The 55,769-nt window shown below is 70.7% G+C and carries 54 protein-coding genes and 3 tRNA genes (1 of these 57 only partly in view); 24 read left to right on the forward strand and 33 right to left on the reverse strand.

What is annotated here, in order from left to right; genetic code table 11:
• Positions 1 to 56 precede the first annotated feature (56 nt).
• From ACZ6NZ_RS18020 to leuC, 3 genes are all read right to left on the reverse strand, one after another.
• A complete protein-coding gene (locus tag ACZ6NZ_RS18020) occupies positions 57 to 740 on the reverse strand; it encodes an HU family DNA-binding protein (RefSeq protein ID WP_366608208.1) in 684 nt (227 codons plus the stop codon).
• Between the two features lie 172 nt (positions 741 to 912).
• Complete coding sequence (gene leuD / locus ACZ6NZ_RS18025) at positions 913 to 1,500, reverse strand: 3-isopropylmalate dehydratase small subunit (RefSeq protein ID WP_465859094.1); 588 nt, start codon at positions 1,498 to 1,500, stop codon at positions 913 to 915.
• A 14-nt stretch (positions 1,501 to 1,514) separates the two neighbouring features.
• Positions 1,515 to 2,960: a 3-isopropylmalate dehydratase large subunit gene (gene leuC / locus ACZ6NZ_RS18030; RefSeq protein WP_465859095.1), complete on the reverse strand. Its 1,446-nt coding sequence runs from the start codon at positions 2,958 to 2,960 to the stop codon at positions 1,515 to 1,517.
• A 49-nt stretch (positions 2,961 to 3,009) separates the two neighbouring features.
• On the opposite strand from leuC, the gene ACZ6NZ_RS18035 reads away from it, so the two are divergent.
• Positions 3,010 to 3,696 carry an IclR family transcriptional regulator gene (locus ACZ6NZ_RS18035; RefSeq protein WP_007456408.1) on the forward strand — a complete coding sequence of 229 codons (687 nt, stop codon included), beginning with the start codon at positions 3,010 to 3,012 and terminating at the stop codon, positions 3,694 to 3,696.
• A 181-nt stretch (positions 3,697 to 3,877) separates the two neighbouring features.
• Here ACZ6NZ_RS18035 and ACZ6NZ_RS18040 read toward each other — a convergent pair.
• The 4 genes from ACZ6NZ_RS18040 to ACZ6NZ_RS18055 form a co-directional block, all read right to left on the reverse strand.
• Positions 3,878 to 3,950: transfer RNA gene (locus ACZ6NZ_RS18040), tRNA-Glu, on the reverse strand.
• Between the two features lie 175 nt (positions 3,951 to 4,125).
• Positions 4,126 to 4,198, reverse strand: a tRNA-Glu gene (locus tag ACZ6NZ_RS18045).
• A gap of 134 nt (positions 4,199 to 4,332) precedes the next feature.
• A tRNA-Gln gene (locus ACZ6NZ_RS18050) sits at positions 4,333 to 4,404 on the reverse strand.
• Between the two features lie 108 nt (positions 4,405 to 4,512).
• A complete protein-coding gene (locus tag ACZ6NZ_RS18055; protein WP_091393135.1) occupies positions 4,513 to 5,316 on the reverse strand; it encodes a fumarylacetoacetate hydrolase family protein in 804 nt (267 codons plus the stop codon).
• A gap of 174 nt (positions 5,317 to 5,490) precedes the next feature.
• Between ACZ6NZ_RS18055 and ACZ6NZ_RS18060 the strand changes: the two genes are divergently transcribed.
• Together ACZ6NZ_RS18060 and ACZ6NZ_RS18065 are read left to right on the forward strand one after the other, a co-directional pair.
• A complete protein-coding gene (locus tag ACZ6NZ_RS18060; protein WP_465859098.1) occupies positions 5,491 to 6,966 on the forward strand; it encodes a hypothetical protein in 1,476 nt (491 codons plus the stop codon).
• A gap of 35 nt (positions 6,967 to 7,001) precedes the next feature.
• Positions 7,002 to 7,868 carry a 3-methyladenine DNA glycosylase gene (locus ACZ6NZ_RS18065; protein ID WP_465859099.1) on the forward strand — a complete coding sequence of 289 codons (867 nt, stop codon included), beginning with the start codon at positions 7,002 to 7,004 and terminating at the stop codon, positions 7,866 to 7,868.
• A 74-nt stretch (positions 7,869 to 7,942) separates the two neighbouring features.
• Here ACZ6NZ_RS18065 and arfB read toward each other — a convergent pair whose 3' ends face one another.
• The 7 genes from arfB to ACZ6NZ_RS18100 form a co-directional block, all read right to left on the reverse strand.
• Positions 7,943 to 8,368 carry an alternative ribosome rescue aminoacyl-tRNA hydrolase ArfB gene (gene arfB, locus ACZ6NZ_RS18070; RefSeq protein ID WP_366608202.1) on the reverse strand — a complete coding sequence of 142 codons (426 nt, stop codon included), beginning with the start codon at positions 8,366 to 8,368 and terminating at the stop codon, positions 7,943 to 7,945.
• A 34-nt stretch (positions 8,369 to 8,402) separates the two neighbouring features.
• Positions 8,403 to 8,699 carry a hypothetical protein gene (locus ACZ6NZ_RS18075; protein WP_210786404.1) on the reverse strand — a complete coding sequence of 99 codons (297 nt, stop codon included), beginning with the start codon at positions 8,697 to 8,699 and terminating at the stop codon, positions 8,403 to 8,405.
• 97 nt (positions 8,700 to 8,796) lie between these two features.
• Positions 8,797 to 9,651, reverse strand: a complete 855-nt coding sequence (locus ACZ6NZ_RS18080) for a S1C family serine protease (protein ID WP_366608201.1) — start codon at positions 9,649 to 9,651, stop codon at positions 8,797 to 8,799.
• A 38-nt stretch (positions 9,652 to 9,689) separates the two neighbouring features.
• Positions 9,690 to 10,649 (reverse strand): VWA domain-containing protein, encoded by a 960-nt coding sequence (locus tag ACZ6NZ_RS18085; protein ID WP_366608200.1) that lies wholly within the window; start codon positions 10,647 to 10,649, stop codon positions 9,690 to 9,692.
• Entirely contained in the window at positions 10,646 to 11,659 is a 1,014-nt protein-coding gene (locus ACZ6NZ_RS18090) for a DUF58 domain-containing protein (protein ID WP_465859101.1), read from the reverse strand. The genes ACZ6NZ_RS18085 and ACZ6NZ_RS18090 overlap by 4 nt, the downstream gene beginning before the upstream one ends.
• Positions 11,656 to 12,705, reverse strand: a complete 1,050-nt coding sequence (locus tag ACZ6NZ_RS18095) for an AAA family ATPase (protein WP_465859103.1) — start codon at positions 12,703 to 12,705, stop codon at positions 11,656 to 11,658. Before ACZ6NZ_RS18095 ends, ACZ6NZ_RS18090 begins: the two co-directional genes overlap by 4 nt.
• A gap of 441 nt (positions 12,706 to 13,146) precedes the next feature.
• The gene (locus tag ACZ6NZ_RS18100) at positions 13,147 to 13,653 is read right to left on the reverse strand and encodes a hypothetical protein (protein ID WP_465859105.1); all 507 of its coding nucleotides are present in this window, start codon (positions 13,651 to 13,653) and stop codon (positions 13,147 to 13,149) included.
• A gap of 341 nt (positions 13,654 to 13,994) precedes the next feature.
• On the opposite strand from ACZ6NZ_RS18100, the gene ACZ6NZ_RS18105 reads away from it, so the two are divergent.
• Complete coding sequence (locus ACZ6NZ_RS18105) at positions 13,995 to 14,981, forward strand: endonuclease/exonuclease/phosphatase family protein (RefSeq protein ID WP_465859486.1); 987 nt, start codon at positions 13,995 to 13,997, stop codon at positions 14,979 to 14,981.
• Between the two features lie 179 nt (positions 14,982 to 15,160).
• Here the strand turns inward: ACZ6NZ_RS18105 and cimA are convergent, their stop codons facing one another.
• Positions 15,161 to 16,744, reverse strand: coding sequence for a citramalate synthase (cimA, locus tag ACZ6NZ_RS18110; RefSeq protein WP_366608196.1), 1,584 nt, complete (start codon positions 16,742 to 16,744; stop codon positions 15,161 to 15,163).
• 317 nt (positions 16,745 to 17,061) lie between these two features.
• Between cimA and ACZ6NZ_RS18115 the strand changes: the two genes are divergently transcribed.
• The 4 genes from ACZ6NZ_RS18115 (at position 17,062) to ACZ6NZ_RS18130 (ending at position 19,159) form a co-directional block, all read left to right on the forward strand.
• The gene (locus tag ACZ6NZ_RS18115; RefSeq protein WP_366608195.1) at positions 17,062 to 17,250 is read left to right on the forward strand and encodes a hypothetical protein; all 189 of its coding nucleotides are present in this window, start codon (positions 17,062 to 17,064) and stop codon (positions 17,248 to 17,250) included.
• Between the two features lie 2 nt (positions 17,251 to 17,252).
• On the forward strand, positions 17,253 to 17,783 hold the full coding sequence (ahpD, locus tag ACZ6NZ_RS18120) for an alkylhydroperoxidase, AhpD family (protein ID WP_465859107.1): 531 nt from the start codon (positions 17,253 to 17,255) through the stop codon (positions 17,781 to 17,783).
• Between the two features lie 91 nt (positions 17,784 to 17,874).
• On the forward strand, positions 17,875 to 18,333 hold the full coding sequence (locus tag ACZ6NZ_RS18125; RefSeq protein WP_355005300.1) for a PRC-barrel domain containing protein: 459 nt from the start codon (positions 17,875 to 17,877) through the stop codon (positions 18,331 to 18,333).
• 55 nt (positions 18,334 to 18,388) lie between these two features.
• Entirely contained in the window at positions 18,389 to 19,159 is a 771-nt protein-coding gene (locus ACZ6NZ_RS18130) for a tyrosine-protein phosphatase (protein ID WP_465859109.1), read from the forward strand.
• A 51-nt stretch (positions 19,160 to 19,210) separates the two neighbouring features.
• Here ACZ6NZ_RS18130 and ACZ6NZ_RS18135 read toward each other — a convergent pair whose 3' ends face one another.
• On the reverse strand, positions 19,211 to 20,308 hold the full coding sequence (locus tag ACZ6NZ_RS18135; protein WP_465859111.1) for a branched-chain amino acid aminotransferase: 1,098 nt from the start codon (positions 20,306 to 20,308) through the stop codon (positions 19,211 to 19,213).
• A gap of 143 nt (positions 20,309 to 20,451) precedes the next feature.
• The gene (locus tag ACZ6NZ_RS18140; protein ID WP_112582053.1) at positions 20,452 to 21,483 is read right to left on the reverse strand and encodes a 3-isopropylmalate dehydrogenase; all 1,032 of its coding nucleotides are present in this window, start codon (positions 21,481 to 21,483) and stop codon (positions 20,452 to 20,454) included.
• A gap of 228 nt (positions 21,484 to 21,711) precedes the next feature.
• Here ACZ6NZ_RS18140 and ACZ6NZ_RS18145 point away from each other — a divergent pair, with 228 nt between their 5' ends.
• Together ACZ6NZ_RS18145 and ACZ6NZ_RS18150 are read left to right on the forward strand one after the other, a co-directional pair.
• On the forward strand, positions 21,712 to 22,554 hold the full coding sequence (locus tag ACZ6NZ_RS18145) for an FAD:protein FMN transferase (RefSeq protein ID WP_465859113.1): 843 nt from the start codon (positions 21,712 to 21,714) through the stop codon (positions 22,552 to 22,554).
• Positions 22,555 to 22,863: 309 nt separating this feature from the next.
• Positions 22,864 to 23,220 (forward strand): hypothetical protein, encoded by a 357-nt coding sequence (locus tag ACZ6NZ_RS18150; protein WP_366608189.1) that lies wholly within the window; start codon positions 22,864 to 22,866, stop codon positions 23,218 to 23,220.
• A 75-nt stretch (positions 23,221 to 23,295) separates the two neighbouring features.
• On the opposite strand, the gene serA is transcribed toward ACZ6NZ_RS18150, so the two are convergent.
• From serA to ACZ6NZ_RS18175, 5 genes are all read right to left on the reverse strand, one after another.
• A complete protein-coding gene (gene serA, locus ACZ6NZ_RS18155) occupies positions 23,296 to 24,894 on the reverse strand; it encodes a phosphoglycerate dehydrogenase (protein WP_112582056.1) in 1,599 nt (532 codons plus the stop codon).
• A gap of 388 nt (positions 24,895 to 25,282) precedes the next feature.
• Entirely contained in the window at positions 25,283 to 26,296 is a 1,014-nt protein-coding gene (gene ilvC / locus ACZ6NZ_RS18160) for a ketol-acid reductoisomerase (protein ID WP_366608188.1), read from the reverse strand.
• A gap of 95 nt (positions 26,297 to 26,391) precedes the next feature.
• On the reverse strand, positions 26,392 to 26,907 hold the full coding sequence (gene ilvN / locus ACZ6NZ_RS18165) for an acetolactate synthase small subunit (RefSeq protein ID WP_088991111.1): 516 nt from the start codon (positions 26,905 to 26,907) through the stop codon (positions 26,392 to 26,394).
• 81 nt (positions 26,908 to 26,988) lie between these two features.
• Complete coding sequence (locus ACZ6NZ_RS18170) at positions 26,989 to 28,869, reverse strand: acetolactate synthase large subunit (protein WP_465859116.1); 1,881 nt, start codon at positions 28,867 to 28,869, stop codon at positions 26,989 to 26,991.
• 188 nt (positions 28,870 to 29,057) lie between these two features.
• A complete protein-coding gene (locus ACZ6NZ_RS18175; RefSeq protein ID WP_465859487.1) occupies positions 29,058 to 31,412 on the reverse strand; it encodes a putative bifunctional diguanylate cyclase/phosphodiesterase in 2,355 nt (784 codons plus the stop codon).
• A 129-nt stretch (positions 31,413 to 31,541) separates the two neighbouring features.
• Between ACZ6NZ_RS18175 and ilvD the strand changes: the two genes are divergently transcribed.
• Positions 31,542 to 33,389 carry a dihydroxy-acid dehydratase gene (gene ilvD / locus ACZ6NZ_RS18180; RefSeq protein ID WP_366608185.1) on the forward strand — a complete coding sequence of 616 codons (1,848 nt, stop codon included), beginning with the start codon at positions 31,542 to 31,544 and terminating at the stop codon, positions 33,387 to 33,389.
• A gap of 69 nt (positions 33,390 to 33,458) precedes the next feature.
• On the opposite strand, the gene ACZ6NZ_RS18185 is transcribed toward ilvD, so the two are convergent.
• The 5 genes from ACZ6NZ_RS18185 to ACZ6NZ_RS18205 all read right to left on the reverse strand — a co-directional run bounded on the left by ACZ6NZ_RS18185 (position 33,459) and on the right by ACZ6NZ_RS18205 (position 37,783).
• Positions 33,459 to 33,968: a phosphoribosyltransferase gene (locus ACZ6NZ_RS18185; protein ID WP_465859118.1), complete on the reverse strand. Its 510-nt coding sequence runs from the start codon at positions 33,966 to 33,968 to the stop codon at positions 33,459 to 33,461.
• A 223-nt stretch (positions 33,969 to 34,191) separates the two neighbouring features.
• On the reverse strand, positions 34,192 to 35,106 hold the full coding sequence (locus ACZ6NZ_RS18190) for a DNA-processing protein DprA (protein ID WP_357203114.1): 915 nt from the start codon (positions 35,104 to 35,106) through the stop codon (positions 34,192 to 34,194).
• 117 nt (positions 35,107 to 35,223) lie between these two features.
• Positions 35,224 to 37,245: a hypothetical protein gene (locus tag ACZ6NZ_RS18195; protein WP_465859120.1), complete on the reverse strand. Its 2,022-nt coding sequence runs from the start codon at positions 37,243 to 37,245 to the stop codon at positions 35,224 to 35,226.
• Positions 37,242 to 37,493 carry a hypothetical protein gene (locus ACZ6NZ_RS18200; protein WP_465859121.1) on the reverse strand — a complete coding sequence of 84 codons (252 nt, stop codon included), beginning with the start codon at positions 37,491 to 37,493 and terminating at the stop codon, positions 37,242 to 37,244. The genes ACZ6NZ_RS18195 and ACZ6NZ_RS18200 overlap by 4 nt, the downstream gene beginning before the upstream one ends.
• Positions 37,490 to 37,783 carry a DivIVA domain-containing protein gene (locus ACZ6NZ_RS18205; protein WP_465859123.1) on the reverse strand — a complete coding sequence of 98 codons (294 nt, stop codon included), beginning with the start codon at positions 37,781 to 37,783 and terminating at the stop codon, positions 37,490 to 37,492. Before ACZ6NZ_RS18205 ends, ACZ6NZ_RS18200 begins: the two co-directional genes overlap by 4 nt.
• Before the next feature lie 343 nt (positions 37,784 to 38,126).
• Between ACZ6NZ_RS18205 and ACZ6NZ_RS18210 the strand changes: the two genes are divergently transcribed.
• Entirely contained in the window at positions 38,127 to 39,185 is a 1,059-nt protein-coding gene (locus tag ACZ6NZ_RS18210) for an XRE family transcriptional regulator (protein WP_465859124.1), read from the forward strand.
• Here the strand turns inward: ACZ6NZ_RS18210 and ACZ6NZ_RS18215 are convergent.
• Positions 39,148 to 39,720, reverse strand: coding sequence for an NUDIX hydrolase (locus ACZ6NZ_RS18215; RefSeq protein WP_465859125.1), 573 nt, complete (start codon positions 39,718 to 39,720; stop codon positions 39,148 to 39,150). The genes ACZ6NZ_RS18210 and ACZ6NZ_RS18215 overlap by 38 nt on opposite strands.
• Before the next feature lie 164 nt (positions 39,721 to 39,884).
• Between ACZ6NZ_RS18215 and ACZ6NZ_RS18220 the strand changes: the two genes are divergently transcribed.
• From ACZ6NZ_RS18220 to ACZ6NZ_RS18240, 5 genes are all read left to right on the forward strand, one after another.
• The gene (locus ACZ6NZ_RS18220) at positions 39,885 to 40,148 is read left to right on the forward strand and encodes a hypothetical protein (protein ID WP_465859127.1); all 264 of its coding nucleotides are present in this window, start codon (positions 39,885 to 39,887) and stop codon (positions 40,146 to 40,148) included.
• 16 nt (positions 40,149 to 40,164) lie between these two features.
• Positions 40,165 to 40,425, forward strand: a complete 261-nt coding sequence (locus ACZ6NZ_RS18225; RefSeq protein WP_465859129.1) for a hypothetical protein — start codon at positions 40,165 to 40,167, stop codon at positions 40,423 to 40,425.
• Entirely contained in the window at positions 40,422 to 41,075 is a 654-nt protein-coding gene (locus ACZ6NZ_RS18230; RefSeq protein ID WP_465859131.1) for a hypothetical protein, read from the forward strand. The genes ACZ6NZ_RS18225 and ACZ6NZ_RS18230 overlap by 4 nt, the downstream gene beginning before the upstream one ends.
• A complete protein-coding gene (locus ACZ6NZ_RS18235) occupies positions 41,062 to 41,487 on the forward strand; it encodes a hypothetical protein (protein WP_465859133.1) in 426 nt (141 codons plus the stop codon). Before ACZ6NZ_RS18230 ends, ACZ6NZ_RS18235 begins: the two co-directional genes overlap by 14 nt.
• A 223-nt stretch (positions 41,488 to 41,710) precedes the next feature.
• The gene (locus tag ACZ6NZ_RS18240; RefSeq protein ID WP_465859134.1) at positions 41,711 to 42,541 is read left to right on the forward strand and encodes an SCO4651 family lipoprotein; all 831 of its coding nucleotides are present in this window, start codon (positions 41,711 to 41,713) and stop codon (positions 42,539 to 42,541) included.
• 83 nt (positions 42,542 to 42,624) lie between these two features.
• Here ACZ6NZ_RS18240 and ACZ6NZ_RS18245 read toward each other — a convergent pair whose 3' ends face one another.
• The 3 genes from ACZ6NZ_RS18245 to ACZ6NZ_RS18255 form a co-directional block, all read right to left on the reverse strand.
• Positions 42,625 to 43,437 carry a DUF4352 domain-containing protein gene (locus ACZ6NZ_RS18245; RefSeq protein ID WP_465859136.1) on the reverse strand — a complete coding sequence of 271 codons (813 nt, stop codon included), beginning with the start codon at positions 43,435 to 43,437 and terminating at the stop codon, positions 42,625 to 42,627.
• A gap of 369 nt (positions 43,438 to 43,806) precedes the next feature.
• On the reverse strand, positions 43,807 to 44,634 hold the full coding sequence (locus ACZ6NZ_RS18250) for a DUF3152 domain-containing protein (protein WP_465859138.1): 828 nt from the start codon (positions 44,632 to 44,634) through the stop codon (positions 43,807 to 43,809).
• A gap of 163 nt (positions 44,635 to 44,797) precedes the next feature.
• A complete protein-coding gene (locus ACZ6NZ_RS18255; protein ID WP_465859140.1) occupies positions 44,798 to 45,988 on the reverse strand; it encodes an ROK family transcriptional regulator in 1,191 nt (396 codons plus the stop codon).
• A gap of 163 nt (positions 45,989 to 46,151) precedes the next feature.
• Here ACZ6NZ_RS18255 and ACZ6NZ_RS18260 point away from each other — a divergent pair, with 163 nt between their 5' ends.
• The 6 genes from ACZ6NZ_RS18260 to ACZ6NZ_RS18285 are packed head-to-tail and all read left to right on the forward strand — an operon-like array spanning position 46,152 to position 51,193.
• Entirely contained in the window at positions 46,152 to 46,880 is a 729-nt protein-coding gene (locus tag ACZ6NZ_RS18260; RefSeq protein ID WP_465859142.1) for an amino acid ABC transporter ATP-binding protein, read from the forward strand.
• 19 nt (positions 46,881 to 46,899) lie between these two features.
• Positions 46,900 to 47,868, forward strand: coding sequence for a glutamate ABC transporter substrate-binding protein (locus ACZ6NZ_RS18265; protein ID WP_465859144.1), 969 nt, complete (start codon positions 46,900 to 46,902; stop codon positions 47,866 to 47,868).
• 16 nt (positions 47,869 to 47,884) lie between these two features.
• Positions 47,885 to 48,529 carry an amino acid ABC transporter permease gene (locus tag ACZ6NZ_RS18270; RefSeq protein WP_357710966.1) on the forward strand — a complete coding sequence of 215 codons (645 nt, stop codon included), beginning with the start codon at positions 47,885 to 47,887 and terminating at the stop codon, positions 48,527 to 48,529.
• On the forward strand, positions 48,526 to 49,395 hold the full coding sequence (locus ACZ6NZ_RS18275; protein ID WP_366608167.1) for an amino acid ABC transporter permease: 870 nt from the start codon (positions 48,526 to 48,528) through the stop codon (positions 49,393 to 49,395). The genes ACZ6NZ_RS18270 and ACZ6NZ_RS18275 overlap by 4 nt, the downstream gene beginning before the upstream one ends.
• Positions 49,392 to 50,453: an asparaginase gene (locus tag ACZ6NZ_RS18280; RefSeq protein WP_465859146.1), complete on the forward strand. Its 1,062-nt coding sequence runs from the start codon at positions 49,392 to 49,394 to the stop codon at positions 50,451 to 50,453. Before ACZ6NZ_RS18275 ends, ACZ6NZ_RS18280 begins: the two co-directional genes overlap by 4 nt.
• On the forward strand, positions 50,450 to 51,193 hold the full coding sequence (locus ACZ6NZ_RS18285; protein WP_465859147.1) for a copper homeostasis protein CutC: 744 nt from the start codon (positions 50,450 to 50,452) through the stop codon (positions 51,191 to 51,193). Before ACZ6NZ_RS18280 ends, ACZ6NZ_RS18285 begins: the two co-directional genes overlap by 4 nt.
• 410 nt (positions 51,194 to 51,603) lie before the next feature.
• Here the strand turns inward: ACZ6NZ_RS18285 and ACZ6NZ_RS18290 are convergent, their stop codons facing one another.
• Complete coding sequence (locus ACZ6NZ_RS18290) at positions 51,604 to 54,048, reverse strand: glycoside hydrolase family 2 protein (protein WP_465859149.1); 2,445 nt, start codon at positions 54,046 to 54,048, stop codon at positions 51,604 to 51,606.
• Positions 54,049 to 54,161: 113 nt separating this feature from the next.
• Here ACZ6NZ_RS18290 and ACZ6NZ_RS18295 point away from each other — a divergent pair, with 113 nt between their 5' ends.
• Positions 54,162 to 55,181 (forward strand): LacI family DNA-binding transcriptional regulator, encoded by a 1,020-nt coding sequence (locus tag ACZ6NZ_RS18295; protein WP_465859151.1) that lies wholly within the window; start codon positions 54,162 to 54,164, stop codon positions 55,179 to 55,181.
• A 6-nt stretch (positions 55,182 to 55,187) separates the two neighbouring features.
• On the opposite strand, the gene ACZ6NZ_RS18300 is transcribed toward ACZ6NZ_RS18295, so the two are convergent.
• Positions 55,188 to 55,769, reverse strand: partial view of an EAL domain-containing protein gene (locus tag ACZ6NZ_RS18300; protein WP_465859153.1) — the 3' portion only. The gene runs 1,791 nt beyond the window's last position; only the last 582 of its 2,373 coding nucleotides appear in the window; its start codon lies off the right edge, out of view; its stop codon occupies positions 55,188 to 55,190.

Consider the following 55,769-nt stretch of genomic DNA (forward strand, 5'->3'; position numbering starts at 1 on the left):
CTGGTACGCCGAAAGGGCGCCCACCCACCGGTGGACGCCCTCGCGGTACCTGTCGGTCAGCGCTTGCTGGCCGCCTTCTTGGCCGGAGCCTTCTTCGCCGGCGCCTTCTTGGCCGCCGTGCTCTTGCTCGCCGCCGCGGTGGTCTTCTTCGCCGCGGTCGACCGGGTCGCGGCGGTGGTCTTCTTCGCCGCTGTGGTCTTCTTGCTGGCGGCCGTCTTGGTCGCCGTGGTGGTCTTGCTCGCCTTGGCCGGGGCGGTCTTCTTGCTGGCGGCCGTCTTGGTCGCCGTGGCGGTCTTGCTCGCCTTGGCCGGGGCGGTCTTCTTGCTGGCCGCCTTCGCCGTGGTCGCCTTGGTGCCCGCCGCCTTGGCGGTGGCCGCCTTGGTGCCGGTCGCCTTCGTGCCCGCCGCCTTGGCCGTGGCGGTGCTGGTGGCGGTCTTCTTCGTCGCCGCCGCGGCCTTCGGCACCTTGCCGCTGGCCACCATCTCCTTGAACCCGGCGCCGGGGCGGAAGGTCGGGACTGACGTCTTCTTGACCTTCACCGCCTCGCCGGTACGCGGGTTGCGCGCTGTTCGCGCGCCACGCACACGCTTTTCGAATGCTCCGAATCCGGTGATCGCCACCTTCTCGCCCTTGGTGACCGCCGCCTGGACCTCGGTGAGGACCGCGTCGAGCGCGGCCGTCGCCATCTTCCGGTCCCCCAGGCGAACGGCGAGCGCCTCGATGAGCTCGGCCTTGTTCACGACTTCCTCCCGATTGTGCAACTGACTCGTCGCGAGCCATTCTGCGCGCACGGTATGCCCTGTGCTGCCTGGACACAAACATTCGGTAGAAAAAAGCCCTTGTGTCGTAACGGATTCACCCCCACCGGATGGACCGATGGGGGTGAAATCCGCTGTGCGGACGGCCTAACGGCTATGCCACGGAGGGCAGGAAGGGCAGTCGGCGCGCCTCGTAGGAGTCGATGTCGGCGGCGTGGCGGAGGGTGAGTCCAATGTCGTCGAGGCCCTCCAGCAAGCGCCAACGGCTGAAGTCGTCGAGCGGGAACGACCAGCTGGCATCCCCCGCCCGGACCTGGCGGGCGGTCAGGTCGACTGTCACCGCAGTGGTGGGATCCGCTTCGACCAGGTCCCACAACTCTTCGACGGCTTTCAATTCCAACTCGACCGGCAACAGACCTTCCTTGAGAGCGTTGCCGCGGAAGATGTCACCGAAGCGCGGGGCCACCACGGCGCGGAAGCCCCAGTCCCGTAGCGCCCAGACGGCGTGTTCCCGGGAGGACCCCGTGCCGAACTCCGGACCGGCGATGAGGATCGACGCCCCGGAATAGTTTTCATCGTTGAGCACGAATGCCGGGTCTTCCCGCCAGGCGCTGAACAGCCCGTCGGCGAAGCCTGTCCGGGTCACCCGCTTGAGGTACACGGCGGGGATGATCTGATCGGTGTCCACGTTGGACCGGCGCAGCGGCACGGCGGTGCCGGTGTGGGTGGTGAACTTGTCCATCTCGTCGGTCCCTTCTACAGGTCGGCGGGGGCGGCCAGCCGGCCGACCACGGCGGTGGCGGCGGCCACCGGCGGGGAGACCAGGTGGGTGCGCCCGCCCCGGCCCTGACGGCCCTCGAAGTTGCGGTTCGAGGTGGAGGCGGAGCGCTCGCCCGGCTTCAACGTGTCGGGGTTCATCCCCAGACACATGGAGCAGCCAGCGAACCGCCACTCCGCCCCGGCGTCGGCGAAGACCTTGTCCAGGCCCTCGGCCTCGGCGGCCTCGCGCACCGCGGCGGAGCCGGGCACCACGAGCATCCGCACCCCGTCGGCGACCCGGTGGCCACGCAGCACGTCGGCGGCGGCCCGCAGGTCCTCCAGACGCCCGTTCGTGCAGGAACCCACGAACACCACGTCGATCGGCAGCTCCCGGAGCGGGGTGCCGGGACGCAGGTCCATGTACTCCAGGGCGCGGCGCGCGGCGGCCCGCTCCGAGTCGGTGACGAACTCCTCCGGGTCCGGCACCGGCGCGCTCAACGGCGCGCCCTGCCCCGGGTTGGTGCCCCAGGTGACGAACGGCGTGATCTGGCTGGCATCCAGGGTCACCTCGGCGTCGAAGCGCGCGCCCTCGTCGGAGGGCAGCGTCCGCCACCACGCCACCGCCGCGTCCCAGTCCGCGCCCTGCGGCGCGTTGGGTCGACCCTTGAGGTACGCGAAGGTGGTCTCGTCCGGCGCGATCATGCCGGCCTTGGCGCCCCACTCGATGGACATGTTGGCGATGGTCATCCGCCCCTCCATGGAGAGGGCGCGGATCGCCTCGCCGCGGTACTCGACGATGTGCCCACGACCTCCACCGGTGCCGACCTGCGTGATCAGCGCGAGCACCAGGTCCTTGGCGGTCACGCCGGGCGCGAGCCGGCCGGTGACGTTCACGGCCATCGTCTTCGGCCGGCTCTGCGGCAGCGTCTGGGTGGCCAGCACGTGCTCCACCTCGCTGGTGCCGATGCCGAAGGCGAGCGCGCCGAACGCGCCGTGGGTGGCGGTGTGCGAATCGCCACAGACGATCGTCATGCCCGGCTGCGTGACACCGAGCTGCGGGCCGATCACGTGCACGATGCCCTGGTTGTCGTCGCCGAGCGGGTGCAGCCGCACCCCGAACTCCGCGCAGTTGCGGCGCAACGTCTCGATCTGCGTACGCGACGTGGGGTCCGCGATGGTGAGCAGGTCACCACGGCGGAGGCGGAACGCCGGGTCGTCGTACCCGGTCGGGGTGTTGTGGTCCTCGGTCGCGAGGGTCAGGTCGGTACGACGCACCCGGCGCCCGGCGAGCCGCAGCCCGTCGAAGGCCTGCGGGCTGGTCACCTCGTGCAGCAGGTGCAGGTCGATGAAGAGCAGGTCCGGCTCACCGGCGGCGGACCGTACGACGTGCGCGTCCCAGACCTTCTCGGCCAGGGTCCTCGGCTCAGGAGTGACTCCCACCATCTGGACATCCTAAATTCTGGGAGGTAAGTTTCGGCTTGTGGGACACAGTATGAGCGGTGTCGGCGTTCTCGACAAGGCGGTGGTCATCCTGGCCGCCTGCGTGGACGGCGCCAGCCTGGCCGAACTCGTCGAACGCACCAAGCTGCCCCGGGCCACAGCACATCGCCTGGCCCAGGCCCTGGAGATCCACCGAATGCTGGTGCGGGACACCCAGGGCAGATGGCGGCCCGGCCCCCGTCTGGGCGAGCTGGCGAACGCCGCACCGGACGTCCTGCTGACCGCCGCCGAGCCGCTGCTGGCCGCGCTGCGCGACGCCACCGGTGAGAGCGCGCAGCTCTATCTGCGCCGCGCCGACGAGCGGATCTGCGTGGCGGCGGCGGAACGCGCCAGCGGTCTACGGGACACCGTTCCGGTCGGCTCGGTGCTGCCGATGACGGCCGGCTCAGCGGCCCAGATCCTGCTGGCCTGGGAGCCGCCGGAGGCGGTCATGCCGCTGCTGCCGCGCAGCAAGTTCACCGGACGCACCCTCGCCGAGGTACGCCGTCGCGGCTGGGCGCAGAGCGTCGCCGAGCGGGAGGCCGGTGTGGCGAGCGTCTCCGCCCCGATCCGCGACCGCACCGGCCGGGTCATCGCCTCGGTCAGCATCTCCGGCCCGATCGAGCGCCTGGGCCGCCGCCCCGGCGAACGCCACGCCATGGCAGTGGTAAGAGCCGGCCAACGCCTCTCCGGCCTCTAACCCCCGCCGTCCCTCTCCCCCGGCCCGCCCCGCCCTCGTTGATCATGAAGTTATTGTCACGACACGCCGAGGGCGAGGGCAATAACTTCATGATCAACCGGGGTGAGGCGGTGGGGTGGGGTGGGACGGGGGTGGGACGGGAAAAGGCTCATCTCGCGGCGGCGAGATGAGCCTTTGGTTGTAGCCCCGACCGGATTCGAACCGGCGCTACCGCCTTGAGAGGGCGGCGTCCTGGGCCGCTAGACGACGGGGCCAGAACTTTTCCGTTCACCATCCTCGCGGGCGGTGCGAATGTAGTCTAGCGGCACCGTACCCGGGCGCGAGCGCGGGGTGCGCTGTCGCGCGAGGGTCCCACAGGACGCCGGGCCGGGCCCGACGGGCGGACACGAAACAGCCCGCCTCACGAGGTGAGGCGGGCTGTGCTCGTTGTAGCCCCGACCGGATTCGAACCGGCGCTACCGCCTTGAGAGGGCGGCGTCCTGGGCCGCTAGACGACGGGGCCAGAACAACTTTTGCTCCCCCACCTTAGCGGTGGAGGAGCTGCACTCTACCGAAGACCACCCTCCGCCCCCGAGGGGGCGGAGTCGAACTCCGTCAGAATCCAGCGTCTGGACATTCTCGCGAATTCCAGCAGCGCTGGGGTACCAGGACTCGAACCTAGACTAACTGAACCAGAATCAGTCGGGCTGCCAATTACCCCATACCCCATTGGCCCCTTGCGGCGCCGGGAGTGAACTTTACCCTCCCGGTGCCGGCAGGCCAAATCCGATCCCCCCGAACCACCCGTGAGCTGCGGAAACAGGGGCATCAGACGGATCAGGCGACGGGAACCACCGGGTTGGTGAGCTCGCCGATGCCGTCGATCCGCACGGTGACCGTATCCCCCTCGACAAGCGGGCTAACCCCGGCTGGAGTGCCGGTGAGAACGACGTCGCCGGGCAGCAGGGTCATGACGTGCGAGATGTACGACACCAGGCCCGGCACGTCGAAGACCATGTCCTTCGTCCGGCCGAGTTGGCGTACCTCCATCTCCTCCGGGTTGCGACCCACCTCACACCGGATCTCCAGGTCGGACACGTCGAGCCCGGTGGTGATCCACGGACCGATCGGGCAGAACGAGTCGAAGCCCTTGGCCCGGGTCCACTGCCCGTCCGACCGCTGGAGGTCCCGAGCGGTGACGTCGTTGGCGCAGGTGTAGCCGAAGATGGCCCGTTCGGCGGCGGCGCGGTCGGCGCGGCGCGCACCCGGGGCCCCGATCACGACGGCGAGTTCCGCCTCGTGCTCGACCTGCTTGGAGAAGATCGGCAGTCGGATGGCGTCCCGGGGGCCGATCACCGAGGTGGACGGCTTGAGGAAGAGCAGCGGCTCCTTGGGCACCTCGTTGCCGAGCTCGGCGGCGTGGTCGGCGTAGTTGCGGCCGACACAGACCACCTTGCTGGGCAGGATCGGCGAGAGCAGCCGGACGTCGGAGAGGGCCCAACGGGCCCCGCTGAAGGAGAGATTGCCGAACGGGTGGCCCTCGATCTCGGCGATGGTCAGGCCCTGCGGCCCGGCCTCCGCTTCGCCTTCGACGGCACCGAACGACATTCCCTTGGCATGGGCGAAACGAGCGATACGCACCCGGCCAATCTAGCGCCGCCGGCACCCCGACCGGCCAGGACCGGCCGTGGGGTGTGCTCAACCCGTCACCGCGCGGCACCCTAGCCGAGCCGGAGGTGACCGGGGTGGACTTCTCGACTTCGTACCCGCACGGAGCCGGCTGGCCCCTAGCGTCGGCTCCGGAGGTTCGTTCGTATGCCTGCATCGACACGACACCACAGAGCCCTCGCAGTGTTCGTGCACTGCCTCGGCATCCTCGCCGCCGTGCCGGCCCTGCCGACGGCGGCCCCGGAGGCGGCGGCCACGCCACGACCACCGGCCGCCACCCAAGGACCACCGGCGGCCGCGCACCGACCACCGGCCGCCACGCCAGAACCGACGGCCGCCGCACCACCGGCCGCCACGGCACCACCGGCCGCCACACCAGCACCGGTGGGAACCCGGCCGCCGGTGGCGATGGTCGCGCGGGTGACCGAGCCCACCCCACCCTCGGCGCCACCGGCGATGGCACCACCGACCCGGGCACCCGCCTCGGCGCCCCCGCAACAGGTCACCGTGGCGGTCGCGACGGAGAGCAGCGCGGCACCGAGGTACCGGATCCAGGTGCGCAACGTGAGCAACTCGCCGCTGGAGACCACGGTGCGTCAGGAACTGCCGCCCGGCTCGTCGACGACCGCGATCAGCGGTGGTGGCCGGTCCACCCCGGCCGGCGGATCGGCCACCGAGGTGACCTGGCGGCTGCGGCTGCCCGCGCACAGCACCACCACCCTGGGCACCGCGCTCGCGGCGACCGCGCCGGGCCGGCCGCTGACCGCGCCGACCTGCGCGTTCACCAGTGACGGCAGCCGGCCGTACGACTGCGCCACGGCCACCTGGCAGGCGGCAGCGGCACCGGCGGCCGAGGTGAGCGAGGCACCGCCGTGGCGTCGCTACCCGGTGCTGCTCGCCGGACTGGCGGTCCTGCTGCTGATCGGTGCCACCCTGGTCTGGGTGTGGCGACGTCGGCGCGGGCGTCGGGTGACGGCTGCCGCGCTCGCCACCGGCGGCGGCGCCGAGGATGGTCGCGGGACGGTCTATCCCCGGCCGGCAGCCCCGAGTCCGGTGCGGCGTCGGCGTACCCCGCCGGTCTGGATGGTGGTGGGTGCCGCCGTGGTGGTGCTCGCCGGCGTGGTCGGCACCGCGGGTTGGACGGCGACCCGGCAGGTCTCGGCTATCGACACACAGAAGCAGCCCACCAGCGGCGCGTGGGTGGGCACCGGGGTCGCCGGGGCGATGGGAGTGCCGCTGCGCGAGTCGGCGTTCGAGTTCACCGTCTACCGGATGACCTGCGGCGCGCCCGGCACCGCCGGAAAGGCCGCCGGCGGCGGTGTCGCACCGGCCGACGGGCGACGCTGCGAGGCCACCGTCGGGGTGCGCAACGTCACCGGCGACCACCAGCCCTGGCACAGCGAGCTGCAACGGGCGTACCTGCCCGGTGGGCGCTGGGTGAGCACCGACGAGTCGGCCACCCGGACGGCGAACCTGGGTCGGGACGTCTTCGCCGACCCGATGGCGGCGGGCACCCGGATGGTGCTCCCGCTGGTCTTCACCGTCGACGGGCGGGACCCGCCCCAGCAGTTGGAGCTGCGCAGCGGGGTGTTCTCCGCAGGCGTCCGGGTGCAGATGCCCTGACCGGGTGCGCGGGCGGCGGTCGTACCCTGGGGTGCGTGACCGCCGCCCTCGCCCCCGCCGTGCTCGACGCGGCGCAGTGGCAGGCCCGCCGGCGGGCCCACGAGGAGCGGGTGGATGTCTGGCTGACCCCGCACCTGGCCCGGCGACGACGCGGTGAGCGGCATCCGGTGGCCGACTTCCTGTTCACCTACTACTCGCACCGCCCGGCCCAGCTGCGGCGCTGGCATCCGGGGCCCGGGGTCGAGCTACGGGACGCCGACCCGGCCGAGTTCGGCCGCGACTACCGCGCCGGCACCGCCGGGGTCACCCTCGACACCGAGGGGGTACGCGCGCGGCGCGGGGAGTCGATCGCCTGGATCCGCTCGCTGCTGGAGGCGACCCGGGGACGGGCGCCGCACTTCGGCTGCTTCGGGATGCACGAGTGGGCGATGGTCTACCGGCAGACCCGGGAGGAGTTGCGGCACAACGCCTGGCCGCTGCGGCTCAGCGCGGAACGCACCGCCGAGATCGTCGAGGAGCGGGGCGTGCGGTGCAGCCACTTCGACGCGTTCCGGTTCTTCACGCCGCCGGCCCGCCCGCTGAACCTGCTCACCCCCACCCGGGAGACGCAGCACGCGCACGAGCAGCCAGGTTGCCTGCACGCCAACATGGATCTCTACAAGTGGGCGTACAAGTTGTCGCCGTTGGTCCCCGCGGAGCTGGTGGCCGACGCGTTCGACCTGGCCCGGGACATCCGCACGCTGGACATGCGGGCCAGCCCGTACGACCTGGCGGCCCTCGGCTACCCGCCGGTGCGGGTGGAGACTCCGGACGGCCGGGCGGAGTACGCGGCGGCGCAGCGCGGCTTCGCCGAGCGTGCCGCCCTCCTGCGTGATCGGCTGCTCGCCGCCGTCGGGGCCTAGCCGTCGTCGGCGCGGCGCCGTCCCAGAGCGGCCCGGTCGTCCGCGCGGCGCTGTCACTGTCTGCCCCGGCCGGGCTAGTCGTCGTCGGCGCGGCGATCTCGTTTGCGTTGGGACTGGCGCTTCTTCTCGGCCAGTCGGCGTTCCTTGGCCCCGCGTGACGGGCGGGTGGCACGGCGGGCCGGCGGTGGGGGCGCGGCGGCCTCCCGCAGCAGAGCTGTCATCCGGGCCCGGGCCGCCTCCCGGTTGGCCAACTGGGCCCGGTGTTCGCTGGCGGCGATCGTCAGCACCCCGTCGACGAGGCGGTTGGCCAGCCGGGCCAGCGCCCGCGACCGCAGCCACTCGGGCACGGTCGGCGAGTTGGCCAGGTCGTAGCTCAGCTCGACCCGGGAGTCCGCGGTGTTCACGCCCTGCCCGCCCGGCCCCGACGAGCGGGAGAAGCGCTCCCGCAGCTCCCCGGCGGGGACGACCCACCGGTCGGTCACCCGCAGTCCGTCGTCCACGTCCCGAGGCTAACCCGCGACGACCTGCCGGGGGTCATCGGTGCGGAGGCTCACTCTGCGTCGGGGACTGGCTGGGCGCGGGCCCAGCGGTCTCCTCGTCGGAGCCGACGGCCGCGTACGCCACCGCGCCGAAGAGCAGCACCCCGATGACCGCGGCCTTCACGACGACGCCGCGGATCAGTGACCAGGCGCCACGGCGAGCGCCTGGCACCGATTTCTTGACGGTCTGGTAATCGTTCCACCCACGCCGTGCCCGGGCGTACGCCGACCCCACTGCACATCCGATGACCAGGCCCACCAGCAGGAGGACCGTGAGAAGAGGACGCTCCACCTCAGCCAGTATCCATACCGAGCGTCATATTTCCATTGTCCGATGCCGTCCGGCCGGATATCCGACAGTGCTGGCCCCGTCGGGGCGTTCGCGCAGCTCAGCCGCCCTTGCCGATGATCGTGTCGGCGGTCTGCTGCACCTGGTCGATCGGGATGGCGAACCCGATGCCGATCGAGCCGTTTCCATCGATGGTGGCGATCGCGGTGTTCACCCCGACCACCTCCCCGCGCGCGTTGACCAGTGGCCCACCGGAGTTGCCGGGGTTGATCGACGCGTCGGTCTGCACCGCCGTGTGCCGGTTGTTGCCGAGCCGCACCTCCCGGTCGAGCGCGCTGACGATGCCGGCGGTGACCGTCCCCGCCAGACCGAGCGGCGAACCGACCGCGAGCACCGGCTCACCGACCCGGGTCGCGCCGGGCTTGGCCAGGGGCAGCGGGGTGAGACCGGCCGACGCCGGCACCTTCAGCACCGCCAGGTCGCTGCGCGGTTCCCGTCCGACCACCTCGGCGGCGAACCGGCGGCCGTCGGGCAGCTCGACGGTCACCGGTCCGCCGCCGCCCTTGGCCAGGATGTGGTCGTTGGTGATCAGGTGCTGCTGGTCGTCCACGGCGAAGCCGGAGCCGGTCGCGGATCCGCTGCTCGCGCCGCCGGCCAGCACCGACACCACCCCGGGCACGGTCCGCGCGGCAGCGGTGACCAGCTCGGCCGGCACCGGAGCGGCGGACGCCGCGGCCGGGCCACCAGCCCCGTCCCGACTGGCCACCACGCCGCCGGCGAGAGCACCGGAGACGGCCGAGACCGCCACCACGGCCAACACGGTGAACAGCCGCCCGGGCCGTCGCCCGCCCGGGTCGCGCTCGGGAGCGTCCCACCACCCGCGCCCGTCCGGGTCGAGTTCCGGTGAGATGAACCAGGGACCGCGCGGTTCGCCCAGTCCGGTCTGCACTGCCATGCGTACTCCTCACTGTCGACGTCGGTGGTGCGCGGCGGTCAGGGCAGCCGGGAGAACCAGCGCATCGAGCCGGCGGCGGCGCCCATGGCGAACACCAGTCCGAGGCCGATGAAGCGGGCCGAGATGTCCTGCCGCTCCGTGCGGTAGCCGACCGAACTGCCGATGTCGTCGTAGACGGCGCGCAGCTCGTCGGTGGTGCTGGCCTCGTGGAACATGCCGCCGGTCTCCTCGGCGACCGCCCTGAGGGTCTGTCCGTCCACCGGCACCTGAATGGGCCGTCCACCTCGGTCGACGAACCCGGACGGGGTGCCGAACGAGATCGAGTGCACCGGCACCTCCGCCTTCACCGCTTCCGCGGCCGCCTCCATGGGGTCCATACCGGAGGTGTTGGCACCGTCGGAGAGCAGGATGACCCGGGCGGGTGGGGTCTCCTTCGCGGCCTCGCTGTCGAGGCTCTTGACCGCGCCGAGTGAGGTGTTGATGGCCTCGCCGATCGCGGTGCCCTGGACGCCGGTGATGCCCTCGGCGAGCCGGTCGATCCCCTCGTCGAGGGCGTCCCGGTCGGTGCTCGGCGGCACCAGTACGGCGGCACTGCCGGCGAACGCGACGAGACCGACGTTGAACTCGTCGGGCAGGCCCTTGACGAAGCGCCGGGCGGCTTCCTTGGCGGCGGCCAGCCGGTCCGGTTCGACGTCGGTGGCGAGCATCGACGTGGAGACGTCCACCGCCACCATCACCGTGGCCCGTTCCCGGGGCACCCGCACCTCGGCGCTCGGCCGGGCGAAGCCGACCACGAGCAGCGCCAGCATGGCCAGGAAGAGCCCCGCCGGTACGTGCCGGCGCCAGGCGGGCCGCTCCGGCGCCACCCGGTCCAGCAGCCGCAGGTTGGTGAAGCGGACCGCGTACCGGCTGCGTCGCCGTTGCAGCACCAGGTACGCGACGACCAGGGCGAGCACGCCGAGCAGCAGCCAGAGTCGCAGCGGCGACTGCCAGATCACGCGGCACCTCCCCGGGGCCGGCCGACCGGCGCGGCGGCCAGCCGACGCTGGGCGTGCACGTGCCGGACGATGTCGGCGCTCCAGTCGCCGTCGGTGCGCAGCGGCAGATGGGTGGCCCCGCTGCGGCGCAGCGCCTGGTGGACCTGTTCGCGCTGGGCGGTGGCGGCCTCGGCGTACCGTTCGCGCAGCCCACGGTCCGATGTGCACACCTCACGGTGTCGACCGGTCTCCGGGTCGACGAGCGTGATCAGGCCGACGTCCGGTAGTTCCAGCTCCCGGGGGTCGGTCACCTCGATCGCCAGCACCTGGTGCCGGACGGCCAGCCGGCGCATGGTCCGCTCCCAGGGTGCTGCCTGCGCGGCGTCGTCGGGCAGGCCGTCGAGGAAGTCGGAGACCACCACGACCAGCCCACGCCGGTTGGCGATCCGGTGCAGCGCGTCGAGCCCGTCCGCCAGGTCGGGCGGTCGGGTCGCCGGCACTCGCGCCGGCCGGCCGGTGGGCGCGGTGGCCCGGGGGGCGGCGAGCAGCGCGCGGAGCAGGGAGAGCAGATGGGTACGCCCGCTGCGGGCCGGGAAGCGGCGGACCCCGTCGGCGCGCAGCACCTGCGCGCCGAGGCGGTTGCCGACGCCCGCGGTCAGGAAACCGACCGCCGCGACGGCAGCCACCGCCAGTTCCCGTTTGTCCAGCTCGGCGGTGCCGAACTCCATGCTGGCGCTGCCGTCGACGAGCAGCCAGGTGGTCAGCTCCCGGTCGGCGTCGACCTGCCGGACGTGCGGGACGGCGGTCCGGGCGGTCACCGCCCAGTCCATCCGGCGCACCTCGTCCTCGCCCGGCCGGTATTCGCGACTGCCGGAGGGTTCACTGCCGGGACCGGGCAGCAGTCCACGGTACTGGCCGTGCAGCAGGCCATTCAGCCGGCGCGTGACGGTCAGCTCCAGGCGACGCAGGCGCTGGTCCGGGGCCAGCTCGGCCAGGCCGGGGTCGGCCGGCGCGGCGGTGGCGCGTCTCATGCCGCCGCCAGATCCGGTGTCTGCTGCGGGTGTCCGGTGGCCAGCCGGGGTGGCGGCACCGCCTCGACGAGCCGTCGCACCACGCTCTCGGCCGTCACCCCGTCCGCCACCGCGTCGAAGGAGAGCACCAGCCGGTGGGCGAGGACGTCGACGGCCAGTTCGCGGATGTCCTCGGGCAGCACGTACTCCCGCCCTCGCAGCAGAGCCTGCGCCCGGGCCGCCGCGACCAGGCCCAGGGTTGCTCGGGGGCTGGCCCCGTACGCCAACAGCGGGGCGATCTCCGGTAGCCCGAACCGGCCCGGGTCGCGGGTGGCGAGGATCAGCCGCACCACGTACTCGGCCAACGCGTGGTGGACGAAGACCCGCTCGGCGTGGGTCTGGAGGTCCCGCAGCCGTTGGGCGTCGAGCACCTGGCGCGGGGTCGGTCGGTCGGTGCTCATCCGGTAGAGGATGGCCAGCTCGTCGGCGTCGCTGGGGTAGTCGACGACCACCTTCATCAGGAACCGGTCACGCTGCGCCTCCGGGAGCTGGTAGACCCCCTCGGACTCGATCGGGTTCTGGGTGGCCAGCACCAGGAACGGCTCCGGCACCGGCCAGCTGCGCCCGCCGATGGAGACCTGCCGTTCGGCCATCGCCTCCAGCAGCGCCGACTGGACCTTGGCCGGGGCCCGGTTGATCTCGTCGGCCAGCACCAGGTTGGCCATGATCGGGCCCAGCTCGATGTCGAAGGTCTCCTTGGACGCCCGGTAGATCCGGGTGCCGACGATGTCGGAGGGCACCAGGTCCGGGGTGAACTGGATCCGGGAGAAGGTGCCGCCGACCACCGTCGCGAGGGTCTGCGCGGCCAGTGTCTTGGCCACGCCGGGCACCCCCTCCAGGAGGCAGTGTCCGTTGGCGACCAGGGCGGTGAGCAGGCGTTCGACGAGGCGATCCTGCCCGACGATCACGCGTTTGACCTCGAAGAGGGTCTGTTCCAGCTCGATGCCGGTCGGCTCCGGATCGACCGGGCTGGGCATGCTGGCCAGGGTGTCCGAGATGTCCGTCACGGTGCTTGCTTCCCGGGCACACGTCCGGCAAACGTGGGATTGTGCGGCCCGGACCGGCCCGGAGTGGCCGGAACGGGGATGAGCCGCGCGCAAGGGTGACGACCGTCGCGAGCCCGCCGAGGAGCGCACAACCGGCAGGTGACCAACCGCCGGATGCCCTACCGGGCACGAACCGGTCGAGGACAGCCCTCGCCGATCTCGCCGAGGCTGCCGTCGCCGACGGCAACGCGGAGCTGACCCGGGTCGACAGCGACGCCGATGAGCGGGCCGATCCGCTCGGTTTCAGGGAAGTCGTGGCGTCCGCATGATCGGGACACCCCGAGTTACCGAAAGCCGAGTGGATCGCGTTACCCGGCCAGGCCGGCCGAGGTAGCGGCCGGCGCTGAGCGGACAGAATCCGGCCCCCGTGCCGGATGCGACGGGGGCCGGATGTCGGGTCGGTCAGGGTGTGTGGGTGAGCAGGGTGAAGCCCAGGTTGGCCGGCACCCCGGCCGAGTTGCGGGTCTGCACGAAGACCGCGTTGGGCGTCAGCAACCGCGGGGCGACCGAGACCTCGCCGCCCGGCGGGATGCAGCAGGAGCCGGACAGGGACAGGGTGGCCAGGAAGGCACCGGCCGAGACGTTGTGACCGAAGATCACCTCGTACTCCCCGACGCCGTACTTGACCACGGTGCCGGTGCCGCGCGCCTTGGTGCCGTTGGAGTTGACGACGGTGTAGACGTTGGTGGCCACCAGTGGGGTGGCCGCGTTCGCCTTCAGCGCGGCTTTCGCGAGACGCGCCGACTCGGCGCTGACCGGCGGCTGGGAGTTCGTGCCGCGGGCCGGCTGGACCGTTTCCTGCGGCGCCTTCGCCGACGGCTGGGCGATAGCGATGCCCCCGCCGGCGAGACTGAGCCCCAGGACAGCGAACGTGACCGCCGCCACCTTACGTCGGAAGGATGTGCTCATGACAGGTCCCCCTTGTGTGAGCGTGCGAATTCGGCCGACCCGCGGGGCGGGACGGATGACTGCCAACAAATAGGCGTACGACGACAGTTAGGCGGGGGAAAGCTGCCTTGCTCACACCCGACGAGATTGATTTCTCAGCAATCTACATCCCCTCTGAGCTGCTGTTACTACTCAGAGTTGCGTCGTTTAAGCCAGATGGAACGTAGCACCGGAAAAAGCCACCAGTCAATAGTTGATCTCGCTTTTCCGGGGTGTCAACCAACCGTCAGACAATGATGAAATGTGAGCGCATCACCATTCATGAAATGGTTTCGCCGGGCCCTACTAGGATCATCTTCGTGATCGTCGACGCGCCAACCGCGCACCGGAACGCCCGACTCGGCACTGCGCTCTGCTGGGTTGCCGTCGTACCCACCGCCCTCTGGGCGGTAGCCCGACTGGTCGGCCTGGACCGGGGGCCGCTGGTGCAGGCGCTCGCGTTCACGCCATACGTCGCGGGGGTCAGCGTGCTGGTCCTGGCTCTCACGCTCGCCCTGCGGCGCTGGTGGCCGGCGGCGGTCGCGGCCCTGGCGGCGGTGGCGTTGCTCGGTGCCGTCGCACCTCGGGCGCTGGCCAACCCGCAGCCGGCAGCGGCCGGGCCGACGGTTCGGCTGCTCACCGCCAATCTGCTGGCCGGCGCCGGCGACGCACGGACACTGGTGGAGCTCATCCGGCGACACCAGGTGGACGTGCTCACCGTGCAGGAGTTCACGCCCGACGCGCAGGCCGCCCTGGATCAACTCGGTCTCGCCACGCTGCTGCCGCACCGGCAACTCAACCCCGAGATCGGCACCACCGGCTCCGGGCTCTACTCACGGTGGGCGATCACCGACGGCGGCGTCCGACGCAACCTCGACGGCTGGGGCTTCAGTCAGGCGTACGCGACGGTGTCCGTCCCCGGCGGGCCCCCGGTCCGCGTCGAGTCGGCCCACCCCTCGGCACCGTACGCGCTGGACCAGGTGGGTGCCTGGCGTGCCGACCTGACCGCCCAACCACCGGCCACCCCGGACGGTGGCCTGCGGATCCTCGCCGGAGACTTCAACGCGACCCTCGACCACAGTCCACTGCGGGCACTGCTGCGCAGCGGTTACGTCGACGCCGCCGACGCGACAGGGCAGGGTCTGACCGGCACCTGGGGCCCGTACGACGGCGACCTCATTCCACCCGTCACCATCGACCACGTCCTGGTCGACCACCGGATAGCGGTCCGCTCCGTGCAGGTGCTGACCCTCCCCAACAGCGACCACCGCCCCCTCCAAGCCACCCTCACCCTCCCCCAAACCCCCTAACCCCCACCCCCCTCGCCCCGCCCCACCCCCGCCCCACCCCGCCGATCTTGCACTTTCTGTCCCGGCATCAGCGACAAAAGCCGCATAAGGTCGACACAAAGTGCAAGATCGGCGAGAGCGGGGGGCGGGGGCGAGGGGCGGGGCGGGGGCGAGGGGCGGGGACGGGGGTGGGGTGGGGGTTAGACGGGGGTGGGGGCTAGGCCGTAGGTCAGGGCGTCTACCAGGGCGTGCCAGCTGGCTTCGACCACGTTGGGGTGGACGCCTACCGTGGTCCAGTCGCGGCCGTTGCCGTTCGAGGTTTCCAGCAGCACCCGGGTGACCGCGCCGGTGCCGTGACTGCCCTCCAGGATCCGCACCTTGTAGTCGGCCAACTCGAAGTCGCGCAGTTGCGGATAGTGCCGCGCCAGCCCCACCCGCAGCGCCTCGTCGAGGGCGTTGACCGGGCCGTTGCCCTCGGCGGTGGCGATCACCCGCTCACCGCGGACCCGGATCTTGACGGTCGCCTCGGAGACCACGGCGCCGTCCTCACGGTGCTCGACCAACACCCGGTACGACTCCAGGGTGAACGGTCGGGCCGGGCTGCCCTCCGGCATCTCGGAGCGCACCAGCAGCTCGAACGAGGCGTCGGCCGCCTCGAACGACCAGCCACCCGCCTCCAGCTCCTTGACCCGCTTGGTGACCCGGTTCAGGGCGTCCGGGCTGGCGGCCAGGTCCAGGCCGAGCTCACGACTCTTGAGCTCGACGCTGGCCCGACCGGCCATCTCCGTGACCAGGATCCGCATGTCGTTGCCCACCACCGACGGGTCCACGTGGTTGTAGAGCAACGGGTCGACCTTGATCGCGCTCGCGTGCAGCCCCGCCTTGTGGGCGAAGGCGGCGGCCCCGGCGTACGCCTGGTGGGTGTCGGGGGCGATGTTGGCGATCTCGGCGATGGCGTGCGAGACCCGCACCATCTGCGCCAGGCAGCCCTCCGGTAGGACGGGCATGCCGAGCTTGAGTTGGAGGTTGGCGACGACCGCGAAGATGTCGGCGTTGCCGGGGCGCTCGCCGTACCCGTTGGCGGTGCCCTGCACGTGGCGGACGCCCGCCTCCACGGCGGCGATGGTGTTGGCCACCGCGCAGGCGGTGTCGTTCTGGGCGTGCATACCGAGCAGCCCGGCGTCGATCCCCAGCCTGTTGGTCAGGTCCTGGATCACGGCGGTCACCTGGGACGGCAACATGCCGCCGTTGGTGTCGCAGAGCACCATCCGCTCGGCGCCGGCGGCGAGCGCGGTCTGCACCACGGCGGCGCCGTACGCGGGGTCGTGCCGGTAACCGTCGAAGAAGTGTTCGCCGTCGACGAAGACCCGGCGACCCTCGCGGACGAGGTGGTCGACGGTGTCGTGGATCATCGCGAGGTTCTCCGCGCCGGTGGTGCGCAGCGCGCGCTCGACGTGCCGGGTGTCGGCCTTGGCGACCAGGGCCACGGCCGGGGTCTGCGCGTCCAGCAGGGCGCGTACCTGGGGGTCGTCCGCGACCGCGACGCCGGCCTTGCGGGTGGCGCCGAACGCGACGAGTACGGCGTGCCGCAGGTCCAGCTCGGTGCGGGCGCGGCGGAAGAACTCGGTGTCCTTGGGCACCGCGCCCGGCCAGCCGCCCTCGATGAAGCCGACGCCGAACTCGTCGAGCAGCCGGGCCACGGCCAGCTTGTCGACCACCGAGTAGGTGAGCCCCTCGCGCTGAGCGCCGTCGCGCAACGTGGTGTCGAAGACCTGGAACGTCATCAGGATCCTTTCTCGGAGCAACAAAAAGACCTCCCGCGGATGCGGGAGGTCTGCGCGCTCGGCAGAGGGGAGAGCCGGCGCGCTAGGTCGCAATAATCAGGGCGGTGCTGGTCACGATGGCCACTCTGCCACCCCCGCCCCGAATGTGGGAGGAACAATCCATATAGCGGGATGGTGACGGAGGGTTCGTGCGCCCCGGACCGCCGCTCGTGATCGGCTTCACACGCCACCCAGCCCACGCATCGGGGGAAACAGCCGTGCGGAAGCATCGGGAACGGATCCGATGATGGCCACCGTGCCATCTGCAAGGAGGACCTGTGCTCACCGTCAGTGACCGCTTACCTGAGCACGGCCTCGCCGCCTGTGTATCGCTGGGCGCCAACAACGCGTCCACGGCGGTCAACCACACGTCCCACGAGGGCACGTGGTGTGTGGTCTTCGTCGGGCCGATGGGTTTCACCTCCATCAGCCCGGCGGGGATCGCTGACGAGACCTCCGGGTTCTGACCATGGGCCTGGACGCGATCAGGGCAGCTCTGCCGGAGTACGCCAACGACATCAGGCTCAACCTGGACGCCACGATCGGTTCCTCGGCGCTGACTCCGCCGCAGACCTGGGGCGTCGCGCTGGCCTGTGCGGTGACCGCTCGCAACCCGGTGGTGTTGCGGGAGATCGCAGCCGAGGCGCTCGGACACCTTGGGCCGGAGGGTGTCGAGGCGGCCAAGGGCGCTGCGGCGATCATGGCGATGAACAATATCTACTACCGGGCCAAGCACCTGATCGGCGACGAGCGGTACGCCTCGATGCCGGCCCGACTGCGGATGCGGATCATCGCGAGGCCGGGAGTGGACAAGGGCGACTTCGAGCTCTGGTGTTTCGCCGTGTCGGCCATCACCGGCTGCGAAGTGTGCCTGACGTTGCACGAGAAGAAGCTGCGCGGCAGCGGCTTCAGCCGGGAGCAGCTGAACGACGCCCTGCGAATCTCGGCCGTGGTGCACGCCGCGGCCATCACCCTGGACGCCGAGACCGCACTGGCCTGATCGCCGTTTCCGGCCCCCGACGGCCGGGTAGCTCCTGCGGGGGACGCACACAGCTACGGCAGACGATCGGCGACAGTCAGGAGCGAACGGCATGGACAGGATCGATCCGCACGCCACCCACGCCGGGCCGGACCCGCTGCGCGGCGGCGACCAGGGCGCGGTGCCCGGCGGTGCGCCGGCCGGCACGTTCGACCCCTGGCGCTACCGGGACCAGGCCGGCGTGGCCGACGTCGACCTGGTCGGCTACAAGGTCGAGGCCACCGACGGGGGAATCGGCAAGATCGACAGCGCGAGTCACGAGGTGGGCGGCAGCTACCTGGTCGTGGACACCGGGCCCTGGATCTTCGGCAAGAAGGTGATGTTGCCGGCCGGCACCGTCAACCAGGTCGACCACGACCAGCGCACCGTCTCCGTCGACCGGACCCAGGACCAGATCAAGGCCGCCCCGGAGTACGACGAGACCAGCCACAGCGACCCGAGCTACCGGGATCAGCTCGGCGGCTACTACGACGAGACGTACGGCGCGCTCCCGCCCGGCACCGCACGCTGACTGTTCGACCCGACGGCCGGTGGGGCACTGTCCCACCGGCCGTTACCGTGTGAGCGTGGACGTCACCGAGAACAACCCCCCGCTCTCGCTCCCCGCCACCTTCAACTTCCGCGACGTCGGTGGCCACCTCGGCCACGACGACCGGTCGGTACGCCGAGGTCGGCTCTACCGCTCCGACTCGCTGCACCGCCTCACCGAGCAGGACCGGGACGCGTTCGCCGCGATCGGGATCCGTACCGTCATCGACCTGCGCCGCCCGACCGAGGTGCAGCGCGACGGCCGGGTGCCGGAGTACCAGGGACTGACCTACCGGAACATCCACCCGGAGCACGCCGACTGGTCGGGTACGCCGCACGAGGAGGGCGCCAGCCTGGCCCGCTACCTCGCGGACCGGTACGCCGACCTGGCCCAGACCGGCACCGCCGGGCTGGCCGAGGCGGTCGGCCTGATCGCCGACTCCGCCAACGCCCCGGTGGTGGTGCACTGCGTCGCCGGCAAGGACCGCACCGGCATCGTGTGCGCGTTGACCCTCGCAGTGCTCGGCGTCGACGACGCGGACATCACCGCGGACTACGCGTTGAGCAGTGTGGCGTCGGCCCGGTACAGCGCCTGGCTGGCTTCCGTCACCCCGGGCGGCGTGAACGTGCCGGCGCCGTTTTTGAGCTCACCCGCGGAGGCGATGCAGATCTTCCTCGACGAGTTGCGCGCGGGGCACGGCTCGGTCGAGGCGTACCTGCGCCACGCCGGGGTGACCGAGGAGCAGCTCGCCGCGCTGCGCGACCACCTGCTCGACGAGCCGGCCGAGGCGCAGCCCGGCGACGCGTAGAGCCGACCGCGCAGGCCCGTCCGGGTGGACGGGCCGGCGCGGCGACGGGAATCAGAAGACCCGCTGCACCCAGCCGTGCGGGTCGGCCGCCTTGCCCCGCTGGATGTCGACCAACTGCTGACGCAGGGCCATGGTGACCTGACCGGGCTCGCCGCCACCGATGAGGAACTCGCCATCCGGAAAGCGGACCCCACCGATCGGGGTGACCACCGCTGCGGTGCCGCAGGCGAACACCTCCTTCAGGCGTCCGCTGGCGGCGTCGGCCTGCCAGTCGGCGAAGCTGACCGGCCGCTCCTCGACCTGGTGTCCGGCCCCGGCGGCCAGCGTGAGGACGGCGTCGCGGGTGATGCCCGGCAGGATCGTGCCGGTCAACGGTGGGGTGACCACCGTGCCGTCGTCGTAGACGAAGAAGACGTTCATGCCGCCCAGTTCGTCGACGAACCGGCGCTCCACCGCGTCCAGGAAGACGACCTGGTCGCAGCCGGCCTCAATGGCCTCCGCCTGGGCGGCGAGCGACGCGGCGTAGTTGCCGCCGCACTTGGCCGCGCCGGTGCCACCGGGCGCGGCCCGGGTGTAGTCCGGGGAGACCCAGACGGTGACCGGCTTGACGCCACCGGTGAAGTACGCCCCGACCGGTGAGGCGATCACCATGTAGAGGTATTCGTTGGCCGGCCGGACGCCGAGGAAGACCTCGTTGGCGAACATGAACGGCCGCAGGTAGAGGCTGCCGTCCTCGCCGGTGGGGATCCACTCCCGGTCGATCTCGATGAGCTTGTGCAGCGAGTCGACGAACACGTCCGGCGGCAGCACCGGCATCGCCATCCGCTGTGCGGAGGTGGCGAAGCGGGCCGCATTGGCGTCCGGCCGGAACATCGTCACGCCGCCGTCGGCGGTGCGGTACGCCTTGAGCCCTTCGAAGATCTCCTGCGCGTAGTGCAGCACCGCGCTGGCCGGGTCCATCGGGATCGGGGCTCGGGCCTCCACCCGGGCGTCGTACCAGCCCTTGCCGTCGGCGTAGCGGACGGTGACCATGTGGTCGGTGAAGACCCGGCCGAACCCCGGGTTGGTCAACAGTGCGGCCCGATCGGCGGCGGATACCGGCGCGAGATTCGGACGGATCTCGAAGTCGAGCTTGTCACCACCGCTCATCGCGCTGACCTCCCTGCGGGACAACGGCATGCGGGACCGCACACCGACATGGCTGTGCCAGAAACTTACCCCGAACGCTCGTTCAGCGGGTAACGCCGGTCGGGCCGCCTGCGGCAGGCCGGTCGCCGCGCGGGCCGGGGTGATCAGGCTACGGCGTGGGCGGCGAGCCGGTCGCCGACCTCTTCGGTACGCAGCGTGACGCCCGGCACACGACTGGCCAGCTCGGCGGCGACCGCCGCGTTGACTCGAGCGGCCGACTCGCTGTGCCCGAGCTGCTCCAGCAGCAACGCGGCGGAGAGCACCGCGGCGACCGGGTCGGCGATGCCCTGCCCGGCGATGTCCGGCGCCGAGCCGTGCACCGGCTCGAACATCGAGGGGTACGCCCCCTCGGGGTTGATGCAGCCGCTGGCGGCCAGCCCGATGCCGCCGGTGACGGCCGCGGCGATGTCGGTGAGGATGTCGCCGAAGAGGTTGTCGGTGACCACCACGTCGTAGCGCTGCGGCTGGGTGACCAGGAACATGGCCGCCGCGTCGACGTGCTGGTACTCGGTTTCGATGTCCGGGTGCTCGGCGGCGACCGCGTCGAACGTACGCGCCCAGAGCGACCCGGCGTGGGTGAGCACGTTGGTCTTGTGCACGAGGGTGACCTTGCGCCGTTCGCGGCGGCCGGCGCGGGCGAACGCGTCGCGGATCACCCGCTCCACGCCGTGCCGGGTGTTCAGGCTCTCCTCGGTGGCGACCTCGGCCGGGGTGTCCCGGTGCAGGGAACCACCGGCACCGGCGTAGAGACCCTCGGTGCCCTCGCGTACCACCACGAGGTCGACCTCGCCCGGCTTCACGTTGCCCAGCGGGCCGGCGACCCCGGGCCAGAGCCGGGACGGGCGCAGGTTGACGTACTGGTCGAAGGCGAAACGGAGCTTGAGCAGCAGCCCGCGCTCCAGCACGCCCGGCGGGACCGTCGGGTCACCGACCGCGCCGAGCAGAATCGCGTCGTGCCCGGCCAACTCGGTCAGCACCGAGTCGGGCAGCACCTCTCCGGTACGGTGCCAGCGGGCGGCGCCGAGGTCGTACTCGGTGGCCTGCACGTCGGGCAGCACCGCGTCGAGGACCTTGCGGGCCTGCGCGACCACCTCGGGCCCGATGCCATCTCCGGCCACCACCGCGATCCGCGCCACGACCGCACTCCTCTGCTCAACGGTTCCGTTCGGGCAACGGTACGTCGCTGTCCCGCCTCCCGGTACGCGGCGTCCACGATCTGGGATTCCCCGATGCACAGCACCCTCTCAGCTGGGACTCATGGGGCGGTCATCTCCGCTGCCTACGGTAGTGCTCAGTGGGTCGCGGGGGCCTGCTGACCGACGGGGTCGCGCTGACGCGGCACCATGTGCGAGGGGGCAGATGCGATGCGCATCGACGAGCAGCCGCGGACCCGCTGGCCGGACACGTCCGCGTTCCGCAACCGCCGGCCGGACCTTCGACTCGGCAGCCGTCGGCACCGGATCGACCCGGCCGCCGCCACCGAGGGTCGGATCGCGGTGCAGCACGCCGTACGCACCGCGACCGGCGAGTACACCCTGCTGCTCAACGCCCCCGAGTGGCTCGGCCGCCGGGGCGTGGGCGAGGCGCTGCGGGACAGCGTCGCCGAGTTGCGCGCCATCGACCTCACCTACGGTCCCAACCGGCCGGAGAGCCTGGTCTCCCGACTGCGCCGGGGCGAGATCAGCCCGGAGTCGTACCCGCCGCTGGCCGACCTGGTGGACCGCTGCGCCGCGATGCGCGCGGCCACCGACGGGTGGTTCGACGCCTGGGCGGTGCCCGGCGGCTTCGACCCGAGCGGCCTGCTCGGCGGTTGGGCTGTGGAACGGGCCGCCGAGCGACTGCGCAACGCCGGCATCCACGACTACGCCGTCCTCGCCGGCGCTGACCTCGTCGTCCGGGGCCACGCGCCGCACGGCGGTCCCTGGCGGGTCGCGGTGCACCACCCGACCGCACCCGAACGGGCGCCGCTGGTGCTGGAGATGACCGCCGGCGCGGTCGGCACCTCCGGGGTCAGCGGACGGCAGGGGCACGTGGTCGACCCACACACCGGCGAGCCGGCCGATCACCTCGTCGCCGCCACAGTGGTGGGCCCCGACCTGGCAATCGCCGACGCCTACGCCACAGCGCTCTACGCCGCAGGCCCCACCGGCCTGGCGTGGTTCCGGGGCAACTCCGACTATCGCGCGCTCTTCGCCCACCGTCGCTGAGCGGACCGAAGTAGCGATCGGCCCCCACGGTCTCGGCAACGACAGTGGGGGCCGATCAGCGACGAGTGCGCGTGGCTCGCACAACCGAGGGGTGCGGACCGGTCGGGCCGGACGTCGACCGCGCCACCCGAAGACGGGCCGGCGCCTCGAACTCGGCCAGTGACCGCAGTGCGTACGCTAGCGAATCGACGCAACTCGACGCAAGAGTCTCCACACCGGACCGTCCTGACCGGGGACTGCGGTAATCGGTGGTTGACCGGCGGCGAGGCAGTTTCGACATGATGAACGACGGATGGCACGCTATCCGCCGTGAGTTTCGATCTGAGCGTGTGGGCCCTGGAGGACGGGGCGACACCCGACGACGTGCGGACAGCGGTCAACGGTTGCCGGCAGGGACGGCACGTGGACCGCTACCCCGATCCGCGGGTGGTCAGCTTCTACCGGGCGATCACAGCCTCCTATCCGGACCGACACCCCGGCCCGAACAGCCCCTGGGCGGTGGCACCGCTGCACGCGGCCCACGACCACGTCGAGCTGAATCTGCACCCGACCTGCGCGGACCAGGTGCTACTGGACATCGAGCGGCTGGCCGGCGAGCACGGGCTGATGCTCTTCGACCCGCAGGACGGCTCGGTCTACCCGCCGCCGGCGCGGCTGCCCGGCTGACCTGACCGGCGGCACGAACGGGAAATGACGAGGGGCCCGGCGAATCGCCAGGCCCCCCACGGTGTTCGTCGGCTACTACTCGTCGCGCAGGTCGGCGGCGCTGGCCGCCGTGGCGCCGATCGACTCGGCGGCCGAGGTGAGCAGGTCGGCGCCGAGCGCCTGGTCGACGGTGAGCGTCATCAGCGTCTCACCGCCCGCCTCCCGACGAGCCACCTGCATGGCCGCGATGTTGATGCCGGACTCGCCGAGCAGGGTACCGACCGTGCCGACCACACCGGGCCGGTCGGCGTAGCGCAGGAAGAGCAGGATGCCCTCCGCACCGATCTCCACGTCGAAGCCGTCCACCTCGGTCAGCTTCAGCACGTCCCGAGCGCCGGAGTGGGTGACAGTGCCGGAGACACTGACCGTCCGGCCGTCCGGCAGCGCGCCGCGTACCGTGACCAGGGTCGGCTGCTCGGCCGTCTCGGCCAGCGTGGCCAGGGTGACCTCGACGCCACGCTCGGCCGCCAGGTGCGGGGCGTTGACATAGGTGACCTGCTCCTCGACCACGGAGCTGAACAGGCCCTTGGTGGCGGCGAGCTTGAGCACCGACACGTCGTGGCTGACGATCTCACCGCGAACCTCGACCGTGACGCTGGCGGCTACCCCACCGGCGACCGCGGTGAACGCCCGGCCGAGCTTCTCCGCCAGCGGCAGCAGCGGCCGAACGTCCTCGGCGACCACACCGCCGGCCTGCACGTTCACCGCGTCCGGAACGAACTCGCCCTGCAACGCCAGCTTGACGCTCTTGGCCACGGCGAGACCGGCCTTGTCCTGCGCCTCGTGGGTGGAGGCGCCCAGGTGCGGGGTGGCCACCACGTTGTCGAAGGCGAACAGCGGCGACGACGTGCACGGCTCCTTGCTGTAGACGTCGACGCCGGCGCCGGCGACCCGACCCTCGGCGATCGCGTCCGCGAGCGCCTGCTCGTCGACCAGCCCACCACGGGCGGCGTTGATGATTCGGACGCCGGGCTTGACGAGCGCCAGCTCCTTCTCACCGATCAGCCCCACCGTCTCCGGCGTCTTCGGCAGGTGGATGGAGATGAAGTCGCTCTCCCGCAGCAGCTCCTCCAGGCCGACCAGGCGGACGCCGAGCTGCGCCGCGCGGGCCGGCTGGATGTACGGGTCGTACGCGATCAGCCGGGTGCCGAACGCGGCGATGCGAGACGCGAAGAGCACCCCGATACGACCGAGCCCGACCACGCCCACCGTCTTGCCCTGTACCTCGACGCCGGTGTACTTCGACCGCTTCCACTCCCCCGCCTTGAGCGCGGAACTGGCGCTCGCGGTGTTACGGGCGACGGCGAGCAGCAGCGCGACGGCCTGCTCGGCGGCGGAGACGATGTTGGAGGTGGGCGCGTTGACGACCATGACGCCCCGCGCGGTGGCGGCCGGCACCTCGACGTTGTCCAGCCCGACGCCCGCCCGGGCGACCACCTTGAGGCGCGGCGCGGCGGCGACCGCCTCGGCGTCGATCTGGGTCGCGCTGCGCACGATGACGGCGTCGGCCTCGGAGAGCGCCGAGAGCAGGGCCGGACGGTCGGTGCCGTCGACGTGACGGACGTCGAAGTCGTGGGCGAGCACCTCGATGGCGGCGGGGGCGAGTTCTTCGGCGATCAGTACGACAGGATTCATCGGTCCTCGTAGAGGTCGTGTATGCGATCGGCCCGGGCGGCGGGGCGCCGCACTGCGCCCTGCGCTGATCCGTGCCGTGGCCGTCAGGTGCCGGCTGCTGCACCTACAGGCGATCGTAGGGGCCTCGCTGGTCGGCGTGTTCCGGTCTTCGGGGTGAGTGCCCTCACAGCCCGGCCATCAGCCGTTCACCGCACCGAAACGCGCCCCTCCCCGCGATCTTGCACTTTCTGTCGCGACCTAAGGGGCACCGCCCCGCAAATCGAGATGCGGAAGTGCAAGATCGACGGGGGTGAGGGTGAGGGCCAGAGTGAGGGCACTGTTGACGGCCCCGGGTTGCGCTGGGGAGAGCGCGACCCGGGGCCGTCAGAGGGAAAGCGTGGGCGTGCTGTCAGGCGGTTTCGGTGATTGGGCGGTCGACCCAGCTCATCATGCCGCGCAGCTTCCTGCCGGTCTCCTCGATCGGGTGCGCCGCACCCTCGGCCTGCCACTTGGTGAAGTTGGGCCGGCCTGCCTCGTCCTCGGCGACCCACTCACGGGCGAACTCGCCGGACTGGATCTCACCCAGGATCTTGCGCATCTCGTCCTTGACGCGGGAGTCGATGATGCGCGAGCCGCGGGAGAGGTCGCCGTACTCGGCGGTGTCGGAGATGCTGTAGCGCATTTTCGCGATGCCGCCCTCGTACATGAGGTCGACGATCAGCTTCAGCTCGTGCAGGCACTCGAAGTAGGCGACCTCCGGGGCGTAGCCCGCCTCGGTGAGCACCTCGAAACCGGTCTGCACCAGCGCCGAGGCGCCGCCGCAGAGCACCGCCTGCTCGCCGAAGAGGTCGGTCTCGGTCTCCTCGGTGAAGGTGGTCTTGATCGCGCCGGCCCGGGTGCCGCCGATGCCCTTGGCGTACGCGAGGGCGAGCGCGAGCGCGTTGCCGCTGGCGTCCTGCTCGACGGCGACGAGACAGGGCACGCCCTTGCCGTCGCTGTACTGGCGGCGGACCAGGTGGCCGGGTCCCTTCGGCGCGACCATCGCCACGTCCACTTCGGCCGGCGGCTTGATCAGGCCGTACCGGATGTTGAAGCCGTGGCCGAAGAAGATCGCCTTGCCGGGGGCCAGGTGCGGCTCGATCGACTCGGCATAGATCTTGCGCTGGGCGGTGTCCGGTGCGAGCACCATGATCACGTCCGCCTCGGCCGATGCCTCGGCCGGCGTGAGCACCCGAAGGCCCTGCTCCTCGGCCTTGGGGCGGCTCTTCGAGCCCTCCGGCAGGCCGATCACCACGTCGACGCCGGAGTCGCGCAGCGACAGCGCGTGGGCGTGGCCCTGGCTGCCGTAGCCGATCACCGCGACCTTCTTCGCCTGGATCAGGCCGAGGTCGGCATCGTCGTCGTAGTACACCTCAACGCTCATGAGAACTTCCCTTTCGTACGACGGCCGGGGCGGCCCGTCGTGGTCTGTGCGGATGAATTCGCCGTACGGTCGGCCGAGGGCCGATCGGTGGCGGGTCAGGCGGCCCGCAGCGCGGGACCGGCGGTGATCGAACGCGAGCCGCGCCCGATGGCCACCAGCCCGGACTGGACCATCTCCTTGATGCCGAAGGCTTCGAGGTCGCGCAGGAGCGCGTCGAGCTTGTCCGGGGTGCCGGTGGCCTCGATGGTCAGTGTGTCCGGCGCGACGTCGACCACGCGGGCGCGGAAGAGGTTGACGGTCTCCAGCACCTGCGACCGCGCGGCCCGGTCGGCGCGCACCTTCACCAGCAGCAACTCCCGGGCGACCGAGACCTGGGGATCCAGCTCAACGATCTTGAGGACGTTGACGAGCTTGTTCAGCTGCTTGGTGACCTGCTCCAGCGGGGACGACTCCGCGTTGACCACGATGGTGATCCGGGAGACGTCCGGGTTCTCGGTCTCGCCGACCGCGAGGCTGTCGATGTTGAACCCGCGCCGGGAGAACAGGCCGGAGACCCGGGCGAGCACGCCCGGCTTGTTCTCCACCAGCACGGACAGGGTGTGCATGGTCATGCCACGGCCTCGCTTCGCTCGGTCGCGTCACGACCATCGGTAAGGCTGAGCTTGCTGATTCCTTCGCTGCGCTCACTCATGTCAGATGTCATCCTCGTCGAAGACCGGGCGGACGCCACGGGCGAACATGATCTCGTCGTTGCTGGTGCCGGCGGCGACCATCGGCCAGACCATCGCGTCCTTGCCCACCACGAAGTCGATCACCACGGGGGCGTCGTTGATCTCCATGGCGGCGGCGATCGTCTTGTCCACGTCATCCGCGCTCTCGCACCGCAGCCCGACGCAGCCCAGGGCCTCGGCGAGCTTGACGAAGTCCGGGATGCGGTGCTTGTGGGTGCCGAGTTCGGTGTTGGAGTAACGCTCGTTGTAGAAGAGCGTCTGCCACTGCCGGACCATGCCGAGATTGCCGTTGTTGATGACGGCGATCTTGACCGGGATGCCCTCCAACGCGCAGGTGGCCAACTCCTGGTTGGTCATCTGGAAGCAGCCGTCCCCGTCCACCGCCCAGACCACAGTGTCCGGCTTGCCGACCTTGGCGCCCATCGCCGCCGGCACCGCGTAACCCATCGTGCCGAGGCCGCCGGAATTCAACCAGGTGTACGGCTTCTCGTAGGAGATGAACTGCGACGCCCACATCTGGTGCTGGCCCACCCCGGCCACGAAGATCGCGTCCGGGCCGACGATCTCGCCCAGCCGCTTGATCACGTACTGCGGGGACAGGGTTCCGTCGACCGGCTCGTCGTAGCCCAGCGGGTAACGGTCACGCAGGTCGTTCAGCTGCGTCCACCAGTCACCGAGGTCAGCGGCGCGCCCCGCCGACCGCTCGGCGGTGACCGCGGCGATCAACTCGTCGATGACGTGCTTGGCGTCGCCGACGATCGGGACGTCCACGTGCCGGTTCTTGCCGATCTCCGCCGGGTCGATGTCCGCGTGCACCACCGCCGCGTCCGGGGCGAACGAGTCCAGTTTTCCGGTGACCCGGTCGTCGAAGCGTGCGCCGAGCGCGACGATCAGATCCGCCTTCTGCAGGCCGTAGACCGCCGCGACGGTGCCGTGCATGCCGGGCATCCCCAGGTGCTGCTGATGCGAGTCGGGGAACGCGCCGAGCGCCATCAGCGTGGTGACGACCGGAATGCCGGTCAGCTCGGCCAGCCGGCGCAGCCCGTCGGTGGCTCCGGCCTTGAGGACCCCACCGCCGACGTAGAGCACCGGCCGTCGGGCTGCGGCCATCAGCCGCGCCGCCTCCCGGATCTGCTTGCCGTGCGGGTGCAGGGTCGGCCGGTAGCCGGGCAGGTCCAGGGTGGGCGGCCAGGAGAAGGTGGTCGGCGCCTGGAGCACGTCCTTGGGAATGTCGACCAGCACCGGGCCGGGTCGACCGCTGCTGGCCAGGTGGAACGCCTCGGCCAGCACCCGGGGGATCTCCTCGGCGTTCTGCACGAGGAAGTTGTGCTTGGTGATCGGCAGGGTGATGCCCTGGATGTCCGCTTCCTGGAAGCCGTCGGTGCCGATCAGCGGGCTGGCCACCTGCCCGGTGATGGCCACCATGGCCACCGAGTCCATGTACGCGTCCGCGATCGGGGTGACCAGGTTCGTCGCGCCCGGGCCGGAGGTGGCGATGCAGACCCCGACCTTGCCGGTGGCCTGCGCGTAGCCGGTCGCCGCGTGCCCCGCGCCCTGCTCGTGCCGCACCAGGATGTGCCGGACCGTCGAGTCGTAGAGCGGGTCGTACGCCGGCAGGATCGCGCCGCCCGGAATGCCGAAGACGACGTCGACCTCAAGCGCCTCGAGGGACCGCACGAGCGAGCCGGCCCCGGAGATCGGGGTCGCGGCGGCGGGCCGTACCGCCGGGGCGGCCGGGGTGGCCGTACGCGTGGCGGCCTGGTCGACGTCGACGGTCGGGTCGGCGGCCGCGCGGGCTCGGCGGGCGGTGTGGGCGAGGGTCTCGGGCGTGGGTCTCGTCATGGCGGTTCTGGCCTTCGGCTGGAGTGGCTGGTGGCTAGTCAAGCGATGCGACGCGGGCGGGGCCCGCCTCGCCAGGTTCCGATGGCAATAAAAACGGCCCTCGTGCAGATGCACGGGGCCAGCGCACTCTCGGTGAGGGAGAGTGCGCTCAGGTAAGTACTCGCAGCGACCGGTACGACGACATGCGGCTAAGCCTGACGCATCTCACGCGATGAGTCAACTGATCCCACATGTTGGTTAACGGAGGTCGGCGCGTCGGCCGGCGACGCGCCATCGGCGGGCGGGGTGAGCTGCCCGGACATGCCCGGAGGACGGCGTTGCGCGGGCACCGGAGCGGGACGCGCACCCGGTGACGTGGCCGCCTCCAGCATCGCCTCCAGATGCTCGGCCGGGACCCCCCAGCCGAAGAGCGCGCCCTGGCCGAAGCGGCAACCGGCGGCCACCACCGCGGCCAACTCGGTCGGGGTGGTCACCCCCTCGGCGATCACCTCCAGCCCCAACTGGTGACCCAGGCGCATCACGATGTCGACCATCGGGGCGAACGCCGGGCCGTCCTGACCGACCGGGCGGACCGGCTCGTGCTCGGCGACCAGGCTGTGGTCGATCTTGAGGATGTCGATCGGCAACCGGCGCAGCTGCCCCAGCGACGAGTAGCCGGCCCCGAAGTCGTCGAGCGCGATCCGGACACCGGTCAACCGCAGCGCGGTCAGCCGCCGGATCAGCTCGTCCAGGTCGGTGGCGACCGCGTGCTCGGTGACCTCCAGCACCAGCCGCTGCGGCGGCACGTGGTGGGCGCGCAGCGCCTCGGCGACCTGGACCACGTACTCCGGGGCGTGCAACTCGCGCGGAGAGACGTTGACCGACACCCAGACGTCGTGCCCGTCCGCCAGCCACCGGGAGAGCTGGTAGCAGGCCTGATGCAGCACCCAGGCACCGAGAGGGGCGATCATGCCGCACTCCTCGGCCAGCGGGATGAACTCGTCCGGACGCACGTTGCCCAGCTCGGGATGGTGCCAGCGGAGCAGCGCCTCGGCGCCGACCGGCCGCACCGACGGCAGGGACGCCACCGGCTGGAACGCCAACCGCAGCTCGTCGCGGTCGATCGCGCCGCGCAGCTCGTGCTCCACCGTCGTACGCCGGCGCAGCAGTTGGTCGTACGCGGCGTCGTACCGCTCGATCCGGTTCTTGCCACGCTGCTTGGCGTAGCGCAACGCCAGGTCGGCGTGGCGCAGCAGCAGCTCCACGTCCGGCTCGTCGGCCCAGTCGGCCACCCCGATGCTCACCGACAGGAAGACCGGCCCCTCCGGCTGGTCGTAGGGGCGGTTGATCACCCCGAGCAGCCGTTCGGCGACCCGGTCCGCCTCGACCGGCCGGCCCTGCATGAGGACGGCGAACTCGTCGCCACCCAGCCGGGCGGCCACGTCGCCGGGGCGAAGGTTGCCGCGCAGCCGCCGGCCCACCTCGGCCAGCACGGCGTCGCCCACGTCGTGGCCTCGCATGTCGTTGACGTTCTTGAAGCCGTCCAGGTCCAGGCCGAGCAGCACACACGGGTTGTGGTCGGCGGCGTTGCGGTGCAGCGCCCGGAGCAGCCCGCGCCGGTTGGCCAACGACGTCAGCGGATCGGTGTGCGCCAGCTCACGGAAGTGCGCCTCCCGCTCGGCCAGGCGGCTCGCGTACCCCCGGACGTCGCGAAGGGTGAGGTACTGCCGTGCCACCAGGGCGAAGCCCTCCACGCTGCCGGCCACGATGCCCGCCGCGGTGAACCGGCCGTCCTGGGCGAGGTGGTACATGGCCGAGGCGGCCATCGCCAGCATCGGGGCGATCGCGTACTCGCCGTCGCTACCGACCAGGTCCAGATCGACCTGCCCCGGCCGGTCGGCCCGGTAGACGGTGAGCGCCACGGTCAGCAGGCCGGCGGCGAGCACCACCGCACCGGTCAGCGCCATTGTCGGCCCGGCCTGGCAGAGCCCGGCGCTCAGACCCAACCCGCCGCAGGTCACCGCGCTGATGCCGACGCCCAGCGCGGCGAGCCGTCGACGTGGGGTGGCGGCCCGGAAAACGACGATCACGACGAGCCCGGCGCTGAGCGCGGCGCTCACGGTGGCCACCAGGATCGCCGGGCAGGCCATCGGGGTGGCGGCACCGAGCAACCGGGTGGGCTCGGAGAAGAGCACCCAACCGACGAACCACAGCGCCGCCGCCATGACCAGACCGTCCAGGGCGAGCCGGGTCGTTCCGGCCGCGGTGGCGGCCACCCCGGGCAACCGGAGCAGACCAGCAGCGAAGGCCAGCCCGCTCACCGCCGTGCCGATCGCCACCATCGTCGCCCAACCGGTGCGCTGCCCCTGCTCGTGGGCCCAGTGGTCGTTAGCGCTGAGCGCGGCGGCCGTCCCGGCCAGGAGGCTGAGCAGGGCAACTCCGGCGGCCGCCGCGAGCAGCACGTGTGCCGGTCGACGCGGCACCGCCCGCCGCCGGGCGACGACGGTCAGCAGCACGACGGCCACCGTGGCGACGAGCCCGCTGAGCGCCGCGACAGCGACCATGCCCGGTGGAAAATGCACGCCTCCAAGAGTGCCGGATGGGCGCACGTCATGGGGGGCTGAGTGTGCATCTGTTGGGACACGGCAGACACGGGGGTGGGCCGGCGCGTCGACGGTGTCATGCTGGTATGCATGCCTGAGCTGCGGTCGAGGACTTCCACACACGGTCGGACGATGGCCGGCGCCCGGGCCCTCTGGCGGGCCACCGGGATGACCGACGACGATTTCGGCAAGCCGATCGTCGCCATCGCCAACAGTTTCACCCAGTTCGTGCCTGGTCACGTACACCTCAAGGACATGGGTGGCCTGGTCGCCGACGCGGTCGCCGAGGCCGGTGGGGTGGGCCGGGAGTTCAACACCATCGCCGTCGACGACGGCATCGCCATGGGCCACGGCGGCATGCTCTACTCGCTGCCCAGCCGTGAGCTGATCGCCGACGCGGTCGAATACATGGTCAACGCGCACTGCGCGGACGCCCTGGTCTGCATCTCCAACTGCGACAAGATCACTCCCGGGATGCTGCTGGCCGCGTTGCGGCTCAACATCCCGACCGTCTTCGTCTCCGGCGGCCCGATGGAGGCCGGCAAGACGATGGCGATCGAGGGCGTCGTGCACAGCAAGATCGACCTGATCGACGCGATGATCGCCTCCTCCAACGAGGCGGTCACCGACGAGCAGCTCGGTGAGATCGAACGCTCCGCCTGCCCGACCTGCGGTTCCTGCTCCGGCATGTTCACCGCCAACTCGATGAACTGCCTCACCGAGGCGATCGGCTTGGCGCTGCCCGGCAACGGTTCGACGCTTGCCACCCACGCCGCCCGCCGGTCACTGTTCGTCGAGGCCGGCCGGACCGTCGTGGAGATCTCCAAGCGGTGGTACGAGAGCGACGACGACTCGGTGCTGCCGCGTACCGTCGCGTCCAAGGCCGCCTTCGAGAACGCCGTCGCCCTGGATGTGGCGATGGGCGGTTCCACCAACACGGTGCTGCACCTGCTGGCTGCCGCCCGCGAGGCGGAGATGGACTTCGGCGTGACCGACATCGACGCGATCTCCCGGCGGGTGCCGTGCCTGGCCAAGGTCGCACCGAACTCGCCGAACTACCACATGGAGGACGTGCACCGGGCCGGTGGCATCCCGGCGATCCTCGGCGAACTGGACCGGGCCGGGCAGCTCAACCGGAACGTGCACGCCGTGCACTCCCCCTCGCTGGCGCAATGGTTGACCGACTGGGACGTGCGCGGCGGCTCCCCCACCCCGACGGCTGTCGAGCTGTTCCACGCCGCGCCGGGCGGGGTGCGTACCGTCGAACCGTTCTCCACCACCAACCGGTGGTCGTCGCTGGACACCGACGCGGCTGGCGGCTGCATCCGGGACCGCGAGCACGCCTACTCCGCCGACGGCGGGCTGGCCATCCTGCACGGCAACCTGGCACCCGAGGGCAGCGTGGTGAAGACCGCCGGCGTGCCCGACGACTGCCTGACCTTCCGCGGCCCGGCGAAGGTCTACGAGTCGCAGGACGACGCGGTGACCGCGATCCTCGCCAAGCAGGTGGTCGCCGGGGACGTCGTGGTGATCCGGTACGAGGGGCCCAAGGGCGGCCCCGGCATGCAGGAGATGCTCTACCCCACCTCGTTCCTCAAGGGCCGCGGCCTCGGCCGCTCCTGTGCGCTGCTCACCGACGGCCGTTTCTCCGGTGGCACCTCGGGGCTCTCCATCGGGCACGTCTCACCCGAGGCGGCCTCCGGCGGGCTGATCGCCCTGGTCCGCGACGGCGACGAGGTCGTCATCGACATCCCGGCCCGCTCGATCGAGCTGAACGTGCCCGCCGAGGAGCTGGAGGCTCGCCGGGTGGCCGAGGAGAAGCGCGACAAGCCGTACACGCCGACCGATCGGCAGCGGCCGGTGTCGGCGGCGCTTCGCGCGTACGCCTCGATGGCCACCTCGGCCAGCGACGGCGCCTACCGTCGCGTCCCGGAGTAACCACCCGTTCCCACCGGTACGGCGACATCCGTGATGTCGGGGTGTCCCGTCGGACGGGACACCCCGACATCAACGTTCTACCGCGCACCTAGCCGGGTCGAACATCGGATCCTCGATCGCCTTCAGCAGCGGTCGGGATGCCACATGCTCCGGCCTGATGTGCCGCCCGAGCACCACGACCGCCACCGACGACGCGCCAGCGCTCTTTAACGCGTACGCCAGCGACTGTGCCCGGGAACCGGTCGTCCAGGTGTCGTCCAGGACCAGCGGCCGAACGCTGCCGCTCTCGACCGGAAGCTGGACGGTGAACCAGTCGCGCTGGAACGTCCGCGTTTCAGATCCGTGGCGGGGATTGGACAGCGCCGCGAGCCACGGTAGTCCGAGACGATCGCCGATCAGATCCTGCAGGGGGTGCGGATGAGCCCGGCCCTTGGTGCTCGGCACGATCACCACGTGGGTCGGCGCACCGCCCATCCGGTCCGCGACGCAGTGGAGGTGCCGCTGCAGGAACAGCAGCAGCAGTGCCAGCAGATTCCACCTAGCCTGGGCCGACCCCGGCGTGGACTTGTACAAGCGCAAGTGGTGGTGGTGCTGACCGGTACGCGGCGAGTAAGCGATTGGAGCAACCACGTCGGCGAGCAGGCCACCAGACGCCGTCTGGTGTTCCTGACAGGGATAGCAGTAGTCGAACCCGGGAGTGCGGACACCGCGACACGTCGGGCAGATCCACGGAAGGGTGGGCAGGGGATTTCGAAGGAAGTTCCGCTGCGTCTCGACGTATGCCCGGACCCTGGCCCACGGGTCAGAGGCTGGCGAAGTCAGGAAAACCCTCCAACTCGGCCGCGGCCGGTGAGCGGTCGAGAATGGCATCGACCGCGTCTACCAGGTCCATTGTCCCGTGCGCGACGTGGACGCCGGGTCGGGCGGCGAAGGCGCGTGCCCAATCGTGTCGCATCACCTGACTGGTGAGTACCACGGGCCGACCGTGCTGAAGAGCGAGCCGCGCCTGGATCCGGGCTCCACTGCGTTCACCGGCTTCGATGACCACGGTGGCAGCGGCGTAGCCGCTCATCACCGCGTTTCGCATCGGGAAACTCTGCTTTGTCGGGGCGGCATCGGGCCAGAACTGGCTCAGCACCAGTCCGACCTCTGCGATGTGCTCTTGAAGCGCGCGGTTGGCCGTGGGGTAGTGGTGACGAATTCCGGTGCCGATGACCGCGACGGTTCGGCCCCCCGCCGCGAGTGCCGCCTGGTGGGCCGCGGTGTCGATCCCCTTCGCCAGTCCGCTGACCACCGTCACGCCACGGCGGGCCAGCGATTCTGATACCGAGCTGGCGATCTCGACTCCTCGATCGCTCGCTTCACGGCTGCCGACCACCGCGATGGCCCGAGCGTCGGGGCGCGACTCGCCACGGGCGAAGAGCACCGGCGGCATTTCGCGGATGTCACGCAGCTGGGAGGGGTAGTCGTCGTCGAAGAAGGCCCGCACTGTGATGCCCTCGGCGCGCCAGCCCGCTAGGTCGCCGGCTGCGGCCTCGATCAGCGAGTCGACGGAGCGGGTGTCGGGAAAGAGCGTGTCGGTCTGCCCGACGACCCGGCGCAGGACTGCCAGCGCGGTGCCGACCTCTTGAATGTCGTGCACGACATCAGACCAGCCGAGGTCTGGCTGCCGCAGCAGCGCGATCAGCGCAGCCCGCTCCACCGTCACCCGGTCCATGCCCCTGATCGTAGAGGCAACTCCCGGCCGCCTGGCCCATCGGCCACGCGGAGCCGGCAGAGAAGCCTGGCGCACCTTAGATCGCCCCACGTGATCGAACATATGTTCCCTCAGCCCTCAGGTCAACCGAAGGTCGCGCAGGTCGGGGGCAGCGGCGAGGAGCCGTACTCCGTCGTCGTCGTGCCGGTGCACCGTGCAGCCGGCGCGGGTGAAGCGCACGGTGATCACCTGCCCGGCGTGCCGGGCCGCCAGGCGCACCAGGTCCTGCTCGGGGTCGACGACGTCACGCGCCCCCAAACAGGGCACCGGGATGGGTGCCCTCGGGTCGGTTGGGGCGGCCCCGGCGACGGCGTCGGTCAGGCACTCGACGCACCAGGAGAGCGCGGCGGCAAGACTCGGCCGGTAGGGGAAGTCGTCGGGACGGACAGGTGCATCGATCGGCTTCACCTCGACCGACCAGCGCAACCCGTCGGCCAGCAGTGGGTCTGCGGCGTTGTGCCGCAGGTCGCACAGGGCCACTACGAGGGCCAGGTCAAGGCCGAGGGCGAGCCGCAGCAACTCGGCCAGCGGTGGCGCGTCGGGAGGCGTCGCCACCACGATCAGACGGCCGGCCGCCGTGCCCCGGCCTGCGCTGCGGACGTGCTCCCCGACCGGGTCGGCCCCGGCCCAGGGCAGGGTTACGTAACCGTCGCGGAGGTCTTTGCCGATCTGCTGCCCGCCGTCGGCGTCGGCCAGGTCGTCGGGCCGCGCGCCGAGCACGGCCGCCCAGGAGCCGAGCCGGTAGCGGTCGGGAAGCTGGACGACGGGCCTGCCGCCCGGTTGGGTGGCGACCAGCGGAGCCACTTCGGGCGTGCCGGCCTGCCAGGCCAGGTGCACCACCCGGTGCCGCAGGTCGGTGACGGTGACCGACACCGTCTGATGCAGGCGCTGGGTGCCCCCGCAGGTGAAGCAGTGCAGCGCGGACGGGCGCAGGCCGGCGCCGCAGCAGTGCGGGCAGTCGGGGTCGGCCGGGCGACCGCCGAGCCGGCAGTCGCAGGCCCGCAGCCGGCTGTGTGGTCGGCAGTCCGGGCAGGGGCGCCAACCGACGGGTTCACCCAGCCAGGGCGGGTCGGGCGGTTCGTAGCCGCGGCTCACCGGCACCCGCACCCGGCGGACGACCTGGCCGGTGGGCTGCTCCGCGAAGGTCTCCACCGGCTCGCCAGCGCGCAGTGTCGTGTGCCACCAGCGGCCGTCGCGCCACAGGGCCTGCGCGCCGGGCAACTCGCCGCCGGCCAGGTCGACGCAGTCAGCGAGGACGCGCCGTTCGAGTTGGTCGACGTCCACGGCCGGGGCGGCGGGCGAGCGCGGCGAGTCGGGGCGCAGCAGCCGGGCAGGAGCGACCAGGCCGCGCTCGGCGAGGCCGCTGAGCGCCTTGGCCACGTCGGTGCAGGCCAACACCCCCGGCAGGTCCCGGCACCAGCCGGGCGACCCGAGCGGCACCGGGGAGCCGGGCACCTCGTACCGAATGGCCCAGCAGAACCCCGCATCCTGCCGACGGGCCTCGACGACCAGGTCGAGCAGCAGCAGGTCGGCCAGCGCGCACAGCCGGGCCAGTCGTGCGGCCGGGTCAACGGTCGGCGAGGCGGTGGCTCGGCCCAGCACCAGCCGCCAGGGGGCGTGATCGGCCCGCAGGATGGCATGAGCCTCCAGCTCGTGTCGAAGCGCTGCGGGCAGGTCGGGTCGCCACTGCCGGTCCAACCACAGCGAAGGCACGTCGGTCTCGTCCAAGACCGCGCCGACGGTGGCGGCGAGTTCGCGTACCCGGGAAGAGAGGTCGACCACCCAGTGGCCCGCCGGGTCGGGGTGGGGGTCGAGGCCACCGGGCACGACCTGGTGGGACGCGACCGCGCCGGTGTCCAGGTTGGCGACGGTGACCACGAGCTGCGCCCGCCGCCGGCCACGCCGGCCGCAGCGATAACAGGGGTACGCGACGGTGCCCGCGCCGCGACACTGCTCGCAGCTCCGGTACGCCTCCCGGCGCGGCCCGAGCACGTCGGCGTCGGCGAGGAACCGGTCGCCGTACGTGGTGCACCGGCACGGTTCCAGCCTGAAGGTCGCCCCGTGGCAGTCGGGGCAGACGACGACGGGCACGGCGGTCACCGACACCACCGGGCCGTGCAGTCACCGTCGTGTTCCACCCGCCGCACGCACCGCCGGCCACCGTCGAGTGGCAGGTCGCAGAACACCCGATGGCGTACGCCCTGCGCGTCCTCGGCGGACACGGTGGTCTCACCCGCGTCCACCTCGGACAGAAAGCTCAGGGAGCGGGCCAGGGTGCCGGCGAAGTGCTGGGCGGCCGGCAGGTCGGCGGCGGTGAACGGCAGGTGAGCCACCCAGCGGGCGCTCATCGGCGGGCCACCAGGTCCTCGCGGGCCCGCCGGGACTGCCAGCACCTCAGCGCATCCTTGATCCGCTCGGTCTCCCGCCGGCTGCTGCCCAACGCCGCGTACACCTCGGCCAGGTCGTCGGCGACGCGGTCGAGGAACTCGGCCACCTCCACGGCGTCCACGCCCCGCCGGCCGCGCCGGGTGAAGGTGCGCCCGCGGACCTGCCAGGGCTTCAGGGGTACGTAGTTGGCCGCCCGGTAGGGCACCGGCCGGGGTGGCTCGGCCCGGAGATGACGGAGAAACGCGCGCACGACAGTGCCCTCCTCGGCAGGTGACGACCCTGGAGGCGACGTCACCCGAGCACCATGGCTCAGGCGGCGTCGCCCACCCCGTCGCCGCAGCTTCTACAGCGGTACAGCAACGGAGTGCTGTCCAAAGCAGACCGGGTGTCATATGCCTGCGATAGACAACAGGGGTTAACCCGCTGCTGTTAACCCCTGCCACTTGGACTAAGGGACACGATTACGGCAAGCTGAAGCCGCTATCACCGATCGGCAGGAAACTATGGAGAATTACCTGCGTCGCGCTCGCCTCACCAGGGGTTGGTCCCAGGCAAGACTGGTCCATGAGATCGAGCAGTACAGTCGTCGGCGCATGGTTGTGATCGCTTCCACCAGCAGCCTTAGGGTCTACGTCTCCGAATGGGAGAACGGCCGGCGGAAGATCTCCAACAGTTACGCGGCCATCCTGCGGAGTCTCCTCGGCACCACCGACGATGAACTCTTTTCGGATGGTGCGCGCGTTGACGACGGCAAGGACGGTTACGCGCGCCTGGTCGACCAACTCGACGCCTCGCACGCGGTCGGTCAATCAACTGTGCACATCCTCCGACAGCAAACGGAACTCCTTCGCACCATGGACCGTCAACTCGGGGCTGCGCAGTTTGTCGACCAGATGCAGAGCCATCTGTCCCGTCTCCAGGAGAGCCTGTCATTTACCGTGCTGCCATCTGCGAGGCAACCGCTCGCCCGCGCTCTGGCCGAAGCCGCTTCGCTCGCTGCGTGGCAGGCTCTCGATGTCGGAGCGGCCGACCGCGCCTGGCGCCACTACGAACTTGCAAAAAGCGCCGCGCGAGAGGCTGACGACCGGCTCCACCTCGCCCATGCCATGGGCGAGCAGGCATACGTCCTGGCCGATGGAGGCCGGCCTGAAATGGGGGCGCAGCTTGTGCAGGAAGCACGAGTGTGCGGAGGAAGCCGGTTGTCACCTCGGCTGTCGTCCTGGTTGGCCGCCGCCGAGGCAGAGCTGTGGGCCCTCAGCCGACGCCCTGACGATTGCCGCCGCTCGCTCGATCGGGCCAGCGGGCACCTCTCTGGCGTCACAGGAGTTCGCGACCCCGACCTTCCAGGAATCTTCCTCGATGAAACTCACCTCCGCCGATGGCGGGGACATTCTCTGGCGCTGCTCGGCGATCATCGGTCTATCGACGAACTGTCGGCGGCGTTGGTCGCGATGGACGACACCTTCGTACGAGCCGCAGCCGGGATGCGCTGCGGTCTCGCGCAGGCGCATCTGGTTCGGGGGGATAGCGAGGAGGCGCGTTCTCATCTGAGGGAAGCAGGCTCACTGGTGAACCTCACCGGATCTGTGCGATACCGACGCCGGATAGATCGAATCAAGACCTTGACGGATCTGGTGTCAGGCCAGCAATGAGGTGCAGGACCGCGACCAAGGTTCCCGACCCCGCCAACTCCCCGCGCGCCAACAGATGCGGCATGTCGCTCAGCGGCACCCACTCGACGCGACCGGCTTCCTCCGCGTCCGTTGGCGGGCCGACATACGTGGCACCACGCCCGACGAAGATCTCGTGTGGCGAGTCGACCATCCCGATCATCGGCTGGTAGGTGACCACACGAGTGAGGGACGAGGGCCGCCATCCGGTCTCCTCCTCCACTTCCCGGCTTGCCGCCGCTACCGCCTCCTCGCCCGGTTCGACGATGCCGCCGGGCAGTTCCCAGCTTGTTTCACCCGGGATGAATCGGTAGCGCCGTAACATCAGCACTCGATCATGCTCGTCGAGCACGGCGATGACGGCAACGCGATCCAGCCGAACGACATGGTGAGCGAAGGGATCGAGTCCTGGCGGCTCCACGTCGACCAGATCAAGTCGCAGCCAGCGGTCCTCATACACCGTCCGCTCACCCAGAATCCGCCATGGCCCCGGCTCGCCCGTCGTGTTCTCGTGCACCCCGTGAAGCTACCGTCGCCCGCTGCACCAGACCTTCCATCCGAGGCGGCAGTACCTGACCTTGATGCGGAGATTCAGGGGCTGCGCGCGGCATTCCTGTCGGATAGTGTCCGTCCGACCACGCAGACGTGAACTCGTTGCGCGATCGTCAGACGGAGGGCGGCATGGCCAGCATCGAGGAAGTCAAGGCGGCGCTGATGCAGGCTGCCGAGCAGGGCAACGCGACGATCACCCAGATCCGTGCCGCCGCCGAAAACACCGAGCAGATGCTGAGCCGGCTGCGCGCCATCGCCGCCGGCACCGGCCACCCGACGATCGCCGAAGCCATCGCCCGGGGCGAGCAGAGCAAGCAGCGCCTGGCCGAAGCCATGACCCTCGTGCAGGGCAGCTCGGAGGCGGCACGCCGCTACATGAGCGTCCTCGGCTGAACGGCCGACCTTCACGATGAGCATCGGCGAGGTCAAGGTGGCTCTCCGCGCCGCCATCGAAGCGGCCCAACGGGGAGAGGAAGTCTTCGATCGGGCCTGTGGCGAAGCACGAGCAGCGACCGCAGCGGCAGACGCCATCCTCAGCGACAGCCGAGACGAGGACGTGTCAGCCGCCCACCAGGCACTCATCGCTGCCGGCGCAGAGGTCGAGCCGACCCGCCGCCGGTTCGTCAATACTGCCAAGCACACTGCCCGCTACCTCAAGCAACTCGGATGAGCGGCAGCATCGGCGAACTGGTCGGGCAACTTCTCGCCGTACGCGGAAAGCTTGATGCCGCAGCCGTCACCGCGTTGCGCGCCCAGACGGACGCGGAGCAGGCACTGACACATCTGACCGCGGTGCGGAGAGGCAGTGACGACAGGCTGTTGCGTGCCGCCGCCGCGGACGCAGAGGTGGCCCGCGACAAGGCCGGCCGCTACGCCCGCCTCCTGGCCGTGGCCGCCCGGCACATCACCGCATACGTCAACACAATCGCCCCCGGTGCCGCGTCTTCTCTAGCAGGAGATGCGGCATTGCCCTCCGGGGAACGCCTCGTCGAAGAAGCAGAGGGACGTAGCCGCAAGGCCGAAGCCTTTCTCCGCCGGCATGTCAGGAAGGCAGACGACTCCGAGGACACCCTCAAGCAGACCGAACAGGCTGTCACCACAGGCCTTCGCGAACTACAAAAGAGCCTCAAGGGCGGCGGGTCGAGTGGCAGCACAACGTCTACCTCGACGAACCCCGGCACGCCGGTTGACCGTCCCCAGTTGGAGCACCCGGCCACATCGGTCATCATGGCCGCTGGTGCCGTCGTAGTAGGACTTCGAGGTGTGTGGAACATGATCAAGAAACGCCGCGAGAGGAAGCGATCTGATGATCAGCCCTGAGATGGTCGATTACATCCGCACGATGGTAAAAGGCGATCACGATTCCAACGATCGGATCGAAGCCCGCCTCGACGAACTCGGCTGGGATGGCTTCCCTACCCTGCTCGGCGCAGTCTTCTACTTCGCGGTCAACCGGCACTTCAACGAGGCGACGACTCAAGGTGAGATCATGCGATTCGTTGCCGAGATGCGGGCAAGCAGTCCAGTCGGCACCCCAGAAATCGACGTCCACGCAGCCGAGTCGCTGATCCGAGCCGCCGTGGATCCCGCTGTTGATACGGCCATCGATCCGCAGATGGCCGGACGAATTCAGGGTCTTGTGATCTTGAGAGTCCTGGGCCGTGGCGCTGTTGATGACGACGAACTGAACGCGCTGCTTGCCGAGTCGGCAGCACTCGCCCGCCGCGTATAGACGTGGGCTCGGCTACGACGTGGCCGATCACCAGGTCAACGGCACCTGTGGTGCCGACGTCCTGGCTAGCGACTACCCGTTCGATTAACAGTGTCTGGGTGGTCGCCGGCGGGAAGCACCGCACACCGATCGGCGAAAACGCGGTGCCATCGAATCGACGGGGTGAGCTAGCGTGTCGTCGGTCTACTGGGGATCAACCCAGATTCCTACGGGGAGGGAAGGCGTGTACGTGTCATTTTGGAAGAAGCCGGCGCTGGTGGCGGCCTCGGCGCTCACCGCGTTCGCTGTCTCCGCCTGCGGCGTGACGTCCGGCCCGTCAAGCGAGCCGAAGCAGCCCAGCGTCTTGGAGTTGCTGGCCAGTGACCTCAAGGGGTCACTGCTGAAGACTGCTGAAGCCACCGACAGGACCAAGTCGGTGACCGTGACGATGACGGGCACGATGGCTGGCGAGAAGATTTCGATGCGGGGTGTTCTGGATCTGGGCGACCCGCTCAAGGCCGAGATGACGATGACGAACAGCAAGGGCGTCACGACCGTCCGGATGATCGGCGCCGTGATCTTCTCCGAGGTGCCGGCGGAGGGCCGCACGGCCACGGGCGGGAAGCGTTGGATGAAGATGGACCTGACCGGACTGAGCGAGATGGCAGGCACGGGCTTCACCAAGCAGTTCGAGAACGCCGACCCGGTCAAGCAGGTCAAGACGCTGCTCGCCATCGACGGAACGACGGTGGTGGGGCAGGAGACGGTAAACGGGGCGCCCACTGTTCACTACTCGGTCACCACTCCGGTGGCGACCTACCTCAAGCAGATCGATGCCATGCGTCGTGACGCCACCGAGGAGACGCTGGCCGCGCAGGGCGTCAAGGAGTTGACGATCGACCTCTGGGTCGACGAGCAGTACCGGCCGCGTCGGGCCGGCCTGGTCATGGGCGCGATGGGCGACATGGTGATCGACTACACCGACTACGACAAGGCAGTGACCGTCGAGACGCCGCCGCCGGCGGAGACCACCGATCTCGCCGAGATGCTGGAGGGGCTGACCGCCACCCGCTGATCAGCCACGGGTGGCGGTTGCCCCGCTATAACGACGGGGCCTCCGGCGTACGCCGGGGGCCCCGCTCCTCACTCAGGCGACGTTCACAGGGTGACTACAGCGTCCTCAGCGAGGGTGAACAGTCCTGCATCCAGGGTGACCGTCTTGAGTTTGGTGCCCTTCGGAACGTCGAAGAAGACGTTCGCGGTCACCGAGTTGCCCGGATTGATCTCATCGAGGAATCCTTGCCCGTCATCATTGCCGTAGATTCCGGCCTCTCCATCGACCTCGTATTTCCGGCCGCTCCCGTCCTGCGCGGAGATGATGCCGTCGGCGTGGAAGCTGTGCGCCTTCTTGGTAACGTTCTTGACCGTCACGCTGACTCTGCAGAACGTGCCCTGCGCCTTGGTGTTGAGGAACTCGCTGCCCACCTTCGCGATCCCACACTTTATGCTCTTGACGGTGAATTCGAAATCACCGCCACGTACCTTGTCGCCTATACCGGCTGCCTTGGGCTTCGTCTCTGCGGGAGCCGCCGAAGTCTTGGCCGGTGTGGGTCGGACCGTCTCGTCTGCCAGTGGCGCTGCGCTCGCGGTAACGCCGTTCGGGGCGACTGGTGCGCCACTGCTAACGGCGGCGGCGTCGACCTTTTTGTCATCGGCGGTAAGACTGACCACGACGGCGCTACCACAGCAGAGCACCACGACCGCGCCGATCCCGATCAGGGTGGGCAGTAGCCAGGACGCACGCTTCTTGGGGGTGGGCGACGGCGGGAACTGGTGGGGCGGAGGCGGAGACTGACCTGCCGGAGGCGGCGGGAACTGCCCGGCGGGCACCTGCGAGAACTGAGCCGTCGGTGGCATCGGCGACTGGCCGGCGGGCAGCTGATTCTGGGCACGCTCGTTGGGTACCGTCATCGAGTGGTGTCTCCCGGGTCTTGACTGGCGCTGGCGCGCAGAGAACCAAAGCGCTTTGCACAGTGCCATAGTCACACTCGAAAATTGGTCCTCCGGCCGGGCTGGGACCATATGACGAGGAATCTCAGAACGCGCCCGGTCTAACAGGTCAATGTCAGCCGTTCAGGCATTTCTCGAACCCGGTCCAGCGTAGATCGAAGTATCCCCCTTCCCAGCTCTGTCAGATATCCTACAAAAGGCCTCCTCGTCTTCCGGCAAGCCTGTTGAATTTCCCGGGGCCAGACTCCTGGAGAAGGAGCGGTTTCTCCGCAGAATCTGCGCGGCGAGAAAGACCCGGCAGGAACAGGCCATCAAGTCCGGATGGTCGGGTCAGGACGGGGCCCACGGGCCGCTGACGAACTGGCCGTTGCCGACGAACGGGCTGACGTTGGGCACGCACCCGCCCAGGCCCATCGTCTGGGTCATCATGACCGGCGCCGGCCTGCCGCGACCGCCGCACTTCATGTGGGCGAAGCCGAGGAAGTGGCCGAACTCGTGATTGATCACGCCGGCGTGGTACTCGTCGATGCTGACCGGGTATCCCGGTGAGCCCTGGAGCCACCGCCGCAGGTTGATCATGATCGTCTTGCCGTACTTGCAGGAGTAGACCCCCTCGGTATCGACGCCGCTCGCGCCGCAGAGTCGGTCCACTGTCCTCGGTGTCGCAAGCCGTACGTCGACGTCGACAGTTGAGCTGCCGACCCGCTGGAACGACCACGACGCCCGGTTCAGGTCCACCGCCGCGTTGGTGACCGGGTGCTGCGCCGACGTGGCCCACCCGTTCGGTGCGGCCAACACCTGCTCGATGCTCGCGGCGAACCGGGCCGGCTTCCAGGCGGGGATGTCACCCCAGGCGATGCCCTTCTCCACCGAGACGCTGTAGCGCACCCGCTTCTTGCCCTTGCCGATCACGCGACCGTTGCCGGTGGCGGTGGTGAAGGCGCCGGCGGCCCTGGTGGGGATCTGCGCGTCGGTCGGGATGTCCGGGGTCGGGCTGGAGGTCGGCGTGTCGTCGGGGGTCGGAGCTGAGGTTTGCGTACTCGGGCCGGAACGTGGGGCTTCGGCCTGCCCGGACGCAGGTGTCGACAGGCCACAGGCGGCGGTCGCCAGCATCGCTGCCAACGAGATCGGCGCGAGCAGCCGTCCGTTGATCCGCACGTCGGAACCTCCAGGAGCAGTCACGGGTGAGTGAGGAACACCGGAAGGTTATGTGACTGCCTGTAAGGAAAATGTCAGGACGATCAGTGTCAAGGCACGCACAAAAATGTGTATATCCAAAGCCACATCACCCTGGGTGATCGGCGCGTCGCTGTGAGCGAGGTCAGGCGGCCGCTACGACGTGGTCGATCACCAGGTGGGCGGCACCGGTGATGCCGACGTCCTGGCCGGCGGCGACCCGTTCGATGAGCAGGGTCTGGGTGGCCAGCGGGAGGCAGCGCTCGTAGAGGGTGGCCCGCATACTGGCCAGCAGCGGCTCACAGTCGGCGAGCCGACCACCGATGGCCACCACCTGCGGGTTGAAGAAGTTGACCACCACGGCCAGGATCTCGCCGACGGCGCGGCCGGCCTGCCGGGCGAGGGCGGTGGCCTGCCGGTCGCCGTCGTCGATCAGCCGGATCACACCGGTCAGATCGGAGACCGGCACGCCCTGCTCCCGGAGCGCGGTGACCAGCGCGGCACCACTGGCCACGGCTTCCAGGCAGCCGGCGTTTCCACAGGTGCACGGTGGCGCGGGATCAGCCACCACCCGACAGTGGCTGATGTCCCCGGCCGACCCCTGCGCGCCGCGGTGCAACCGTCCACTGGAGATCACGCCGGAGCCGATTCCGGTGCCAGCCTTGATGTAGACGGCGTGGTCCAACTCGGAATGCGCGGTGCGGTGCGCGCCGAGTGCCATCAGGTTGGCGTCGTTGTCCACGACGACCGGCACGTCGACGCGGCCGGCGCAGAACGCGGCGACGTCGAAGCCGTTCCACCCGGGCATCCGCGACGGGCTGACGATCCGCCCGGTGGAGTGCTGCACCGGGCCGGGGATCCCGATGCCGATGCCGCGCAGCGCACCTGGTGCCGAGCCGCCGGCCACCGCCCGGCCGCCGGCCGCGGGATCGCTGTCAACCAGCGAGGCGACCTCGGCGAGTAGCGCGCCGAGCACCGCCTCCGGGCCGTCCTCGATGCGGACCGGCAGGGTGCGGGCCTGGACCACCCGCCCGGAAAGATCCAGCGCGCCGACGCGGGCGTGATGCGCGCCGAGGTCGATGGCGCCGACCACCGCGCCGCCGGTGGGCACGGCGAGTTGACGGGGCCGCCGTCCACCCCGGGACCGCCCGGCACCCGCCTCCTCCAGCAGCCCCTGGCTGATCAACGCCTCGACCCGCTGGGAAACCGTCGACGGGGAGAGCCCGGAGAGGCGGGACAGGTCGGCCCGACTGACGGCAGCACCGGTGGCCACCCAGCGCAGTAGCTCCCGGGGGCCGCCGCGGAGGGCATCGCGTGGCGCGTCGTCAATCGTCACGTCAGCTTCTTAGCACCCGCAGTTTGTTCAAGCAACCGGTTGACTTAGTTTGCTAGCTACCTTTAGATGGCGCTGTTGGTTCGATATGAAGCTGACTTAGTTTTATAGTCGAAGGAAGTGAGGCCGTCTGGTGGCACCGGAGACGACGGGTGCGGACCGACCGATGGTGTCGGTACGCGGCCTGAACAAGTGGTTCGGTCCGCTGCACGTGCTCAAGGACATCGACCTCACGGTGGCTGCCGGCGAGGTGGTCGTCGTGGTGGGGCCCTCCGGCTCCGGTAAGTCGACCCTGTGCCGCTGCCTCAACCGGTTGGAGACCGTCGGGCAGGGCAACGTCGAGATCGACGGTGAGCCGCTGCCCGCCGAGGGCCGCGCGCTGGCCCGGCTGCGCGCCGATGTCGGCATGGTCTTCCAGTCCTTCAACCTCTTCGGCCACAAGACGGTGCTGGACAACATCACCCTCGGCCCCACCCGGGTCCGCCGGATCCCCCGACCCGAGGCGCGGCAGCAGGCGTTGGCCCTGTTGGAGCGCGTCGGCATCGCCGACAAGGCGGACCACCACCCGGCCCAGCTCTCCGGCGGGCAGCAGCAGCGGGCCGCGATCGCCCGAGCCCTGGCGATGCAACCGAAGGTGCTGCTCTTCGACGAGCCGACCTCGGCCCTCGACCCGGAAATGGTCAACGAGGTGCTCGACGTGATGGTCTCCCTCGCCGCCGAGGGGATGACCATGATCGTGGTGACCCACGAGATGGGCTTCGCCCGTCGCGCCGCCGACCGGGTGGTCTTCATGGACGACGGCCGGATCGTCGAATCCGGCGCACCCGACGACTTCTTCGCAGCTCCGCGCACCGAGCGGGCCCGCGACTTCCTATCCAAGATCCTCCAGCACTAGCCCCCAACGGGAGGGTGTCATGTCAATCCTCAAGATGAGCTTCACCGGGCGGCGGTCGCTCGCCCTCACCGCCACCGCGGTGGCGGTGGCCCTCGCCGCCACCGGCTGCGGCGGCGACAGCGGCGGCAGCGCTCCGACGCTGCCCGGCAACCCCGGTCTGGGCGGCGACGGCGTGGTCGCCCAGTCGGTGTACGACGCGGCTCCGGTGGCCAGCGACGCGGACATCCCGGCCGGTTCGACGATGGAGGCGATCCGCAAGCGCGGCTACCTGAACATCGGCGGCTCCCTGGACGCGCCGCTGCTCGCCCAGCAGAACCCGGTCAGCGGCACCATCGAGGGCTTCGACGCCGACATGGCGAAGTTGCTGGCGAAGTACATCATCGGCAAACCCGAGGTGAAGACGACGACCATCGGCACCCAGACCCGGGAGGCCATGCTCCAGGCCAAGTCGGTGGACGCGGTCTTCCAGACCTACACGATCACCCCGCAGCGGGCCACCCAGGTCGCCTTCGCCGGGCCGTACCTCACCTCCGGCCTCGCGGTCGGGGTCCGCAAGGACGACACCTCGATCAAGGGCGTCAAGGACCTCGCCGGCAAGACCGTGATCGTCGGGGCGAACACCCCCGCCGTCACCGCGCTGCCCACCGCCGCGCCCGGCTCGAAGCAGATCGCCTTCGGCACCGACCCGCAGGCGTTGCAGGCGCTGCTGCAAAAGCGCGGCGACGCGTACGTGCAGGACTTCACGCTGCTCGCCTCGGGCGCCAAGGCGAACCCGGGGATGAAGGTGGTGGGCGAGCCGTTCACCACCGAGGCCTACGGCATCGGCCTCAACAAGCAGGACGCGCAGTTCAAGGAGTTCGTCAACAACTGGCTGAAGAAGATCCAGGCCGACGGCACGTGGGCGAAGGTCTGGGAAGGCACCCTCGGCTCGGTGGTGGAGGGTGGAGCGCCCACCCCGCCCGCCCTCGGTTCCGCCGACGGCTCCTGAGCAGCCTCTCGTACCGATGGAAGCCCTCACCGCCCACCTGAGCGAGCTTGGCCACGGCCTGGTCACGACGGTCGAACTGACCGTCGTGACCACCGTCGGCGCGATGCTGCTGGGCATCGTCGTGGCCACTCTGCGGATCGCCCCCGTCCCGCTGCTGCGCGCCATCGGCACCGCGTACGTGGAGGTGTTCCAGAACCTGCCGCTGCTGGCGCTCCTGGTGCTCTTCGTGTTCGCGCTGCCGACCATCGGCATCACGTTCCCGCTGTTCACCTCCGCCGCGATCGTCATCGCGGTGTACGAGGGGGCGTACCTGGCCGAGGCGATCCGAGCTGGGATCAACACGGTCGGTGTGGGCCAGGCTGAGGCGGCCCGAGCCATCGGGCTCACCTTCGGCCAGTCCCTGCGGCACGTGATCCTGCCGCAGGGACTCCGGGCGGTGATCCAGCCGATCGGCAACATCTGCATCGCGCTGCTGATGAACACCTCGCTGGCCGCCGCCGTCGGCGTGGTCGAGCTGACCCAGGCGGCCAACAACGTGAACCTGGTCGAGGCTCAACCGATCGCTGTCTTCACCGGCGCGGGCCTCGCCTACATGCTGCTGGCGCTGATCATCGGTCAGGTGACCGGCCTGCTCGAACGAAGGCTGGCGATCGTCCGATGAACAAGACGCAGCAGATCCTCTTCGACGAACCCGGCCCGCGCGCCCAACGGCGGATCCGGATCGCCACGGTGCTGGGCGCTGTCGTCCTGGCCGGTGCCCTGGTCGCGGCGGTCTACCAGTTCGCCAGCCATGGCGAGTTGGCCGCCGCCCGGTGGGAGCCGTTCACCACCTGGCCCATCTGGCGGTACCTGCTCAACGGCCTGTGGGCCACGTTGCGCGCCGCCGCCGCGACCGCCGTGCTGAGCGCCGCGCTCGGGCTGTTGCTGGCGCTCGGCCGGCTGTCGACACATCGACCGCTGCGCTGGCTGGCCGGCGCGTACGTGGAGATCTTCCGGACCGTCCCCACCCTGCTGCTGATCTACGTGACGCTGTTCGCGCTGCCGCAGTACGGGCTGAACTTCCCGCTGTTCTGGAAGCTCGTGGTGCCGCTGGTGGTCTCCAACTCGGCGGCGTTCGCGGAGATCTTCCGGTCCGGCATCCTCGCGCTGGACCGAGGGCAGACCGAGGCCGGCCTCGCGGTCGGGCTGCGCCGCGGGCAGGTGATGGCGCTGGTGGTCCTGCCGCAGGCGCTGCTCCAACTTGCCCCGTCCCTGGTCAGCCAGCTGGTCGGGCTGCTCAAGGACACCTCGCTCGGCTTCGTGGTCAGTTACACCGAGCTGCTCTACAGCGGGCAGGTGCTCTCCTCGTACACCCATCTGCTGATCCAGACGTTCCTGGTGGTGGCGCTGATCTACCTGGTGGTCAACGCCTCGCTGTCGAAGTTCGCCCGCGTACTCCAGGCCCGTAACGGCCGCTTCGGCCCACGGCGCGGCCGGCGGACCACCGAGCTGCCCCCGCCACTCCTCGAAGGGAACACCCCCCGGTGACCATCTTCCGCTACGCCGAACTGGCCCGGGTCGTGCGCAACGGCTTCGTCGAGAGCCGGCACTACGGCAGCGTCGTGGTGCTCGCCCCGGACGGGTCTGTCGCCCTCGCCGCCGGCGTACCCGACGAGCCGGTGCTGCCCCGCTCCACCCTCAAGCCGGTGCAGGCACTGGCCTGCCGGATCGCCGCTGGCGACGAGCTGACCGGCCCGGCGCTGGCCGTCGCCGCCGGCAGTCACACCGGCGACGACCGGCACGTCGAGGTGGTTCGGGCGATGCTGGCCGGGGCCGGCCTGACCGAGGATGCGCTCGGCTGCCCGGTGGACTGGCCGGAGGACGAACCGACCCGGAACCGGCTGATCCGCGCCGGCGGACAGCGCGACCGGATCCGGATGAACTGCTCCGGCAAGCACGCGGCGATGCTCGTCGCCTGCGTCGCCAGGTCCTGGAGCACCCACGACTACCTCGACCCCGACCACCCGCTCCAGCGGGAAACCGCCGCCGCCGTCGCCCGGATGGCCGGCACGCCGGTCGCGCACCACGCGGTCGACGGCTGCGGCGCACCGCTGTTCGGCCTGTCGCTGACCGGCCTGGCCCACACCTTCCAGGCGTTGGTCACCGCGCCCGCCGGCAGCGACGAGGCGCTGGTCGCGCAGGCCATGCGCCACCACCCGGAGTACGTCGGCGGCTGGAACGGGCACCCGAACACCGACCTGATGCGGGCGCTGCCCGGCTTCCTCGCCAAGGGTGGGGCCGAAGGCGTGCTCGCGGTGGCCGCACCGGATGGCCACGCGGTGGCGGTGAAGGCGATCGACGGTTCGCCCCGAGCCACCACCGCGATCGCCCTCGCCGCCCTCGCCGCCGTGGGCGTACCGGTGGGTGGAGCCGACGCGCTGCGCCAGGTGCCGGTGCTCGGCGGCGGCGTACCCGTCGGCGCCGTCACGGCCGTCATCGACTGGACTGCGGGATCTTCTCCCACCAAGCCGGCGTCGTTCCACGCCGAAGCGGCATCGTCTCCCACCGAGCCGGTGTCGATCCGCACGAAGAAGGAAGAGTCATGAGCACATTCGAGATCTGCATCGACAGCGTCGAGGGGGCGGTCGCCGCCGAGGAGGCCGGCGCCGACCGGGTGGAGTTGTGCTCCGCGCTCTTCGACGGCGGGCTGACCCCCAGCCTGGGCACCATCGAGACGACGATGCGCGCGGTCAGCCGGATCCGGGTACACGTGATCGTCCGTCCCCGGGCCGGCGACTTCATCTACTCGCCGTTCGAGATCGAGGCCATGGAGCGGGACGTCCGGGCCGCCGTGGCGGCCGGCGCGCACGGCATCGTGATCGGCGCGTTGACCGCCGAGGGTGACGTGGACGTGCCGACCACCCGCCGGCTGATCGCCGCCGCGGGCGACGCCAGCATCACCTTCCACCGGGCGTTCGACATGACCCGTGACCCGCACGCGGCGCTGGAGCAGCTGATCGAGCTGGGCGTGCACCGGGTGCTCACCTCGGGTCAGGAGGTCAGCGTGCTGGAGGGTGCTCCGCTCATCGCCGACCTGGTGCGCCGGGCCGCCGGCCGGATCGTCGTCATGCCGGGCGGTGGCATCACCCCGCGCAACATCGCCCGGATCGTCGACGCGACCGGCGCCGACGAGTACCACTTCGCGGCCCTGGTCAGCTCGGACAGCCCGGCCGTGCACCGCAACCCGGCACCGCTGATGGGCGGCAGCCTCAACCGGCCCGAGTACGAGCGCTCGGGCACCTCGGGCAGCCTGGTCGGCCAGGTGCTCGCCGCCGCCCGCGCCTGACCTGTCACATCGCGCCCGAGGGCGTGATGATCGCACTCGAACATGGAAGTAGTGGCCTCCCCAGGGCGGGAGGCCACTACTTCATGGATCGAGCACGATCTTCGTCGCCGACGACCCCAGCGCCCCACCCGCGCCCGCCCCGCGCCCCGCGCCCCTTGCCCGCGCCCCGCCCCGCCCCGCCCCGCGCCGCCCGCGCCCCGCCCGCGCCCCTTGCGCGGCGATCTTGCACTTTCTGCGCCGACATCGCGGGCATCCCACCCATATCGACAACAGAAACTGCAAGATCGGCGCGGAGAGGGCGGGGCGGGAGGGCGGGAGGGGCGGGGCGGGAGGGCGGGAGGGGCGGGGCGGGGGGCGGGAGGGGCGGGGCGGGGGGCGGGAGGGGCGGGGGCGCGGGAGGGCGAGGGGGGTTAGGTCAGGTCGTTGACGGTGCGGAGCACTGGGCGGGCGACGAGGGCTGCCGGGTCCAGCGGCCTGGGGGCCCGCACCGTGAACGTGGTCGACTCGCCGGGCAGCAGGGTGACCAGAGCCGTGTCCACCTCGGCGGAGCCGTCGAGGCGGTCCGGGAAGAGGGTCAGGTCGCGCAGCACAGTGCGGGCCGTGACCCGGACCCGCTGCCCACCGTCGACCGGCTCGACCGTCGCATCCCAGGCCGCCGCCGGCCAGTCCACCTCCCGGTCCTCGGCGAAGAACCACACGGCACGCTCCGCGGTGCCATCGGACTCCGCGACCAGCACCTCGCGCCGGGCATCCTCCGGCCGCGCCAGGTCCGCCGGCAGCACCAGCACCACCGAGGAGTACGCCGGGACGTCGAGGTCGACCGAGGTCTTCGCCCTCGGCTCCCCGGTGAGCGTGAACCGGGTGACCGCAGCCGGCACGGTCCACGCCTCGGCGGTCTCGTTGACCGCTACCAGCGCCAGGCCGCCGTCGCGGGGTTGCACGGTGAGCAGCCGGTCGGCGTAGGCGCGGCGCAGCGCATACCACAGGGGTTTGCGGCGGCCGTCGCCGTCGACGGCCGACCAGGAGGTTACCGGCCAGCAGTCGTTGAGCTGCCAGACGATGGTGCCGGCGCAGACGTCCCGGTGGGAGCGGAAGTGCTCCACCCCGAGCTGGATCGCCCGGGCCTGGTTGAGCTGTGTCAGGTAGTGCCAGTCGTCGAAGTCCGCCGGGGCGGGCAGGTGCGCGTCGAGGCCGGGCTGGAGCTTGGCGTCACCGCCGGCCGCCTTCTGGTGGTGCGCCATGCCCGGTGAGTCGTGGGCCAGGGGTTCGTCGCTCAGCGCGCGGCGCAGCGTCGCGTACGCCGGTGGGGCCTGGTAGCCGAACTCGGCGACGAAGCGCGGGACGTACTCCCGGTACTTCGTGTAGTCGTCGGTGTTCCACACGTCCCAGATGTGGGTGGTGCCGTGCGCCGGGTCGTTGGGGTGTAGCGCCTCGCTGCCCGACCAGGGGCTGCCCGGCCAGTACGGGCGGGTGGGGTCCAGCTCGCCGACGATCCGGGGCAGCACGTCGAGGTAGTAGCCGCGCCCCCAGGTACGCCCGGCGAGGGCCGCCTGCCAGTCCCAGTCGTGCCAACCCCAGATGTTCTCGTTGTTGCCGGTCCAGAGCACCAGCGACGGGTACGGCGCGAGCCGGGTCACGGCCTCGGCGGCCTCGGCGGCGACCTCGGTGCCGAATGGTTCCTCCTCCGGGTACGCGGCGCACGCGAAGAGGAAGTCCTGCTGGACGAGCAGGCCGCGCTCGTCGGCGAGGTCGTAGAAGTCCGCCGACTCGTACCGGCCGCCGCCCCAGACCCGCAGCAGGTTGACGTTGGCCGCGGCCGCCTGGTCGAAGCGCTCGGCCAACCGGGCGCGGGTGATCCGGGTGGGGAACGTGTCGTCCGGGATCCAGTTGACCCCGCGGACGAAGACCGGAACGTCGTTGACCGACAACACGAACGGGGTGCCGTGCGCGTCGGGGGTGGTGTCCAGCCGTACCGAGCGGAAGCCGATCCGGTGCGACCAGTCGTCCAGTGTGTCGCCGTCCGGCGCGTGCAGTGTCACCTCGATCGGGTGGCGGGCCTGCTCGCCGTACCCCCGGGGCCACCACAGCGCGGGCTCGCGGACGGTGAGGGTGAGCACGGCCATGCGCTGCCCGGCCGGGACGACCACCTCGGCGCGGACGCCGGCCACGGCGGCGCGGACGGTCAGCGGGACGTCCGCGACCCGCTCGATGTCGACGTGCACCTCGACCCGGCCGTCGCGACCGTCCATGGTGACCAGCGGGCGGACGGTGGCCAGTCGAGCTGTCGACCAGGCGTGCAGGCTGATCTCCTGCCAGATGCCGGCGGTGACCAGTGTCGGCCCCCAGTCCCAGCCGAAGTTGCAGGCCATCTTGCGGATGAAGTGGAACGGCTCCGGGTAGGCGTTCGGCCGGTCGCCGAGCCGTTCCTGCTGTGCTTCGGCGTAGCGGTACGCGGAGTCGAACGTGACGACCACGTCGTTGTCGCCGTCGCGCAGCAGCGGTCGCACGTCGAACCGGTAGCCGCGGTGCATGTTCGCGGTCCGGCCGACCTCCACCCCGTTGACGGTGAGCGTGGCGACGGTGTCCAGGCCGGCGCAGACCAGGTCGACGCGCTCCTCGTCGCCGGCCCGGTGGACGAAGGTGGTCTGGTAGACCCAGTCGGTGCGCCCGATCCAGGCCAGCGCCACCTCGTTGTCGTCGAGGTACGGGTCCGGGATCAGCCCGGCGTCGAGCAGATCGGTGTGCACGCAGCCCGGCACTGTCGCCGGCACCGACCGGCCGGCGATCTCCTCGGGCACCTGCGCTCCGGGGGCCGCCCGCACTGTCCAACCGTCGTAGAGTGCCTGTCGACTCACGATGTCACCGCACCTTCCCGCATCGAAAGATGCCGTACTGAACCGGATAAGCTGAGCCACGCTACGGTCCGGAATCAGGGCTGTCAACGGCCAACGAGCGAAGGAGCACGCCGGTGAAGCGGCCGACCATCGCCGACGTCGCCCGACGCGCCGGGGTGTCCAAGGGCGCCGTGTCGTACGCGCTCAACGGGCAGCCCGGCGTCTCCGAGGCCACCCGGCAGCGCATCCTCGCCATCGCCACCGAGATCGGCTTCAGCCGCAGCAGCGCCGCCCGCGCCCTCTCGGCCGCCACCGCCGGGGCGGTCGGCCTGGCCCTGTGCCGCCCGGCGCGAACCCTCGGCGTCGAGCCGTTCTTCATGGCGCTGATCAGTGGCGTCGAGGCCGAACTCTCCGCCCGCTCGTACGCGCTGACCCTTCAGGTGGTGGCCGACCCGGACGCCGAGATCGCGGTCTACCGGCGCTGGTGGGGCGAGCGACGGGTGGACGGGGTGCTCGTCTGCGACCTGCGCACCGACGACCGTCGCATCCCCGCACTCGAACAGCTGCACCTGCCGGCGGTGGTGATCGGTGGCCCCGGCGGCACCGGTGAGCTGGCAAGTCTCTGGTCCGACGACGCCGCCGCGCTGACCGAGGCGGTGGAGTACCTGGTCGCGCTCGGGCACCGCCGGATCGCCCGGGTCGCCGGCCTGCCCGAGTTGCGGCACACCGAGATCCGCACCGACGCCTTCGCGGCGGTCTGCCAGCGACTCGGCCTGGTCGACGCGGTCACCGTCTGGTCCGACTACACCGGCGAGGAGGGCGGCCGGGCCACCCGCCGGTTGCTCAGTTCGGCCGACCGGCCCACGGCTGTCGTCTACGACAACGACGTGATGGCCATCGCCGGGCTCTCCGTCGCCCAGGAGATGGGCCTGACCGTGCCCGGCGACCTGTCCATCGTGGCCTGGGACGACTCACCGCTGTGTCGGTTGGTGCACCCGCCGCTGACCGCGCTGGGCCGGGACATCGCGGCGTACGGCGCGCACGCCGCCCGGCACCTGCTCGCCGTCGTCGCCGGGCAACCGGCCGGGCGGGTGCAGGACGAGACGCCCCACCTCACGCCGCGCGGCAGCACCGCACCGCCGCGACAGAGATGAACCGGTTCAGCGAGACGCTGAGGGGAATTCCTCGAAGTACGCCTCGACCCGCTCAGCGGTCGCCGGCCGGGACAGCGCGAACCCCTGCCCGTACCGGCAACCGCCCCGGCGCGCGCCCTCGACCTCCGTCGACGACTCCAACTCCTCGGCGACGATCTCGACGCCCAACCGCTCGCCCACGTTGACCACCACGTCGATCAGCGGCGGCTGCCCGTCCGACCGTGCGTCGACCAGCTCCGGGCCCACCTTGAGCAGGTCGATCGGCAGGCGGCGAAGCTGGGCCAGCGAGGCGTGCTCGGCCCGGAAGTCGTCCAACGCCGTGCGCACGCCCAGCGACCGCAGCCCGGCCAGCCGAGCCACCACCGTCGACAGGTCACCGGCGACCCGCGGCTCGCTCACCTCCACCACCAGTCGCTCCGGCGGCACCCCGTACGCGGCCAGCACGGCCGCGAGCCGCTGGACGAAGTCGGGGGTGGTCAGCTCCCGGGTGGTGACGTTGACCGCCATCCACAGCTCCCGGACACCCACCGACCAGTTGGACAACTGCCGGCAGGCGCGGTCCAGCACCCACCACTCCAACTCGCCGAC

It is taken from the genome of Micromonospora sp. NPDC047756 (genome assembly GCF_055587245.1).

What these genes read in the sequence shown, in the direction of transcription:
- ilvD (WP_366608185.1), top strand. Translation starts at nt 31,542, where the DNA reads ATGCCTGAGCTGCGGTCGAGGACTTCCACACACGGTCGGACGATGGCC.
- ACZ6NZ_RS18170 (WP_465859116.1), bottom strand. Translation starts at nt 28,869, where the DNA reads ATGACGAGACCCACGCCCGAGACCCTCGCCCACACCGCCCGCCGAGCC.
- ACZ6NZ_RS18270 (WP_357710966.1), top strand. Translation starts at nt 47,885, where the DNA reads ATGGAAGCCCTCACCGCCCACCTGAGCGAGCTTGGCCACGGCCTGGTC.
- ACZ6NZ_RS18100 (WP_465859105.1), bottom strand. Translation starts at nt 13,653, where the DNA reads ATGAGCACATCCTTCCGACGTAAGGTGGCGGCGGTCACGTTCGCTGTC.
- ACZ6NZ_RS18135 (WP_465859111.1), bottom strand. Translation starts at nt 20,308, where the DNA reads ATGAGCGGTGGTGACAAGCTCGACTTCGAGATCCGTCCGAATCTCGCG.
- ACZ6NZ_RS18035 (WP_007456408.1), top strand. Translation starts at nt 3,010, where the DNA reads ATGAGCGGTGTCGGCGTTCTCGACAAGGCGGTGGTCATCCTGGCCGCC.
- serA (WP_112582056.1), bottom strand. Translation starts at nt 24,894, where the DNA reads ATGAATCCTGTCGTACTGATCGCCGAAGAACTCGCCCCCGCCGCCATC.
- ilvN (WP_088991111.1), bottom strand. Translation starts at nt 26,907, where the DNA reads ATGACCATGCACACCCTGTCCGTGCTGGTGGAGAACAAGCCGGGCGTG.
- ACZ6NZ_RS18265 (WP_465859144.1), top strand. Translation starts at nt 46,900, where the DNA reads ATGTCAATCCTCAAGATGAGCTTCACCGGGCGGCGGTCGCTCGCCCTC.
- ACZ6NZ_RS18235 (WP_465859133.1), top strand. Translation starts at nt 41,062, where the DNA reads ATGATCAGCCCTGAGATGGTCGATTACATCCGCACGATGGTAAAAGGC.
- ACZ6NZ_RS18060 (WP_465859098.1), top strand. Translation starts at nt 5,491, where the DNA reads ATGCCTGCATCGACACGACACCACAGAGCCCTCGCAGTGTTCGTGCAC.
- ACZ6NZ_RS18245 (WP_465859136.1), bottom strand. Translation starts at nt 43,437, where the DNA reads ATGACGGTACCCAACGAGCGTGCCCAGAATCAGCTGCCCGCCGGCCAG.
- ACZ6NZ_RS18275 (WP_366608167.1), top strand. Translation starts at nt 48,526, where the DNA reads ATGAACAAGACGCAGCAGATCCTCTTCGACGAACCCGGCCCGCGCGCC.
- ACZ6NZ_RS18145 (WP_465859113.1), top strand. Translation starts at nt 21,712, where the DNA reads ATGCGCATCGACGAGCAGCCGCGGACCCGCTGGCCGGACACGTCCGCG.
- ACZ6NZ_RS18090 (WP_465859101.1), bottom strand. Translation starts at nt 11,659, where the DNA reads ATGAGACGCGCCACCGCCGCGCCGGCCGACCCCGGCCTGGCCGAGCTG.
- ACZ6NZ_RS18230 (WP_465859131.1), top strand. Translation starts at nt 40,422, where the DNA reads ATGAGCGGCAGCATCGGCGAACTGGTCGGGCAACTTCTCGCCGTACGC.
- ACZ6NZ_RS18175 (WP_465859487.1), bottom strand. Translation starts at nt 31,412, where the DNA reads ATGGTCGCTGTCGCGGCGCTCAGCGGGCTCGTCGCCACGGTGGCCGTC.
- ilvC (WP_366608188.1), bottom strand. Translation starts at nt 26,296, where the DNA reads ATGAGCGTTGAGGTGTACTACGACGACGATGCCGACCTCGGCCTGATC.
- leuD (WP_465859094.1), bottom strand. Translation starts at nt 1,500, where the DNA reads ATGGACAAGTTCACCACCCACACCGGCACCGCCGTGCCGCTGCGCCGG.
- cimA (WP_366608196.1), bottom strand. Translation starts at nt 16,744, where the DNA reads ATGACGTTCCAGGTCTTCGACACCACGTTGCGCGACGGCGCTCAGCGC.
- ACZ6NZ_RS18210 (WP_465859124.1), top strand. Translation starts at nt 38,127, where the DNA reads ATGGTTGTGATCGCTTCCACCAGCAGCCTTAGGGTCTACGTCTCCGAA.
- ACZ6NZ_RS18125 (WP_355005300.1), top strand. Translation starts at nt 17,875, where the DNA reads ATGGACAGGATCGATCCGCACGCCACCCACGCCGGGCCGGACCCGCTG.
- ACZ6NZ_RS18200 (WP_465859121.1), bottom strand. Translation starts at nt 37,493, where the DNA reads ATGAGCGCCCGCTGGGTGGCTCACCTGCCGTTCACCGCCGCCGACCTG.
- ACZ6NZ_RS18080 (WP_366608201.1), bottom strand. Translation starts at nt 9,651, where the DNA reads ATGGCAGTGCAGACCGGACTGGGCGAACCGCGCGGTCCCTGGTTCATC.
- ACZ6NZ_RS18260 (WP_465859142.1), top strand. Translation starts at nt 46,152, where the DNA reads ATGGTGTCGGTACGCGGCCTGAACAAGTGGTTCGGTCCGCTGCACGTG.
- ACZ6NZ_RS18190 (WP_357203114.1), bottom strand. Translation starts at nt 35,106, where the DNA reads ATGGACCGGGTGACGGTGGAGCGGGCTGCGCTGATCGCGCTGCTGCGG.
- ACZ6NZ_RS18220 (WP_465859127.1), top strand. Translation starts at nt 39,885, where the DNA reads ATGGCCAGCATCGAGGAAGTCAAGGCGGCGCTGATGCAGGCTGCCGAG.
- ahpD (WP_465859107.1), top strand. Translation starts at nt 17,253, where the DNA reads ATGGGCCTGGACGCGATCAGGGCAGCTCTGCCGGAGTACGCCAACGAC.
- ACZ6NZ_RS18285 (WP_465859147.1), top strand. Translation starts at nt 50,450, where the DNA reads ATGAGCACATTCGAGATCTGCATCGACAGCGTCGAGGGGGCGGTCGCC.
- ACZ6NZ_RS18225 (WP_465859129.1), top strand. Translation starts at nt 40,165, where the DNA reads ATGAGCATCGGCGAGGTCAAGGTGGCTCTCCGCGCCGCCATCGAAGCG.
- leuC (WP_465859095.1), bottom strand. Translation starts at nt 2,960, where the DNA reads ATGGTGGGAGTCACTCCTGAGCCGAGGACCCTGGCCGAGAAGGTCTGG.